Below are 47,098 nucleotides of genomic sequence, written 5' to 3'. Positions count from 1 at the left end.
ATACGAAAAGTCGAGCGCAGAAGCAAGCACCGCTTGGTTATGCCGAGACGAAGTATTTTCGGCTCCCCATGTACGAATAAGCCGAATATCCGGGAAAAACAAGCTACGGAAAACCCGGCAACGGAAGAAGTTCGGAACGACCGGAAACAAAAAGCCGCCTTTTTCAAAGGCGGCTTATCAACGGGAGGTATCGCCCCGGCTATTTGCGGTCGTAACGCTCGCCGACGGTTTTCCAGTCGATGCGGTCCCACAACGCTGTGACGGCATCGGCGCGGCGGTTGCGGTAGTCGACATAATAGGCATGCTCCCACACGTCGATGCACAACAGCGGCTTGAGCCCCTCGCGCATGGGATTCCCGGCATTGGGCGAGCTGACGACGACCAATTCGCCCGACGGCTTGGCGGCGAGCCACACCCAACCCGAACCGAAAAGCCCGGCGGCGGCCGTGTTCATCCGGGTCTTCATCCGGTCGAACGACCCGAAACTACGGTCGATAGCCTCCAGCAACGCACCCTGCGGCTGGCTCTGCGGCTTGGGCGAAAGCTGGTCGAAATAGAATTCGTGGTTCCAAGCCTGCGCGGCATTGTTGTAAACGGCGCCGTCGGCCGTCATGATGATGTCTTCGAGCGGCTGCCCGGCGTAGGGCGTGTCGATGACCAGCTCGTTGAGCTTGTTGACATAACCGACATAATGCTTGTCGTGGTGATAATGGAGCGTCTCCTCGGAGAGCTGCGGAGCCAGCGCATCGTAGGCGTAGGGAAGTTCCCGCGGCGTGAAACGGGCGGCCGTGGCGGTATCGTTCTGCATAAAAGAGAATATTAAAAAGGGTAAAATCAACGGAATCATCCTATGAAGCGAAAGATTTGCTAAAACGTTTCAACAACGCACAGAGAGCCTTTCGGACCGCATTCAGTCGATCGGCTCGAAGACCTCCTTGGGCTCTCCGCAGACAGGGCAAATCCACCCGTCGGGCAGCTCCTCGAACGGGGTGCCGGGAGCGATGCCGTTATCGGGGTCGCCGAGCGCAGGGTCGTAAATGTATTCGCAGACGGTGCAACGGTATTTTTTCATGTCGATAAAAGATTGGTTCGCCCCGACCTCAACAAATAGGGTGCCCGAATCGTTTTTCCGGAAAATTTTTCGCCGATTCCGAAAACCGGCCCGCAACCGCAAACAAAAAAGGACCGGAAATTCCGGTCCTTTCAATATCAGCGCAAGGCAACCGCTACAACAGTGTTTCCAGAATCTGCACGGCGTTGAGCGCGGCCCCCTTGCGAATCTGGTCGCTGACGCACCAGAACGCGAGCCCGTTGTCGCACGCGAGGTCCTTGCGGATACGCCCCACGTACACAGGGTCCTGCCCGGCGACGAACAACGGCATGGGATAGACCTTATCGGCGGGCTCGTCCATGAGCACCACCCCGGGCGCGGCGGCGAAAGCGGCCCGTGCCTCCTCGGGCGAGAGGGGCCGTTCGGTTTCGACCCACACGCTTTCGGAATGGGCGCGCATGACGGGCACGCGCACGCAGGTAGCCGAAACCCGGATGTCGGAGTGCATGATTTTGCGCGTCTCGTGGAACATCTTCATCTCCTCCTTGGTGTAGTCGTTGTCGGTGAAGACGTCGATATGGGGAATGACGTTGTAGGCGAGCTGAAAAGCGAATTTCTCGACCGTCGGCGCCTGCCCGGCCCCCAACTCGGCATGCTGGGCTTCGAGCTCGGCCATGGCCGCGGCACCCGCCCCGCTGGCCGACTGGTAGGTAGACACATGCACGCGCCGGATATGCGACAGCCGCTCGATGGCCTGCAAAGCTACGACCATCTGGATAGTGGTGCAGTTGGGGTTGGCGATGATGTGCCGCGGTGCCTGCCGGGCATCGCCGGGATTGACCTCGGGCACGACCAGCGGCACGTCGGCGTCCATGCGGAAAGCACTCGAATTGTCGATCATGACCGCACCGTGCTTGGTGATGGTATCCGCGAACTCGCGCGAAGTCGACGCCCCGGCCGAAACGAGGGCGAAGTCGATGCCGCGGAAATCGTCGTTATGCTGCAACAATTTGACCGTAAGCTCCTTGCCGCGGAACATGTATTTGCGGCCCGCGCTGCGCTCCGACCCGAACAGCACCAGTTCGTCGACGGGCAGCGGACGCTCTTCGAGAATCCTCAGAAACTCCTGACCAACGGCGCCGCTGGCCCCTACGATTGCGATTTTCATCTTCTATAACGTTATTTATGATTACACCGGAAAGCGGGCCCGGACAGATTCTTCGCCCGGCTCAGCATAGCGGAACCGTCGACGCGAAAAATCCGCGGCGGGAACAGGCTCAATCGAAGAACAGCTCGTCCTCGGTAGGCTCCTGCTCCTGCGGGAAAAGAACCTCGCCCTCCGCTTCGAGCGCCTCCCGCAGCTTCTGCTCTTCCTCGGCCTCCTTGACCCAGCCGCAGTCGTAGCGCGGCATCGAAGCCGGACGCACGAACTTGTCGATGCGCGACACGCCTAACGTACCGTTGTCGTAGACCGACTTGAGGAACTCGCCCACGATAGGAAGCGCCACGACACTACCCTCGCCGCGCGAAACCAGGTGCACGGCCTGGTCCTCGCCGCCGACCCATGCCCCGGCCACAAGGCGCGGAGCGACGCCGACGAACCACGCGTCGCGGTTCTTGTTGGAAGTACCCGTCTTGCCGCCGATTTCGACGTCGTCGAACCCGAACTGCCATTTCAGACGCCCGGCCGTACCGCCCTTGACAACGCCCTGCAACATGGAGAGCATCGTGTAGGCCGTGCGCTCGCTCACTGCGTCCTGCGACGGCGGGATGAACGAAGCGATGACATTGCCCTGCCTGTCCTCGATACGCGTGACGAAAATAGCATCGGTATGGACCCCCTGGTTGGCAAAGGTCGAGAAAGCGCTCACCACCTCGAAGACGTTGGACTCGGAAGTACCGAGACACAACGCCGGAACGGGGTCGATATAACTGCGGATACCCATGTTATGGATGAAGTCGGCCACGGCGGCAGGCTCCTTGGCCTGCTTCATGATCCACGCCGAATAATTGTTGCGGCTGAGGGCCAGGCCCCACGACAAGGGGTGCAGCTCGCCCTCCTGCGGCACCTTGCCCGCTTCCTTGGGCGACCACGCCGTACCGTTGGCCGTCTCGATGGTCACGGGCAGGTTGGGCACGGGAGTGCAGGGCGAGAGCCCCAGATGGTCGATGGCGAAGGTATAGATGAAAGGCTTGATGGTCGAACCTATCTGCCGCTTGCCCTGCTTGGCCATGTCGTACTTGAAATAACGGAAGTTGGGGCCGCCGACATAAGCCTTGACGAAGCCCGTGCGCGGGTCGAGCGCGAGGAACGCGGCGCGCATGATACGCTTGTGGTGACGAATCGAATCGCGCGGGGTCATGAGCGTGTCGCGCTCGCCCTTGTAGGTGAAGACCTTCATCGAACAGGGCTTGTCGAAGGCCGCTTCGATGTCGCGCTCGCTGAATCCGGCGTGGCGCATCTCGCGGTAACGGTCCGAATAACGCACGGCCCGGGCCATGATTTGCTCGCGCTCGGCACGCGTGGTCTCGAAGAAGAGCTGCTTGGTCCGCCGGTACTGGTCGTCCATCTGCGGCTGGATGACCTCGGCCAACTGCTTCTGCACGGCCTGCTCGGCGTAGCGCTGCATGGTGGAGTTGATGGTGGTGTAGATTTTCAGCCCGTCGCGGTAGATGTTGTAGGGCGTGCCGTCGGCCTTGCGGTTCTTGTGGCACCAGCCGTAGAGCGGATTTTCGTCGTACTCCTTGATGGCCTGCTCGTAATCCCAGGCGTTGTAGAACTGGTTGCGGCGGGGCCGCTGGGCGGTCATGACCAACCGCAGCATTTCGCGGAAATAAGTGGCCGTACCCTCGTTGTGCGAAATGGGCTTGAAATTGAGCACGATGGGCAGGGCGGCAATCGAATCGTACTGCCGGCGGCCGAGCGCACCGGCGGCCTTCATGCGCGAAAGCACGAGGTTGCGGCGGGCGAGCGACCGCTGGGGATTGCGCACGGGCGAATAGAACGTCGGAGCGTTGACCACGCCGACGAGCACAGCGGCCTCCTGCACATTGAGCTCGTGGGGCTCCTTGTTGAAAAAGGTGTGGGCCGCCGACTTGATGCCGAACGCGTTGGAACCGTACTCGACGGTATTGAGGTACATGGCGGCAATCTCCTCCTTGGTGTAGTTGTATTCGAGCTTGAGGGCCGTAATCCACTCCTTGAACTTGGACGAAACGAGCTTGGCCGTGCGGACGATCTTGCCGCGGTTGCGCACCGTGTCGCGCGGAAAGAGGTTCTTGGCCAACTGCTGGGTGATGGTCGAACCGCCGCCCTGCGAGGTGTTGAGCATACCCACGGTCTTCACCGCCACGCGGGCCAGCGACGGGATGTCGATGCCCGAATGGCTGCGGAAACGGACGTCCTCGGTGGCGATGAGCGCCGCGACGATGGGCGGCACCTCGTGGCCGTCGAGACGGATGTTCTGCGCGGGGTCGAGCGGAAAGAGGTCGGCATACTGCACGTAGGAACGGTTCTGAACGAAAAACGAACCGATGATTTTACCGTCCTCCGAATAGATTTCGGTGGCGAGGTTGCTGCGCGGGTTCTCCAGCTCCTCGAACGACGGCATCCGCCCGAAGATACCGCAGGCGGTGAGAATCAGCAAGGTGAAAACCAAGGCGAACGGAGCGAACGCCACGACCCATATCCATCTTATAATCTTGGGGTCGACCCCCTTTTTCCTGCGCTGTGCCATAACAACAGAATTTGGTGCGAAGATAATCAAGAATTCACAATTCAGAATTCACAATTCGGAATTTTTCGTCTTCCGACCCAAAAATCGGCCGGACGTTGCAGACGTTCCGATTCTGCCCGAAACACGCCCGAACGGCATATCGAATCTCTCCTATAACGGCAATTCTGAATTTTGAATTGTGAATTCCTCCAAATTAAAAAGGCAGTCCCATGGCGGCGGTGAACCAAAGGCCGCCGCTGGAGGGACGGTAGAACGAGAGCTTGACGGTCGAAGTGGCCGACGCGGGCTGCCGGAAGACGTTGACGTCGAAGACGATGTCGCCGCCCACGGACCAGATGCGGCGCGGGACCATGCGACCATCCGAGGCATGCGGCCCCGGCAGATAGTCGCGGAACCGGGCGTAGTCGCCGCCGATATTGAGCCGGATGCGCTTGAAATAGAGCACCGCCCCGATACCGCCCTCGGGATACCACACGGGCAGCTGGTAATCAAGCGATGCAGCCAAGTAATTATTCGACAGAATATCGCCCGACGAGAATCCGCGGGGGATAAGCCGCGTCGAAAGATAGCTCAGCGGCGCGTAGCCCGAGGGGAACTTGTAACCGCCTATCGAAGTCTGATAGTTGACCGCGACCTTAACCGAATGGTGGCGCGCGAAACCGGGCAGATAAACCTGGGCATAAGTGGAAACCAGATTGCTGAAATGACGGTCCGAGGGATTGAAACTATAATTCGCACTCACCGTATATCCCCAGCGGGGTGCAAAATCGCGGTGCGCTCGTTGTACTTGGTCCGAGAATGCCGCTCCGAACGATAATTTATGCAGTCCCTCATAAAATCCGATATACTCTAAATTAGTAATATTATGGTTCTTCCACTCGATACGGTCAAGTTTGGCAACCATACCGTTGGAATAGTTCCAATGAGCCGAAACTGTGAATTGCCGAGTATGATAGCCGCACTGGAAATAGAATGGCAGAGAAGCAGATAGCCCCACAGAATAGTACTTGTCGGGAGAAAAGCGTTCCGGAAGTTTGAGAAATCCGGTGTTCGTATCCACCTCCAACAAGGATTTCGGCTGTCCTGTCATCTTAAACGGCGAATAGAGGACCTGATTGCCGCCGTAGGCCGCATCGAGCGCGAAACGCACCCCCAGGCCTGAATAGCGCGCCCCGAGCCGGAAGACCGATCCCTCGCGGCGGTTCCAGCCGTAGGAAGCGAACGCCTCGGTGTTCGAGAGCAGGTTCTGCGACATGAGCGTGACGCCTATGTTCGCGTCGATGACATGCTCCTCGACCGCCGAGAAGGGGTCGAACGCCACGGGCATCCAGCTATGGACGTTGACCAGATTGGGCGCCTTGCGGTAACGTTTGGTGCGGAATTCGCCCGCCTGCCGGAGCGAATCGGCCGCCGTGAAACGCACCGTATCGAGGTTCACCACGGGCCAGCGCTCGCGCGGCGGATTGACCAGGTCGACGGGCAGCCGCGCCGGAACGACAGGAATCAAAGCGCTGTCAGCAAGAGCCTGCACGGCCGGCCGGTAACCGAGCCTGTCGTAAGTCGTGACCAAGACCTTGTTTTCCGCCGGGGCCGGGTCGAACGAACCGTATTGCGAAGCCGTCACGCGATACTCGCGCCGCGCCAGCAGGTCGTAGCAATGGACTTCGTCCTTGCCCGAAGCGATGGAACCGTAGTAGAGCTTTCCGCCGCCAGCCCGCAGGTTGGAGAGGGTGATGTAGGCCCCCTCGGTAATCGGGTGCACCCCCTCGCTGTCGATGCGCCCGAGCCACATGCCGCTGTCGTCCGTGACGATGACATACCACGCCACCGTCGTATCGTCCCAGGCAAGGCCGTGGATTTCGGCCCGGTCGGGAGCGGCGAAACGCTGCCGCGTGCCGTCGGCCTGCCGCACGACGACCGCATAGCTGCCGTCGTAGTTGTATTCCACCCAGCCCAGCCCGTCGCCTGCCGAAGCGGGATAGAGTGCCCGCCGCTCGCCCGCAACGCTCCGGGGCCGCCCCTCGGCGAGGTCCATGTAGCAGAGCTGCGAATTGACGCGCTGCTCGAAGAGCTTCGAGCGCCGGTACTCGGTCCACCACACGCGGCCGCCGTCGAGCGCCGGACGGGTCGAAACGCTGCCGACGCGGGCAATCGTCCGCTCCCGGCCCGTCGAGGGGTCGAGCTCGACCAAACGCGCCGGGCGGTCGAAATCCTCCTTGAGCGCCAGCACCCGCCCGCCGGGAAGCGCCTGCGGCCAACGATAGGTCGTGTAATTCTTTTCGGGCAGCTCGCACAGCGGCGCGGCGGTGTCCTCCACCTTGGGAAGCGCGGCCCAAAAGTCGTGCAGCTCGTTGAACGTGCCGCGGAAAAGGTCCGAAACGCTTGTGCGGTAATACTTTTTCAAGGCCACGCTGGTGGTGAAGAAGACATAGGGGTTGCGCGCGCTGTACCACGCGACCTTGTCCCAGATGTTCTCGCCGAAACGGGCGTAGGAATAGGAACAAATCTGATAGCCCAGCTCGTACTGGTCGGGCACATGGCTGCGGTAGGAACCGCAGAACCAGCGGTCGAGGTTGCGACGGTCGCGGCCGATGTTGTCCATCGCCCGGTAGGCGAGCGAAAACGAAGGCTGCAATCCGCGGCCGAACGACGACATGGCGGTCTCGGACATGACGGCGTCGCCCTCCATGGCCCAGATGGGCATGCACAGCAAACCGATGGTCGACCCCTGCTGCCCGAGCACATAACTCAGCGCGCGGATGAAGCCGCGATTGAGGTTGTTGTACTGCACGGCATGGCGGTACTCGTGGGCCACGAGCTGCTTGCACCACGGCATCGAATAACCCTCGATGGCGGGCGCCGTGAGGAACTCGACGCGCTTGGGCAGGAACATGACCAACCCGTTCGAGCGGAAATTCTCGGGGTGCATGACGAACGGGATGCGCATGGGCCCGTGGCGGAACCCGTAGCCGATGTCGGGCCGGACGGTGCGGATGTAGAAAAGCGTGCGGGCCGCGAGGTCGGAAACCGTGTCGGGGTAGATGATCCGCACGTCGGGCGTGCGGACGGTCGACCACCGGAGGTTGGCCGGGTCGGAACCCCACGTATAATATTGGGCCCGGACGCTCTGCAACCCAGCCAGCAGGGCGAGCGCGAAGAGAAAATGAAGCCGCCTTTTCAAAATCAGCTGCCGGCTTTCTTGCAGCGGTAACCGCTGCGGGTGAGCAGTTCGACCACGCGGTCGCGATGGTCGCCCTGGATGATGATTTCGCCCTCCTTGGCCGCGCCGCCTACGCCGCATTTGGTTTTGAGCATCCGCGCCAGCTCCTGCAAATCGGCGTCGCGGCCGACGAATCCCCGCACGAGCGTAACGACCTTGCCGCCCCGCTGCTTGCGGTCGAGCCACACGCGCAGATCCTGCGCCTGCGGGGCAAGCGTCGCGGGCTCCTCGTCGCGGACGGTCTGGTATTTGAAGCCGGGGTCGGTCGAATAGACCATCCCGAGCCGTGCTTTCCAATCGTTGTCGGCCATCTCGATTCAAGTGAAAGGTGAAAGGCGAAAGACGGACCTTGCGCTTTTTCCTCTTGTTTTGTCTCCGAAAAGTAACAATCAAACGCCGAAAAGGCGCCGATATTTTGCGCAAAAATACGAAAATATTTAACTTTACGGAAAATAGCTGCTCCCGCACTCTGCCGCCGATGACCAAACTGCGCAAAAAGAACTTCGCCCGCCGGGCGCCCGACCCTGCGACGCTGCCGCAGCCACTGCCTGCCGACCCCTCGCAGCGGCTGGTGCGCGTATTCGTCGAGGGCTACGAGGACGTGGCTTTCTGGCGCGGCATCTTCGACCACTTCCGCAACCCCTACCTGCGGTTCGAGATTTCGGTGCCCAACCGCGAGGACCTGCCCAAAGGCAAGAAAGTCCTGCTCAACATGATCCCCGAAGCGGGCGACGACGTGCTGCTGTGCGTCGACTCGGACTTCGACTACCTGTTCGCCGACCGCACCGACCAGTCGCGGGCGGTCAACGCGGCGCGCTGCATGTTCCACACCTACGCCTACGCCACCGAAAACTACCTGTGCTACGCCCCCTCGCTACACAACGTATGCGTCAAGGCGACCAAGAACGACACGCGGATTTTCGACTTCGTGGCCTTCATGCGCGACTACTCGGTGACGATTTACCCGCTGTTCGTGTGGTACGCCTACTCGGCGCAGTCGGCCACGGAACACATCTTCACGCTGGCCGACTTCAAGTCGTCGGTGAGGCTGGGCTATCTGGACATCGCCGACAACGGCGCGCGGACGCTCGAATGGCTGGCCCGCAACGTGGAGAAACGCGAAAAACTGCTGCGGCAGCGCAACCCGAAGATGCTGGAACCGATGCAGCTTTTCGAGCAGCAGCTCTGCGCCCGGGGGCTGACGCCCGAGACGACCTACCTGTTCATGCACGGCCACACGCTGATGGACAACGTAGTGATGGTGCTGCTGAACTCCGTGTGCGAGAAGCTGCGGCAACTCTCCATCGCCAAAATTAACTCCTCGAAGAAGCAGGGGGTGGCCCTGCGCAACGAACTCTCGAACTACACCAACTCGCTGCGCTCGATACGCGACGTGCTCTTGGACAACGAGAACTACACGCGCTGCCCGCTCTACAAACGGCTCCAGCGCGACATCCAACGCTACATAGCCCGCACCATCGTGGCCATGAAACGCAGCGGCGAAATCCACGACGACAGTTTCTGGGCCATCCTCTCGAAAATGAAAAACTTAGAATAGAAACGGCGGCCGCTCTTATTTCGCTTCGGCTTTCCGCACGACTCGCACCGTCGACTGGGTAGCCTGCCGGATGAAGACCTGCGGCCCGCAGGCGTAACGCTGCCACAGCCCGTCGGTATATCCGCGCACGGTCAGCAACTCCATCCGGCCGATTTTCAGCACGTCGAAACCCTCCTTGCGCAAGGCGTCGACCGCCTGGTCGATATGCCACGAATCGTCGACGCAAAGGCTCAGGTTGACGGCCGAATTGTGGACGAGATTGGCCTTGATGCGGTAACGCTCCAAGAGCGAGAAGATCGCCGCGAACTTCTCCTCCAGCACGAACGAGAAGTCGCGCGAACGGATGGTCAGCAGCACCTGGTCCTTTTTCAGTATCAGAATCGGCACCTCGACGGGCGCCGAGACGCCGCGGATGACCGTGCCGGGCTTGCGCTTGTCGCCGAACGGCCGGACGTAAAGCGGGATGTTCTTGTTTTGCAGGGGCTTGATGGTCCGCGGGTGGATAATCTGCGCCCCGCTGTAAGCCAGCTCGATGGTATCCAGGTAGTTGAGTTCGGCAATCTGCACGGCGTCGGGGAAAATCTTGGGGTCGGCGTTCAGCACGCCGTCCACGTCTTTCCACACGGCCATCGACTCGGCGTCGAGGATATGGGCCGCCACGGCCGCCGAGTAGTCGGAGCCCTCGCGCCCGAGGGTCGTCGTCGTGCCGTCGGGCGCACCGCCTATGAAGCCCTGCCCCACGAATATCCGTTCCGAACGCCCCTCGACCTCGGCCCGCAGGCGCGGTGCCGAAGCGGCCAGATCGACCTCGGCGTCCTTGTGGCGCTGCTCGGTGACCAGCGCCCGGCGCATGTCGACCCACCGGTTCGGAACCCCGGCATAGGCGAGGTATTCCGAAATGATGGTCGTCGAAATCAGCTCGCCGAACGCCACGATGCGGTCGTACCACAACTCGGCGTCCTCGGGGTTGTAGTCGCTGCGGGACGTCACCTCCTCCAGCTCGGCGAAGAACGCTTCGACGCGCTCCAGCCGCACGGGACCGTGCCACAGCTCCTCGATGATGGTCGCATGGCAGTCGCGCAGCGCAGCGATTTCGGCCGCCACGGCCTGCCGGTCGGCCTGCTGCACCCCGGCGAAAACCCGCTCCAACGCATTGGTCGTCTTGCCCATGGCCGAGACGATGACGAACAGGTCGCGCTCGTCGCCTATGATTTTCAGCAGGTTGCGCACCCCGTCGGCATTGCGGACCGACGCTCCTCCGAACTTGTAGACCTTCATCGGGCGCTTATTTTTTGACCGGGCGATAGGGCACGCCGATATTCTGGAACAAGAAAGCATACATGTCCGTAGCCTCGTCGATGCGCTTCGAGGTGGGTTTGCCCGCGCCGTGGCCCGCGTTGGATTCGATACGAATCAGCACAGGAGCTTCGCCCGCCTGGCAATGTTGGAGCTCGGCGGCGAACTTGAACGAGTGGGCCGGCACGACCCGGTCGTCGTGGTCGGCCGTCATGACCAGCGTAGCGGGATAGGCCACGCCCTCCTTTATATTATGGAGAGGGGAATATTTGTAAATGTACGAAAACTGCTCCTCGTTGTCCGACGTGCCGTATTCGACGGCCCAGCCCCAGCCGATGGTGAACTTGTGGTAGCGGAGCATGTCCATCACCCCCACGGCAGGCAGGCAGACGGCGAAAAGGTCGGGGCGCTGCACCTCGCAGGCGCCGACCAGCAGACCGCCGTTCGAGCCGCCGTTGATGGCCAGCCGGTCGGACGAAGTGTACTTGGCGGCAATCAGATACTCGGCCGCGGCGATGAAGTCGTCGAAAACGTTCTGCTTGTTTTCGAGCATGCCCGCCTTGTGCCAGGCCTCGCCGTACTCCGAACCGCCGCGCAGGTTGGCGACGCAGTAGATGCCGCCCTGCTCGACGAACATCAGCGCCGAGGGGTTGAAGCCGGGCGTGAGGTTGATCTGGAAACCGCCGTAGGCATAGAGTAGACACGGGTTCGTGCCGTCGAGCTCCATGTCGCGGCGATGGGTGATGAACATCGGCACGCGCGTCCCGTCCTTGGAGGGGTAGAAAACCTGCTCGGTGACGAACAATTCGGGGTCGAAACGCACCTCGGGCGCCTTGAAAAGCGCCGATTCGCCCGAAGCGATGTCGTAGCGGTAAATCGTGGCGGGCGAGGTGTAGTTCGACAGCGAGTAGTAGAACTGCGCATCCTCCTTTTCGCCGCCGAAACCGCCGAGGGTGCCGATGGCGGGCAGGGCGACTTCGCGGACGGGCTTGCCGTCGAACCCGTACTGAACGACCTTATGCTGTGCATCCTGCAAGTAGATGGCGAACAGGCAGTCGCCGCCCGTCGAAACGCTCTCCAGCAACTGCTCCTTTTCGGGGATGACCACCTCCGGCTTGCCGGGACGGTTCAGATCGAGCTTCAGCAGACGCCGATTCGACGCTCCGTCGTTGGAAGTATAGAAAAACTCGTCGTTGCGGCACTCCACGAACTCATAGTCGGCATCGAAGCCGGGCAGCAGCGTGCGGAACTTCTTCTCGCCGATTTTCCTGTAGAGGATTTCGGTGCCCGAGGTACCCTCCGACGCGACCACGAAGAGCCACTTGCCGTCGTCGCTGGGCCAAGCCGAGAAGTAGCGGAGCGGATGGGCCGCGTCGCGGTACACCAGCACGTCGGCCGACTGCGGGGTGCCGAGGAGGTGATAGTAGACCTTCTGAAACTGGTTCTGCGACGAATAGACCCCCTTTTCGGGAGCGTCGTAGGCGCTGTAATAGAAACCTTTGGAATCGGGCGACCACGTGGCGCCCGAGAACTTCACCCACTCGATGCAGTCGTCGGTCAGCTTGCCCGAAGCCACGTCGAGCACCCGGATCTGGACCCAGTCGGAACCCGAAGCGGCCACGGCGTAGGCGCAATATTTGCCGTCCTCGGAGAACGAGACGTCCGAAAGCGCCACCGTACCGTCGTCGGACAAGGCATTGGGGTCGAGGAAGACCTGGGCCTCGCCGTCGGGCGCGGCGGCCCGATAGAGCACCGACTGATTCTGCAACCCGTTGTTATGGAACCAGTACCACGCATCGCCATGCTTGGCGGGGATGCCCTGCTTGGGATAGTTCCACAGCTCGGTGAGCCGCTCGCGGATGGCCCCGCGAAACGGAATCTGCGCCAGATAATCGTCCGTCACGGCGTTCTCGGCAGCGACCCAGGCGGCCGTGGCCTCGGAATTGTCGTCTTCGAGCCAACGGTAGGGGTCGGCCACGACGGTGCCGAAATAATCGTCGACCACCTCGCCGCGCGCGGTGTCGGGATAGGGCTGATGCTTGATCTGTTTCATCTGCGAACAACTTGCTGCAATCATCGCCGCGCCGCCCGCAAGGAGCACGGCCATACGTACCGATTTGAACATGGTGGGGGATATTAACGTAGTTTTATCAAGGCAAAGTTAGAAAAATTTGCCTAACTTTGTCTCTCTGCGAACGAAAACAACGAAACCGTTATGTACGAAGAACTCAAAACGATAATCGAACGCACGTGGGAAGACCGCACGCTGCTCGGCAGCACGGAATCGCAGGAAGCGATACGCCGTGCTGTGGAACTGGTGGACAAAGGCCTGCTGCGCTGCGCCGAACCCGTCGATGCGGAAAAAAGCGAGTGGCGGGTGAACGAATGGGTCAAGAAAGCCGTCATCCTCTACTTCCCGATTCAGCCCATGCGCAAGATGGGAGCGGGCGAACTGGAGTGGTTCGACAAGATGGAACTCAAACACGGCTACGAAGAATTAGGCGTGCGGGTCGTGCCCCACGCCGTGGCGCGCTACGGCGCCTACATCGCCCCGGGGGCGATTCTGATGCCGTCGTATGTGAACATCGGAGCCTACGTCGACACGGGGACGATGGTCGACACGTGGGCGACGGTAGGTTCGTGCGCCCAAATCGGCAAGCACGTGCATCTGTCGGGCGGCGTGGGCATCGGCGGCGTGCTGGAACCTGTGCAGGCGGCGCCTGTCATCATCGAGGACAACTGCTTCATCGGTTCGCGCTCGATTGTGGTGGAAGGCGCCCGCATCGGCCGCGAAGCGGTCTTGGGCTCCAACACGGTCATCACGGGCTCGACGCACATCATCGACGTGACGGGCCCCGAACCCGTGACCTACAAGGGCTATGTACCGCCCCGCTCGGTGGTGGTTCCCGGCAGCTACCGCAAGCAGTTCCCGGCAGGCGAATACAGCGTCAGCTGCGCCCTTATCATCGGACAGCGCAAGGAATCGACCGACAAGAAAACCTCGCTCAACGACGCACTGCGCGACTTCGGAGTATCGGTATAAAAATAAATAATGAATAGTGAATAATTGCCCGGCAGCAAAAACCGATTATTCATTATTCATTGATTCCAACGCCAGCAGCTTTTCCTTAACCTCCAACCCGGCGGCATAACCGACCAAGGCGCCGGAAGCCCCGACGACGCGGTGGCACGGCACGACGATGGCAATCGGATTGCGGTTGTTGGCCATGCCGACGGCACGGCACGCCTTGGGACGCCCGATGCGCCCGGCAATCCACCCATAGGAACAAGTCGCGCCATAAGGGATTTCCCGCAGGGCGGCCCACACCTGCTGCTGAAAAGGCGTTCCGGCGGGCGCCAGCGGCAAGGTGAATTCGCGCCGCTCGCCTGCGAAGTATTCGCGCAGCTCCTCCACCGCCTGCCGAAGCACGGGCGGCAAATCTCCGGCCTGCCCGACAGCGGGCCCCGCCGCCCCGAAACGCACGGCCGTCACCGCCCGCTCCGTCGCCGTGACGGTCACGGGCCCCACGGGCGTATCCAACCAGACCGAACGCTCCATCCTACAAGTGTTCGAGCGTGTAGTCGATCATCTTCTGCCGCACGTTGGCCGTATCGTCGGGCATCATCGAGTGGTTCTGGTCAGGATAGACCATCATGTCGTAGCGCTTGCCCGCGCGGTTGAGCGCCCGTGCCATTTCGGCCGTATGCTGGAAATGCACATTGTCGTCGGCCGTGCCATGGATAAGCAGCAGCCGCGTGCGCTTGTCGTCGAGCAGCCGCGCCAGCCGCAGGGGCGAATGGTCGTCGTAGCCCGCCGCGTTGTATTGCGGCAGGTTGTTGTAGATTTCGGTGTAAATCGTATCGTAGTAGCGCCACGAAGTCACGGGCGCCACGGCAATGGCCATCTTGAACAGCCCGTGGCCCTTGAGCGCGCAGTTCAGCGCCATGAACCCGCCGTAGGACCAGCCGTAAATGCCTATCCGCCCGGCATCGACCCACGGCTGAGCCGCCATGTGGCGGGCCAGCGAAAGCTGGTCTTCGGTCTCCATCGCGCCCAAGCGTCCGTAGGTCTGTTTCTTGAACCGCTCGCCGCGGAACCCCGTGCCGCGCCCGTCGGCCGAAACGACGATATAGCCCTTGTCGGCCAGCGCATCCTCCCAGTCGAGCGACCAGCGGTCGGCGACGGTCTGCGACCCGGGACCCGAATACTGCGTCAGCAGCACCGGATAACGCCGCGAGGGGTCGAAACCGCGCGGCCGGACGATGTAGGCGTTGAGCGTGTCGCCGCGCTCGGTGACGAAGGTGAAGAATTCCTTCGCCGGGCGCTGCGTGGCGGCCAGTTCGGCCCGCAAGGCGTCGTTGGTCTCCAGCGTGCGCACGACCGTTCCGTCGCCCTTGCAGATTTCGACCCGGTTGGGGGTCGCGGCCGACGAATAGGTCGAAATATAATATTTCATCCCCGAGCTCGGAGCGATGGTATAATACCCGTCGTCCGGGGTCAGGCGGCGCTTGTCCTTGCCGTTGAGCGCCACGCTGTAAAGGTTGCGGCGCAGGGGCGAAGTCTCGGTCGAGAGGAACCACACCCGTTTGGGCGTTGCGGCGACCACCTCGGTCACCTCCCACGGCCCTTTGGTCACCTGGGCGAGGAACCCGCCGCGGATGCCGTAGAGGTAGAGGTGCATGAATCCCGTGTGGCTCTCCTGGCGCACCAGAAAACGCTCCTTGTCGATGAACGTGACCGTCCGGTCGTCGACCCGCTCGACATACTGCTGGGCCCGCTCCTCGTAGATGGTCCGCTGGGCGCCGTTGGGTTCGCACAGCTGCACCTCGAACGTATTCTGCCGCCGGTTGATGCGGTGGTACCACAGCCGCCCGTCGGGCGTGAAGCCGATGCGGGGAAGGTACTGGTCGCTGTCGGGCCCGGTGTCGATGCGCTCGCGCTCCCCGGTGGCCAGGTCGACGACGAAAAGCTGCACCTTGGAATTGGGGTCCCCGGCCTTGGGATACTTGAACGAAAAGGCCTCGTTGTGCAGCTTGCCGTCGAAACGCATCATCTGCATCGTGGGCACCTCGCGCTCGTCGAAACGCAGGTAGGCCACCCGGCGCCCGTCGGGCGAAAAGGCGTAGGCCCGTGTCAGCCCGAACTCCTCCTCGTAGACCCAGTCCGTGGTGCCGTTGATGACGGCGTTCCACTCGCCGTCGGAGGTCAGCCGCCGCGTCTTGCGGGAAGCCATGTCGTAGAGATAGAGGTCGTTGCGGTCGGAGTAGAGAATCGCCGAGCCGTCGGGCGAGAACGACGCATCGCGCGGCGCCTGGGCGTCGGGCAGGACAGGCTCCAGCGTCTGCCCGTCGGAAAGATAGTATTTCGTGGTGTACGAATGGCGGTAGATGGGCGTGCGGCCCGAAGCGACGAGCAGGCAGCGCTCGTCGGGCGAAAAGGCATAATCGGCAATCCCCGTCGAGAGAGACCGGGGCAGCAGTTTCTCGCCGTCGCCCGCCTCGGCATAGCCGTAGCGGACCACGTTGTTCTCCTCGATGACCGTATAGTGTTCGCCGTCGTTCATCGACCGGATGCCGCCGACGCGACGGTTCATGGCCCGCAGGCGGGCGATTTCGTCGTACTCGCCGCCGGCCTGCGCCGCACCCAGCGCAAAGAGCCCCAGCAGCAGGAAGATAGCTTTCAACTCACACGTCTTTAGTATCGAATTCGTAGCCCAGGCGTTTGCCCGTCACGAATTTCGAGTTGTCCATCTTGGTGTTGAACTGGTCGACGGTCACCCGCGCCAGCGTCTCGTAGGGGGTGGTCAGCAGGTCGAAGCCGAGCGCGAAGTCAATAGCCTCCTCGAGCACCGTCACCAGGGCGTCGCGGTCGATTTCCGCCCGCCCGAAGTCGGCGGCCCGCAGCGAAGTCTGCCCCTTGCCCTCCACGAAATAACGGCGTTCGCGGTTGATGAAGAGCCGCCCGATCAGATAGCCCTCGTCGGCGTTGCGGTTGAACTTGAACGAATCCGACAGAAAGTTGTAGATGTTGACCACGCCGCAATAGGCGTTCTCGGCGTCGGCCTGCACATAGGGCGTCTGCCGCACGGGGTGCTGCGCGTCGAAGTCGAAAACGTCGGTGTGCATCTGGAAAATCAGCACGTCGTTGGCCACCTGCAGCTGCACCTCGAACTTGCCGCGGTCGCGGTATTCGATGCGCACACGGCGGTCCAGACGGCCGTCGAGCTGGTCGTCGAGCTCCGAAGCCATCTCCAGCAAAGTCTCCTTCAAGAGGTTGAAGACCGCGAACGTGTGGTCGAAGACCTTTTGCTTGAGGGTCGACTTGCGGACCAGCGTGTCGAGAATCCGCACTCTGAGCGGGGTTGTATCCATAAAATCGTCGGTTTGCCGTTCCGGGCCCCTGCGGCAGAACCGCAGCCGCAGCGGAACTATTTGATTCGTATTTCCTGTCCCTCACCCAGGCGGAAGCCTTTCTTCAGCCCGTTGAGTTTTTCGAGCGAACGCGTGCGGATGCCGTAGGACTGCGCCACGGCCCACGTGGTTTCGCCCTCGTGGCAGATGTGGTGCCGGGCATTGCCCCGCCATGCCGTCTGCTTGCGCTCGATGAAGACCACTTCGCCCCATGCGGGCTGCGAGCGGCGGCCCTTCACGTCGTTGAACTTGCGCAGGTTGCCCGCCGACAGGCGGAATTTGCGGCCGATGTTCTCGAACGTGTCGTTCTCCTTGGCAAGAACGTAATGCACGCCGTTGGTAGTATATACGTTATAGCCTTCGTGGGCGTTGATGGTCACACGGTAGTTGTCCGGGTCGATCAGGTAACCGCCCACCGCCAGCCGTTCGGCATCGCTGTACGACGTCTTGGCGATCTCCTCCAGCGACTTGCCGCTCTTGTGGGCCGCATAGACCCGCTCGCCCTGCGGCTGGTCGAGCAGGTAGAGCTTCATGCTCTCGATGAGCCGCACGAGCCGCTGCGCATAGTCGGGAGCCGTGGCGTAACCCGCAGCCTTGAGCCCGCGCGCCCAGCTCTTGTAGTCGGTCGACGGATAGGCGAAAAGCGAATCGTAGCGGGGCTGCGTGTCGAGGAACACCGCGTGGTCGTGGTACGAAGCTTCGACCGATTCGTAGGCCCGGAAACATTCGTCCGGGGCGTCGTCGTCGTGGAAGACGCGCGGACCCGTCCAGCCGCGCTTGCACTTGATGCCGAAATGGTTGTTCGATTCGACCGACAGCCGGCTGTTGCCGCTGTCCGATTCGAGGATGCCCTGCGCCATGGTGATGCTGGCCGGGATGCCGTAGCGCTCCATGTGGGCCACGGCGATAGACTTGTAGCGCTCGACGTACTCTTCGCGCGTGAGGCGGCTCTGGGCCGCGGCCGGAGCCGATGCGAAAAGCACGATTCCGCCCAAGAGTATTGCGGTTCTGGAAAAAATCATTATCTTTGTTTTGGGTTTGCCTGACAAAGGTATGACTTTTCGCCGAAACTGCAATAACGGAACCGCAACAATAAACCTTGCTGAAGCTATGTTCACCCCAAACGCCCTCGCGATTTTCAGCCGCGCCATCGACGACTACCACCGCTTCGACGACGTGGACCGTCCCGTCGAGAATCCCTACGAAGCAGGCTCGCTCGACCACCTGCTCTACCTCAAGAACTGGATCGACACGGTTCAGTGGCACCTCGAAGACATCATCCGCAACCCCGAAATCGACCCGGCCGAAGCGCTTCTGATCAAGCGCCGCATCGACCGCTCGAACCAGGAGCGCACCGACATGGTGGAGTATATCGACTCCTACCTGCTGGACAAGTACAAGGACATCGTTCCGGCACCCGACGCACGGCTCAACACCGAGACCCCGGCCTGGGCCGTCGACCGGCTGTCGATTCTGGCGCTCAAAATCTACCACATGGAGCAGGAGACGCGCCGCACCGACGTGGCCGACGCCCACCGCGACGCCTGCCGCCGCAAGCTCGACGTGCTGCTGGCCCAGCGTACCGACCTCTCGCAGGCCATCGAGGAGCTGCTGGCCGACATCGAGGCGGGCCGCAAGTACATGAAGACCTACAAACAGATGAAGATGTACAACGACCCGGCGCTCAACCCGGTACTCTATGGCAAAAAATAACCCGCATCCGCCGCGGCATCTGCTGGTGATCCGCACTTCGGCGATGGGCGACGTGGCCATGCTGCCGCACGCCCTGCGCGCCCTGCGTGCGGCCTACCCCGAGCTGCGGATCACGGTTGCCACGCCGCGCCTGTTCCGTCCTTTCTTCGACGGGCTGGGCGTCGATTTCCTGGAAGTCGACACCAAGGGGCGGCATCATTCGCTGGTCGGCATGTGGAAAGCCGCCCACGAGGCGTGCAAGCTGGGCATCGACGGGCTCGCCGACGTCCACGGCGTCATGCGTTCCGAAGCGTTCCGCCATATCATGTGGCTCCACGGCGTTCCGGTGGCCCATATCGACAAGGAGCATTCCCAGAAGCGGCAGTTCATTCGGCAGGGAGGAGCCAAGGCTGCGCCCCTGCGCCACACCGTGTTGCGTTATTGCGACGTCTTCCGACAGCTGGGGTTCGAGTTCGACGACCCGGCGCCCGCCGTGCCGCACGAGCGGCCCAACCCCATGGGCGACAAGCACGGCCGCTGGCTCGGCTTCGCCCCGTTCTCGGCCCAGCAGGGCAAGACCTACCCCGACGACTTGGCCCGCGAAACGGTCCGGCTGCTCGCCGCCCGGTGCGAACGGCTCTTCATTCATAGCGGCGGAGGGTCGGAAGCGGAGTTCGCCCACGAAATGGAGCGCGCCTACCCCAACGTGACGGCGCTCTACGGCAAAATCGGGCTGAGCGACGAAATGAACCTCATCGCCCACTTGGACTGCGTGGTGTCGATGGATTCGCTGGTCATGCACCTTGCATCGCTGGTCGCCACGCCCGTCGTGTCGGTGTGGGGCGCCACCCATCCCGGCCTGGGATTCCTCGGCTGGGGCTGCGACCCGCGCCACGTACTCCAAGCCGACATGCCCTGCCGCCCCTGCTCGGTCTACGGCGCCAAACCCTGCCGGTTCGGCGACTACCGATGCCTGCGCTCCGTCACGCCGCAGATGATTGCCGACAAGGTCGACGAAACGATTCAAAATTCAGAATTGAGAATTCAGAATTCATAATTATCCGTTTTCTCAGAAAAGACCCGGCATTTTCGCAAAAACCGGACATTGCACTCGAAAGCAATGCCCGGTCTTCTTTTTTTGCAAGAGAACTTTCAACCGCGAATTTTCCCTCGGATATATTCGTCTATCGCCTTGGCGGCCGTGCGGCCTGCACCCATGGCAAGGATGACCGTGGCAGCTCCCGTCACGGCATCGCCGCCCGCAAAGACCCCTGCGCGCGTCGTCGCACCCCCGGCATCGGCCGTGATGCAGCCGCGGCGGTCGGTCTCCAGCCCCGCCGTCGTCGCGGCCAGCAGCGGATTGGGCGAGGTGCCCAGCGCCATAATCGCCACGTCGCACTCGATGTCGAATTCCGAACCCGGTTTCACCACGGGCGAACGGCGGCCGCTCGCATCGGGTTCGCCGAGCTCCATCTCCACGCAGCGCATGCCGCGCACCCAGCCGTCGTCGGTGCCCAGCACCTCCACCGGATTGGTCAGCATCCGGAAACGGATGCCCTCCTCCTTGGCGTGGTGGACCTCCTCGGCACGCGCCGGAAGTTCGTTTTCGCTCCGACGGTAGACAATCGTCGCTTCGGCGCCCAGACGGCGGGCCGTCCGCACGGCATCCATCGCCACGTTGCCGCCGCCGACCACCACGACCCGCTTGCCTACATAAATCGGCGTGTCGTACTCCTCGTCGTAAGCACGCATCAGGTTGGCGCGCGTCAGAAATTCGTTGGCCGAGACCACGCCGTTCAGGTTCTCGCCCGGAATGCCCATGAAGCGCGGCAGTCCGGCACCCGAACCGATGAACACGGCATCGTAGCCCTCCTCGTCGAGCAGGGAATCGACCGTGACGGTCCGGCCCACGATGACGTCGGTTTCGATTTCCACGCCCAGCCGGCGCACCTCGTCGATTTCGCGGGCCACAATCTTCTCCTTGGGCAGGCGGAACTCCGGAATGCCGTAAACCAGCACCCCGCCCACCTTGTGCAGCGCCTCGAAAATCTTCACCCCGTAGCCCATCTTGGCCAGGTCGCTCGCGCACGCCAGCCCGGCCGGACCGCTGCCTACCACGGCCACCCGACGGCCGTTGCGGGGCGGCAGCTCCGCGGCGGCAGGTTCCTGCGCCAGCTTCCAGTCGCCGACGAACCGTTCCAGCTTGCCGATGGCCACCGGCTCGCCCTTGATGCCCAAGATGCAGGCACCCTCGCATTGGGTCTCCTGCGGGCAGACCCGGCCGCAGATCGAGGGCAGCGAGCTGTCGCGGGCTATGACGGCCGACACCCGGGCCATATCGCCCTGCCGCAGGGCGTCGATGAATTCGGGAATCCGCACCCCCACGGGGCAGGCCGCCACACAGCGGGGGTTCTTGCAGTTCAGGCAGCGCGACGCTTCGAGGGTCGCTTCTTCCGGATTGTAGCCGTAGCAGACCTCCTCGAAGTTGGTCGCACGGCGTGCCGGGTCTTGTTCGCGCACAGCTACGCGCGGTATCTTCGTTGACATGGCGTTGTAAGGGTTAATAGCGGACTATTTATCCAATCCGATTTTACATTGGTGTCCCGCTTCGCGTTCGGCCGCAATCGCTGCCGCGCGCTGTTCCTGCGTGCGGTACATTCCCTGGCGGCGCATCGCTTCGTCGAAATCGACTTCGTGGGCGTCGAACTCGGGTCCGTCGACACAGGTGAAACGGGTCCGCCCGCCCACGCTCACGCGGCAGGCTCCGCACATCCCCGTGCCGTCGACCATCAGGGCGTTGAGCGACACGGTGGTTTTCAATGCGTATTTCTTGGTCGTCAGCGCCACGAACTTCATCATGATCATCGGACCGATGGCCACGCATTCGTCGTAACGGCCGCCGTCGGCAATCAGTTTCTCAAGCAGCTGCGTCACAAGCCCCTTGAACCCTTCGGAACCGTCGTCCGTAGCGATGTGCAGGTTCTTGGCCACGGCGCGCATTTCGTCGGCATAAATCAGCATCTCCTTGTTCTTGGCCCCGATGATGACGTCGGCGTCGACACCGTGTTCGTGCAGCCACTTCACCTGCGGATAGACCGGCGCCGTGCCGACCCCGCCGCCGATGAAGACATAGCGCCGCGAACGCAGCTCCTCGGGCGACAGCCGCACGAATTCCGACGGATGGCCGAGCGGCCCCGCGAAATCGGCCAGCGCGTCGCCGGTCTCCAGCGCGCAGATTTTGCGCGTCGAAACGCCGATGGTCTGGGTGACGATGGTCACCGTGCCGGCTTCCTTGTCGAAATCGGCGATGGTGAGCGGAATCCGCTCGCCGCGTTCGTCGGCGCGGACGATGACGAACTGCCCCGGCAGCGCCGAAGACGCCACACGCGGCGCGAGGATTTTCATGAGCCAGATGCCTTGGGCAAGGCACCGCTTTTCGAGAATGGGATACATCTGTCTGTGTTTGGGTTTCAGTCTTCGATGATGGCCGTCAGACGCACCCGCCGCATGGGGCGCACCGGGTCGTTGGTCACCAGCAGCAAATGGTCGGTCAGCAGTCCGTATTCCTGCGCCGAGGGGTCGAGCACAAGTTCCACGCGGCAGCTGCTGCCGGGGGCGATTTTGCGGCCCGCCGTCAGCCCCACGCCGAATCGACCACTATGTTCCACCGCGCGGACAATCAGCACGCCGCGCCCCTCGTTCGAGAGGACGAAACTTTTGCGCACCGCGGGCGCCGAATGTTTCACCGGGCCGAACTTGACAATCATGTCGCTCAGTTTCACCTGCGGCGCGTTCTTGGAGGTCACCGCCGCCGGGTCGTCGGCCCCTATCGCATGCGCCGTCAGCGAAACGTCGCTCCTGCGCCCGTCGACCCACACTTCCAGCGCATCGCGTATCGTCCCATAATGGGGTTTCCCGGCAGGAAGCGTATAGCGCAGGTTGATTTCGCCCCGCTCGCCGGGAGCCACCGAACGCGGATAATCGGCTGTGAGCAGCCCGCTCGAAATCCGGGGCCGAAGCTCCAGCCGCACCGGACGGCCGGAGGTATTCGCATAGCCGACAGCCATCTGCTTCTGCCCGCCCTGATATATATAGGTAAAGGCACAGAGCGTTCCGTCCAGCCGGAGCCCGGAGCCCGCCTCGAAAGGATATTGTTCCCCGATCGTCTTCTCCCGCGGCACGACCGTGCCGGAGACCGTCAGCGTCGCGATTTTCTTCCGCTCCGACGAATAGACGCCCAGCGATTTGGAAAAGACGCCCGGCCGGTTCATCGGATCGTAAGTGACCGTCACACGGGTCGAATCGCCGGGCAGCACGGGCCTGCGCGAAAACTCCGGGACGGTACACCCGCACGAAGTCACCACATCGAGCACCACCACGGGCTCCGCGCCCCGGTTGACGCCCGTAAAGGTATGGCTCACCCGCCCGCCGCTCTCCTCGATAGTGCCGAAGTCCCACGCGGCAGGCGCGAACACCAGCTGGGCACAGGTCTCACCCGCGCAGCCCAGCGCCATGAAAATGAGCAATATCCGCGTTATCGAATTCATCGTCATCGGTCGGTTCTGCCATGCAAAGGTACATTTTTTGCGAAAATTTCGCACAATAATTTTGCGGGAATGAAATTTTGCTATATATTTGCACTCCGAAACGATGACACCGAGCGTCGTTCCGAAGCCTGAATAGCTCAGTTGGTTAGAGCACATGACTGTTAATCATGGGGTCCTAGGTTCAAGTCCTTGTTCAGGCGCAGATGTGCGAGGGTTGCACGAGGTTCTTTCAATAGCAAGGTGGTTCTGAAGAGCCGCGGCCGGGATACCGGCAGCGACGAATCCGAAACCTGCGGATAAAATTTTCGCCCGAAAATTTGGAGTTCGCAAAAATTGAATTACCTTTGCAGTCCCAAGCCATTTTTAGGGGAGCTTAGCTCAGCTGGTTCAGAGCGTCTGCCTTACAAGCAGAGGGTCGGGGGTTCGAATCCCTCAGCTCCCACAGAGAAACGAAACATCAAGACAAAGCCACTCTTTCGAGTGGCTTTTGTTGTTATCGGCATGGACGCAATTAGTTGCAGAAGATGCCGATCCGACAAAAGAGCCCGTACGCAATCCGGCTTTGTCTTCGGGGGGGGGTACTTCTTTTAGGCGCCAAGGGGAAAACGAGCGCAGCGAGTTAGTTCCTCAGCGGGTTCCTACAACCTCAGCAGCATGTTCGGCGCAATGGCGTCGATTACTTTCCGCGACACCCCGCAATCCGCGGCAATCGCAGGCCAGCGGGAAGCGGCATCGCAAATTCCGTCTATGATTTGCGGCGCATTCTTGATGTTGTTCCGCGCCGCACATTCCAGCAAATCCCGGCGCGTAATATCGTCGAATTTCCCGTTGACCGACATCTGGTGCGTGCTCGTCCAAACACCGTCGGGATTGTAGGCATAGCCCATATCATACGCGGGCGACAGGCGCCACACACCGTCCTCGCCCATGAGAAACGATATGTTCTTCGTGTGGTCGTCCTGGTTGCGGACCACCACGTTGAAAACCATCCGGCGGAACATTTCCTGCGCATCCGAATAAGGCAGCCGCAGGGCCCGCATGACGTTGAACGCCTGCTCGTAGGAATAGGCACGGTGAATCCCGTAGTCGTAGTGCGCGATGCCGCACAAGGTCTGCATGTGCACCTTTTTCCCGCCGACCCGGTCGAAACGCTTAGTCAGAAAATGGGCCCGGCCGCTCTCCTCGATGAGCGAGCATTCCGACATTTCGATGCCGCACTCGCGCACCAGCCGGGAAAACGAATATTCGAGCCGGCCGTAGTTGCCTGTTTCCCGGAATCCGGCTTCCGCCGACACACCGTCCAGCTTGATCAAGTAGTAGTCGAATCCTTCCGGAGCCTCGATCTGCCCCGAACGCACTTCGCCCGTCGTCTTGTTGTAGGCAATGATCGCCTTGGCCCGCTGCCCGCCGGCCGAGGTGCCGAGCCGCAGGATTTCCGCAATCGCCGCCCGCTTGTCGGCTTTCAGATTGGCCCCGAATTCCGTCTTTTCGGTCAGCGCGTCCCGCGCCACGTCGACCAGCGTGTCGATTTCGATTTTCAGATTCGGGTCGTGAACCATATCCGCCGTCGGCTCGAATTCCAGCGCGCCCATGCACCGCTTGCCCAGGAAGCAGAGCGTCTCGACAGCGTTCCCGCTCGTCCGCCCCGTCAGCGCAAGCCATCGGTCGAACAGCGCACGGCCGTAGGTATCGGGCAGCGAATCCGCCAGCAGCCCGGGCAGCCCCTTGAAAGTCGGCCGGCTGAGCTCGCCGAACGAATAGACGCGCCCCGGCCGCACGGGCATCATCAGCGGCGAGGGCTCCATCCCCCTGCCCGCGAAATCCCGGTCGTACTCGAACTGCGCCACCTCATGCCGGGTGTCCCACCGGAACGTCCCCACATGGGTGCCGTACAGATTCACTCTCGCAACGTCTACCATTCCGATTCCTCTTTGTTCGTCTTCTCAAGGCGGCTCGTCGCGCGCTGCCGCGTCTTCTTGCGCGCCGAATTCACGAGTTCGTAATATTCGCCGGGGCTCAGTTCTTCCTCCTCGACCAGCGGCTGGAAAACATCCAGTTTCCCCAGCGTCCGCAGCAGCCGCAGCAGCGAATCGAACGACCCGATTTCGCCGCCCTCTATCTTTTTTACGGTCGAGAGCGACACTCCGGCCGATTCCGCCAGACTGCTCTGCGTAATGTTCTGCCGCAGTCGAAGATTTTTGATTTTGCTGCCGATGCGCTGTAAAATCATCGTATCGGAAAGCGCATAGAGGTCGCCCATAACAGCCGCGAATTAAACCATTACACCGCAAATATAGCAATAAAATCTGAATTTACAACCATTAACACCGGAATCGCGAACCGCTTTCCCGCATGAACTATTCGGCTGCCTTGCCCCGCTCCCGCATGATGGCCTCGAAATTTTCGACTGCCCAATCGCACAAGGCCGACAGACAGGGATACAGCGATTCGGCCCTTTCGGTCAGCCGATACTCCACCCTCGGCGGCACCTCCGCATAAACCGTGCGCTTTACGTATCCGTCTTCTTCCAGCGTCCGCAGGGTGACCGTGAGCATCTTCTGCGAAATGTCCGGAATCCGGCGCTGAAGTTCCTTGAAACGCAGGGGAGCTTCCCCGTTGGAATGCAGCGTATGCAACACCAGCAACGACCATTTGTCGCAAAACCGCGACAGAATATTGCGGATAGGGCAGCCGGAATATAGGACGGCATCGGTGTCGGTTCTTTTCATGGCTTTTTATTGTACGGTATACAAAAGTAAGCAAATAAATTTTCCACAGCAAACATTTTTTTTCGCATTGCCAACATCCTCGCACCCAGCTTTAGTTACCTGACAGTAACCGACTTACTGCGAAGTGCCTACTTGACAAAGCCAAAAACAGACCCTAATTTTGCGGCGTACAACAAACTCAAAAAGCCATGAAAAATCTCGCGCAACTCTTCGCCGGGCGCAACTGCACGGCAATCGACGCTGGCCGTTTCGACCGCTTGGGCGAATACGTCCTCGAACTCGGACCCGAAATCCGAATCCCCGGCAAGGTCTTCTGCGGGCAGGCCCTGCACGCAACCGGAGCCGAACTTTCGTTCCAGTCGTTCGCTCCCGGGACGGAGACAGGATTCCTACACTCCCACGAGACCCACGAGGAGCTCTATGTATTCCTCTCGGGCCGCGGCGAATTCCAGGTCGACGGCTCCGTCTTCGCGGTCGGGCAGGGGTCTGTCGTGCGCGTGGCTCCCGAGGGCAGGCGTTCCGTGCGCAACGGCGGCGGCGAACCGCTCGTCATGCTCTGCGTGCAGTATCGCGCCGGCACGTTCACCGCCGACGATGCCGCCGACGGCCATATCCTGCCCGGCCCGGTCGAGTGGTAACCACCCCTCCGTCAGCACGAATGCCCGCTTTCACAGCGGGCATTTCTTATAAGGTATGTGCCGAAACGTTTTACAGCCGCTTGACGGAAGCGCTGATGACGAACTGCGCCGGCAGCTCGATGGACGCATTGGCATCGGACTGGCCGTTGATTTTCCCCATCAGAATCTTGATGGCCAGCGTGCCCATGTTGTTGATGGGCTGGCTGACATGGGTAATCGCCGGGTCGAGCAGGTCGAAGTACGACGAATTGTCGAACGACACCAGCGAAATGTCCTCGGGCACGTGCAGCCCCGATTCGCGCACCGCCTTGATGGTTCCGAGCAGAATCGTGTTGCTCATGGCGAAAATCGCCGTCGGGCGCACGCCCGAACTGAGGGCGAGTTTGGTTTCGAGATAGCCGTTGTCCACCGAGAAGCTCGCGCCCCGCACCATCGCCCGGTCGGCAAGTCCCGCGTCCTGCAACACATCCAGATAGCCTTTCACCCGGGCCTTCACGGGCGAGGATTGCAGGTTGCCGCGGATGCAAAGAATATCGCGGTGGCCGCATGCGACCAGATAGCGCACCGCCTCGACGCTCCCCTGGTAGTTGTCGGTGCAAACATACGACAACTCCGAATTATCGTAGTGACGGTCTATCAGCACCACGGGCGTCGCAGCGTTCACGCTCTCAAGCAGCGAGGGGTCGTTGCCACACGGCACCACAATGATTCCGTCGACCTTGTGCGACAGCAGCGACCGGATGCCCGCCTGTTCGTCGGCTTCGCTTTCGACCGAATCGACGATGATGATGGTGTAGCCCAGGCGTTTGGCTTCGGCCGTCACGACCGACGCAATCATGGCGAAGTAGGGGTTGCCGATACACGGCACCACCAGTCCGATGGTGTGCGTGCGGTTGGTCCGCAGCCCCTTGGCCAGCAGGCTCGGCGTATAGCCGCAGCGCTTGGCTTCCGATTCGATCAGCGCAATGGTTTTGGCACTGATGCGGTAGTCGGCGGCCTGTCCGCTCAGCACCCGCGACACGGTCGACACCGAAAAGCCCGTCCGCTGCGAAAGACTGATGATCGTCTCCTTCTTCATACGCCCCTGATTTTTAGTATTCCACCACAAAATTAGCAATTTTTCCATCAAAAACCGCGGCTTTTCGTTGCACTTCTGAAAATTATGAATATATTTGCACAAACGTTTGTGCTAAACAGCAACCCAACCCAAACCCCAATACCAACCCAAAAACCTGCGCAAATGAACAAAATAGTCGTTTTAGGCAGTTCCAACACCGATCTCGTGGTCCGCACCGGCCGCATGCCGCTGCCCGGCGAAACCCTGCTCGGCGAGCAGTTCATGATGACGGCCGGAGGCAAGGGCGCCAATCAGGCCGTGGCGGTCGCCCGCCTGGGCGACGGCGTGACCTTCATCGCCAAAGTCGGCCGCGACATGTTCGGCGACAGCTCCGTGGCGGGCTACGAAAAGGAGGGCATCGACACCCGCACCGTCCTGCGCGACGACACCGCCCCCTCGGGCATCGCCGTGATTACGGTCGACGCCCAGGCCGAGAACAGCATCGTCGTCGTTCCGGGCGCCAACAACAACCTCTCGAAAGCCGACGTCGACGCACTCCGCCGCGACATCGAATCGGCGCAGTTCCTCCTCATGCAGCTCGAAACGCCCGTCGAAGTGGTGGCGCACGCCGCCGCCATGGCCCGCAAGGCCGGGGTCAAGGTGATTCTCAACCCCGCACCCGCTGCCGAGCTGCCCGCCGAGCTGCTCGACGGACTATATATCATAACGCCTAACCGCACCGAGGGGCAGATGCTCACCGGCATCGAGATCAGCGATTGGGAGAGCGCCGAGCAGGCCGCGCAATCGTTGGTCGGCAAGGGGGTGCAGAACGTCGTCATCACCCTCGGTTCGCAGGGTGCGCTGGTCTGCGACGGCAAAAACTTCGAGCGCATCCCGGCCCGGAAAGTCAAGGCCGTCGACACCACCGCCGCAGGCGACACCTTCAACGGCGCCATGTGCGTGGCCCTCTCCGAGGGGGCGACCCTTTCCGACGCCGTGCGGTTCGCTTCGCGCGCTTCGGCCATCGCCGTCACCCGCCTGGGCGCTCAGGCGTCGATTCCCTACCGCAAAGAGCTGGACGGCAAGGAGTAACTTTTCGGCAGACCGGGTAAGCCGCATCCAATGCACCTTTCCGCCAAGCCGGATGCAGAGCCGAACTCGTCCAAGCCCTCCCGAAACCGAAAAAGCAACATACCAACAAACTACATAAACCTACCAACCTCATGACGCACTTTTTACACCGAGTTCTCGCCGCAGGCATCGCGCTGCTGACCGCGCTGCCGCTGGCGGCACAAAACCGCACGGTGACGGGTACGGTCACCGACGCCCGCAGCGGCGAACCCCTCGTGGGTGTTACGGTCACCATCCAAGGTACCACGCTCGGCGCCACAACCGGGCTCGACGGCGTTTATACGCTGCAACTCCCCGCCGATTTAGCGGGGGGGGGAATCCTGCACTTCAATTATTTAGGGTATAACCCCGTCCAGGAAACCATCGGCTCGCGCACGGCCGTCGACGTACAGTTGGCCGAGGAAGCGCGTTCGCTCGACGCCGTGGTGGTCATCGGCTACGGCACGGCCACCAAAAAGGAGCTGACCGGTTCGGTCGCCAGTCTCGGCAGCGACGACATGAACACCGGTTCGTTCACCTCCGCCGCAGGGCTCCTGCAAGGCAAGGTCGCCGGTCTCACGGTCACCAATCCCAGCGGCGGCGACCCGGCCGCTTCGTTCGAGATCATGCTGCGCGGCACCAACACCCTCGCCGCCGGGCAGGGTCCGCTGGTCATCATCGACGGCGTCGTGGGCGCCGACATCCGCAACATCAACTTCCAGGAGGTCGAGAACATCGACGTGCTCAAGGACGGTTCGGCCGCCGCCATCTACGGCACGCGGGGTACCAACGGCGTGGTCATCATCACGACCAAGCGCGCCAGCAAGGGTTCCACTTCGCTGGAATACGACGGACAAGTGAGCGTCCAGACCGTGCTGAACCGCGCCAAGCCCATGTCGGCCCGGGAGTTCGAGCACACCATCAACAACTACGCCCCCTCCAACGCCGGGTCGCTCTACGGCTACGACACCGACTGGTTCGACGAAATCACCCGCACCCCCATCAGCCACAAGCACAGCGTCGCTCTCTCGGGCGGTTCCGAGAAGTTCTCCCACCGCACCATTCTCAATGTCGAGCAGAACCAGGGCTTGCAGCGCCGCAACACGGCCAACAAGTACATGTTCAAGACCAACATCCGCCAGTCGGTGCTCGACGGATGGCTCGACCTCGACTACAACGCCTTCTACACCCGGCGCGACGCCCAGCCCGCCAATTACGACGCGTTCCGGCAGGCGTTCTTCCACAACCCCACCGAACCTGTCTACGACCCCGCCAACAAGGAGGCGGGCGGTTACAGCCGCATCGTCGGCATGGACTACTTCAACCCCGTGGCCATGGTCAGCGAGCGGACCGAGAACAACACCTCCGATGACTTCGGCGCAAACGTTCGCGCTTCGCTCAACATCCTCCCCGTCAAGGGGCTCAAGTGGGACAATTTCTTCGCCTACAACATGCAGCGCTACGAGTCGCGGAGCTATTCGACCCGTTACTACCCCTCGCTCATCGGCACCGACGGGCGCGCTTCGATCTACAATTCCTACAGCAACGACATCCAGTGGGAGAGCACCCTCAACTACATCCGCACGTTCGGCAAGCATAATTTGCAGGCGCTCCTCGGCTACACCTACCAGTGGGGCATGAACCAGTATGCCGAAATGGCCAACGAGGGCTTCGACAACGACCTCTTCGGCACCAACAACATCGGCGCGGGTTCGGCCCTCCAGCAGGGCACCGCCAGCATGGGGTCGCACAAGGAGGCCAACAAGTACATCGCTTTCTTCGGACGCGTCATGTATAATTACGACGACCGCTACTTAGTGTCGGCTTCGCTCCGTCGCGACGGTTCCTCGCGCTTCGGCACCGACCACAAGTGGGGCTGGTTCCCCGCCGTGTCGGTCGGGTGGCGCCTGTCGAACGAATCGTTCCTGCGCGACGCCGAGTGGCTCGACGAGCTCAAAATCCGCGCAGGCTACGGCGTCACGGGCAACCAGGACTTCGACAACTACCGTTCGCTGCTTCTCATGCGCGCCAAGGGCTACTTCTACAACAACGGCAAGTGGCAGAGCACCTATTCGCCCAAGAGCAACGCCAACCCCGGACTGGGCTGGGAGAAAAAGGCCGAATGGAACGTCGGTATCGACTTCTCGTTCTTCAGGGGGCGTCTGTCGGGCGCCGTCGACTACTATTCGCGCCGCACGACCGACCTGCTCTACGAGTACGACGTGCCCGTCCCGCCCTACGACTACAACGTCTACTTCACCAACGTCGGCGAGGTCCGGAACCAGGGCGTCGAAGTCACCCTGTCGGGCATTCCCGTCGTCACCCGCAATTTCCGCTGGACCACCACGCTGACCCTGGCCCACAACACCAACAAGCTGGTGAAGTTCACCAACGAGGAGTTCAAGAACCAGGAGTACAAAATCGGCTGGCTCAACACCCCCGTAGGCGTCTACTGCCAGCGGCTCATCGAGGGGCAGAGCCTCGGCGCCTTCTACGGTCCGGTGTGGGAGGGCGTCGACCCCGAAACGGGCAAAGATATTCTCAAGAATTCCATCGCCGGGTCGGTGGCCGAAAGCAAGTGGGAATATCTCGGTTCGGCCTATCCCGACGTCACGCTGGGCTGGAGCAACAATTTCACCTACCGCAACTGGGAGCTGGGCTTCACCCTGCGCGCTTCGGTCGGCGGCAAGGTCTTCAACAACATGCGGGCCGAGTTCGAGAACATCAACGGCATCGGTCTGCGCAACATCATGGCTTCGTGGCTCGACGACCCGACTTTCACCGGGCAGGTCACCTACTCGTCGAAATACCTCGAAGACGCTTCCTACCTCAAGCTCGACAACATTTCGCTCGGCTATTCCATCCCGTTCAAGCCCACGAGTAAAATCAAGCGGCTCAAGCTCTACTTCGCGGCGCAGAACCTCTTCTGCCTGACGGGCTATTCGGGCGTCGACCCCGAAGTCTCGCTCATGGGGCTCACCCCCGGCATCGAAAGCCCGCGCTATTACCCGCGCACCCGCGAATTCACTTTCGGCATGAACCTCAAATTCTGACGCAACGCCATGAAAACATCCATAAAAGCCCTATTCCTGTCGGCGGGTCTCCTCTTCGCGGCCTGCACCGACCTGAGCGAGGAGGTCTACTCCGACATCCAGAAAAAGGATTTCTTCACCTCCGAGGAGAGCCTGCGCATCTACGCCGCCCGGGCCTACAACATGTTGCAGGCCTACGGTTCGGAGCAGAGTCTCTGGACGCTCAACATCCAGGCGGGCGACGAGCTGGCCGCCCCCAAGAACTGCGTCAACGACTGGGTCGACCCGCGTTACGCCGAGTTGCAGCGGCACACCTACACCCCCTCCAACAAGCTCGTGCGCATGGGTTGGGACTATTGTTTCGACGGCATCGCCGCCTGCAACGACGTGCTCCACGAAATAGAGAACAATTCGCTCGAATTCGACGGCAAGGCCAAGATTCTGGCCGAGGTGCGTATCCTGCGCGACTATTTCTACATGTTGGCCATCGACGGCTGGGGCAACGTCCCCTTCTCGGTCGACGCGGCCGACAAGAACTATCCCGAGCAGAAAGACCGCAAGTTCGTCTTCAGCTTCATCGAGCGCGAAATCCTCGACAACATCGGCTTCCTCGAAGAGGTTCCCTCGCCAGCCAACTACGGCCACGTCACGCAGGGCATGGCCTACACGCTGCTGGCCAAAATGTACCTCAACGCCGAAAAGTGGGTCGGGGAGCCCATGTGGGACAAGGCCGAAAAGGCGTGCCTGGCCGTCATGAACCCGGGACACTACCAGATCGAGGCCAATTACTCGGCCAACTTCGCAGTCAAGAACGAGGCGTCGCGCGAAAACATCTTCGTCATCCCTTACAGCACTGTCTACACCCAGTCGGACCACAACGATTTCGTCATCTTCATCCTCACGCTCAACCAGCAGCTGTGCAAGCTCTACAACATCCCCGCCGCCGGGTGGGACGGCTTCATCGCGCAGCCCGATTTCTTCGCGTCCTACGATGAAGCCGACACGCGCCGCGCCAAAACATGGCTCTACGGCGAGTTCAGCGGCGCCGACGGCACCTTCACCATCAGCCCCGAGGTTCCCGAGGAGGCCTACGCCAACGGCCGCTCGCTCCACATGGGCGCTCCCGTGGGCAAGTGGGAGTACCAGACCGACGGGCTGCTCAAGAGCGACCAGACCAGCATGGACAACGATTTCGCCGTCTTCCGCTATGCCGACGTCGTGCTGATGTACGCCGAGGCGTGCCTGCGGCAGGGCAAGGCCGCCGAAGCGGTCGCCCACGCCGATTTGCAGGCTGTCCGCACCCGCGCCGGGCTCGCACCCTTCACCGCCGCCACCCTCACCGAGGAGAGCCTGCTGGCCGAGCGCGGCCACGAGCTCGCCGTCGAGGGCTGGCGCCGCCAGGACCTCATCCGCTTCGGCAAGTACAACGGCACCTGGTGGTGCAAGCCCTCCGCGTCGCCCGCCTACACCGAGCTCTACCCCATCCCGCGCGAGCGGCTCGGCGCCAACCCCAACCTCAGACAGAATCCCGGTTACACCAAATAAACCCCTCCCATGACCCAACTCAAATACATCGTCACCGCCCTGCTGCTCCTGCTCGCAGGCAGCACCGCAGCCCGCAGCCGTTCCATCTCCATGGAGGAGCTGCGCGACAAAATCGCAGGCGCCTGGATCGGCCAGATGGTCGGCAACATCTACGGCCTGCCTTTCGAGAACAAGTTCGTCGGCGAGCCCGGCAGCGAAGCCGACTTCCCCTACGGCTACTCGAAGAACCTCGCCAAGCTGGCGCAGTACGACGGCGCTTTCTCCGACGACGACACCGACATCGAGTATCTCTACCTCACCCTGATGGAGAAATACGGTTCGGAGCCCACCTACGCCCAGATGCGCGAGGGGTGGATGTACCACATCCGCGACCGCGTGTGGCTCGCCAACCGGGCCGCGCTGGGGCTCATGCACTACGGGTTCACGCCCCCGTTCACGGGCAGCGCGCAGTACAACCCCCACTGGTACCAGATCGACCCGCAGCTCATCAACGAAATATGGGCCTACACCGCCCCCGGCATGACGGCCTACGCCGCCGCCAAATCCGAATGGGCCGCCCGCATCACCAGCGACGGCTGGGCCACGTCGCCCACGGTCCACTATGGGGCCATGTACGCCGAAGCGTTCTTCTGCCGCGACGTCCGCAAGCTGGTCGAAACCGCGTTGAAGTACCTGCCCGCAGGCGACCGCTACGCCGCCACCGTGCGCGAGGTGCTCGCCCTCTACGACGCCCACCCCTCGTCGTGGCAGACGGCCCGCGCCGAGCTCGCCCGCAAATACTACCACGAGGAGGAGGCCATGACCAAAACCATCTGGAACGCCAATCTCAACGGTGCGATGGGCATCCTCGCCCTGCTCTACGGCGGCGGCGACCTCCAGCGCACCATGGACATCGGGTGCGCCGCAGGTTTCGACTGCGACAACCAGACGGCCACCATCGGCGGGCTCCTGGGCGTCATGTACGGCGCCAAGGCCATCCCCGACGCCCTTTCCAAGCCGCTCGCGGGGTGGACCAAGCCGTTCAACGACCGCTATATCAACATCACGCGCTACGACATGCCCGACGCCTCCATCGACGACATGATCGACCGCACCGTGGCTCAGGCCGTTGCGCTGGCCTGCTCCAAGGGCGGACGCGTTGTCAAGACCGCCAAGGGCGAACGGCTCTCGGTCGACACCCGGGCCCGTTTCGTCGCGCCGCTCGAATTCTGCGTCGGTCCCCAGCCCCGCATCGAGGCCGGCACGCCGGTCGACCATTCGTTCGCATGCGTCACCAACGCCGGCTGCGACTGGCAGCTGGCCAAAGGCACCCTGCCCGAGGGGCTCGCTTTCAGCAACGGCCGGCTCTCCGGCACCGCCGCCCGTCCGGGCAAGTACCCCGTCACCCTCTCGCTCTCCAAGGGCACGCAGCGCATCGAAAAGGAATTCACCCTCGTCGTGCGCGGCCGCAACATCGCCCCGCAGGCCGATTCGGTGCTGGCCAACGTGCGCAACGTCAACAAGGAGCATCTCTACAACTGCTGGATCACTTTCGGCCATCCCATGTACGCCGACCACGTCGGGGTCATCAACGACGGCGTGCGCTACGGCGCCGGGTCGGTCTTCTACACGCTGGCGGCCGAGGCCTGCATCCCCAAGGTCGACTACTTGGGCTACGAGTTCGCCGCGCCGCGCAAAATCGGCATGGTCGCCCTCGACATGGGCTGCATGGAGGAGTTCGGCGGCTGGTTCTCGTCCATCGCCGTCCAATACCGCGACGGGCAGGGCCATTGGCACGAGGTGAGCGGCTGTTCCGTCTCCCCCGGCCTGCCCGCATCGGACGAGGTCTTCATCCAGCCCCATTTCGTCGAATACCTCTTCGAGTTCGAGCCCGTCGAGACCACCGCCGTCCGCATCATCGCCGACACCAAGGTGCAGCCCCATTGGAACAAGGCCACCAAAAACACCTCGGCGTTCCTTTCCGTCACCGAACTGAGCGTCTATGAAGCCGAATAAAATGAAAATCTTCCGCCATACCCTGCTGCTCGCCCTCGCATGGGCCGCAGCCTGCACCCAGCGGCCCGCCGCCGAAGCCGAGCTCTCCACCGCCGCCCTGCGCGACAAAATCATGGGCGGCTGGGCCGGACAGACCATCGGCGTGGTCTACGGCGCCCCCACCGAGTTCAAGTTCACCGGAACGACCATCCAGGACTACCACCCCATCGCGTGGAACGACCACTTCGTGAAATACTGGTGGGACAAGAAGCCCGGTCTGTTCGACGACATCTACAACGACCTTACGTTCGTCGAATCGTTCCAGCAGCTGGGGCTCGACGCCACCCCCGAGCAGCTCGCCCGCCGCTTCGCCGACGCCGAGTACCACCTCGCCCACGCCAACCAGGCCGGGCGCTACAACATCCGCAACGGCCTGATGCCGCCCGCTTCGGGCCATTGGCTCAACAACCCCCACGCCGACGACCTCGATTTCCAGATCGAAGCCGACTTCATCGGGCTCATGGCTCCGGGCCTGCTGCCCGAGGCACTCGACATCGCTTCGCGCGTGGGCCACATCATGAACAGCGGCGACGGGTTCTACGGCGGCGCTTTCGTGGCCGGGCTCTACTCCGCGGCTTTCGTCTGCGACGACCCCGTGCGGATTCTCGACATGGCGCTGGAGCCCATCCCGGCCGAAAGCCAGTTCTACCGATGCGTCGACGAGGTGCGCCGCTGCTACCGCCGCAACCCCGACGACTGGGAGGCCTGCTGGTTCGAGCTCCACAAGAAGTGGAACCGCGACGTGGGCTGCCCCAAAGGGGTCTTCCTCAGCTTCAACATCGACGCCAAAATCAATGCGGCCTACGTGGCCGTCGGGCTGCTCTACGGCAAGGGCGACTTCGCCCGCTCCATCGAAATCGCCACCCGCTGCGGGCAGGATTCCGACTGCAATCCCGCTACGGTGGGCGGCGTCCTGGGCGTCATGCTCGGCTACTCCGGCATCCCGGCCAAGTGGCTCGACCCGCTGAAAGAAATCGAGCAGCTCGACTTCGAGGGCACCGACGTTTCGCTCGCCAAGGCCTACGACATGAGCTGCGCCCACGCGCTGGAGATGATAGGCCGCGCAGGCGGCAGCGTCACGGCCGACAAGGTGACCATCCCGCAGCGGCGGCCCGAGGTGCTGCCCCTCGAACAGAACTTCACCGACACCTACCCCACCTCGCGCAGCCGCATGGACTGCTTCCTGCGCGACCGGCTGACGTTCGATTTCGACGGCAACGGCTTCATCGTCTGGGGCAACCTGGTCTGCCTGCGCAGCGTCACCGAAGACTACGTGCACCGCGTGTCGATGCGCCACATCGGTTCGGAGGTCTTCGGCCTCGCCGAGTTGGACGACCCCTACGTGGCCGAGCTCGAAATATGGATCGACGGCCGGCTCGACCAGCGCGTGCGCATGCCCATGAAGAACACCGACCGGCGGCTCGAACCCGCCTGGCGCTACCTGCTGCCCGAGGGACACCACACCGTCGAACTGCGCTGGCTCAATCCGCAGCGGGACTATCTGATTCGCTTAAACGATTTAGCAACCTATTCGTCCATCGACCCGATGAAGAACTGACAACATGAAAAAGCTACTATTCACCGTACTTTGCGCCGCGGCGCTGGCAGGCTGCAACAGCCGCACGGCCATCCCCTACGGCGGGACCGTCACCTTGAGCGAAGAGGTGTTGCGCGACAAAATCAAGGGCGGCTGGGCCGGGCAGACCATCGGCTGCACCTTCGGCGGCCCCACCGAATTCAAGTACAAGGGCGGCATCATCCACGACGAGGTGCAGTTCGTGTGGTACGACGACTACGCCTGGGACACCTTCATGGAGGACCCGGGGCTTTACGACGACGTCTACATGGACCTCACGTTCGTCGAGGTGATGGCCCGCGACGGCATCGACGCTCCGGCCGAGAACTACGCGCTGGCTTTCGCCAATGCCGACTACAAGCTCTGGCACGCCAACCAGGCGGCGCGCTACAACATCCTCCACGGCATCATGCCCCCCGCCTCGGGCCACTGGAAGAACAATCCCCACGCCGACGACATCGACTTCCAGATCGAGGCCGACTTCATCGGAATGCTCACGCCGGGCATGCCCTCCAGCGGCACGGCCCTGTGCGACCGCATCGGCCACATCATGAACTGCGGCGACGGCTACTACGGCGGGGTCTACATCGGGGCCCTCTACTCGCTGGCGTTCGTCTGCGACGACATCGAAACACTGGTCACCGAAGCGCTCCGCACCATCCCGGCCGAGAGCCGCTACCACCGCTGCATCGCCGACGTCATCGGCCTGTGGCGCACCTACCCCGACGACTGGCACCGCTGCTGGTTAGAGACCGAAAAACGCTACGGATTTGAAAAAGGGTGCCCCGAAGGCATTTTCAACGGATTCAACATCGACGCCGTCATCAACTCGGCCTATGTGGTCATCGGCCTGCTCTACGGCGAGGGCGATTTCTTCCGCACGATGGACATCGCCACACGCTGCGGGCAGGATTCGGACTGCAACCCCGCTTCGGCGGCGGGCATTCTGGGCGTCATGCAGGGCTACGAGGCGATTCCCGACAAGTGGAAACCCGCCATCGAGAAGTGCGAGGAGATCGACTTCCCCTACACCTCCATTTCGCTCAGGCGCATCTACGACCTCAATCTTCAGCTGCTGACCGAGTTCATCCTGCGCGACGGCGGTTCGGTCGCCGACGGGCAGTACACCATCCGGCTGCAGGAGCCGCAGACCGTGCCCTACGAAGAATCGTTCGAGGGCATCCGGCCCGTCGAGCGCCGCGTGCTCAAGCGTCAGTTCAACGATTCGCTGACGCTCCGTTTCACGGGCAACAGCGTGGTGGTCATGGGACAGATTACGCGCGTCAACCTCACCGACCAGCCCTATACGGCCCGCATCGAATGTTCCGTCGACGGCCGGGTGGTCGAGACGACCGAAATGCCCTACGACTACATCAAGCGCAAGTACGACATCTTCTACACCTACTGCCTGCCCGAGAACGGGGAGCACGAGCTGACGCTGCGGGTGCTCAACCCCAGCCCGGACTACGTGGTGGAGGCCAAGGAAATGGTCGTCTATGAACAAGAACAAGCATAAACCCATGCGTATGAATCTGCTGGCCATCCTCGCCCTCGGCCTGGCCCTCGCGGGCGGCTGCGGCGAGAAGGAGCGCGCACTGCCCCCGGCGCCCGACAAGTTCGTCCGCTACGCCTGCGAAATCGGCGTGCGGAGCGAAATCCTCGGGCAGAACGTCCAGACAGCCGTGCTGCTGCCCCGGGACTACCTGTCCAACCCCGAGCGCCGCTACGGCGTGGTCTACCTGCTCCACGGGCTGGGCGACACGCACAAGTCGTGGAACGACCAATGGCTGCGCATCGAGAACACCGTGGCCCAATGCGAAGCCGCCGGGCTCGGCGACATGATCTACGTCATGCCCTCCGGCTTCCGCTCCTACTACGTGAACCGTCTCGACGGCAATTTCGACTACATGCAAATGTTCGCCGAGGAGCTGGTGCCCTATGTCGACAGGACCTACCGGACCCTCGCCGACCGCGGCCACCGCGCCGTGGTGGGCTATTCGATGGGCGGCTTCGGAGCGATGATTCTGCCCTCGTGCCACCCCGAGCTCTTCTCGGTGTCGGTGCCGCTGAGCATGTCGTTCCGCACCGACGAGCAGTACATGTCCGAACCCGCTTCGGGGTGGGATTCGCAGTGGGGCGCCATCTTCGGCGGCAAGGGGCTGGCCGGAGAGGCGCGCCTGACCGACTACTACAAGGCCCACTGCCCGTTCTACATGTTCACCCGCGAAAACGCCGCACAATATGCCGACGTGGCCTATTACTTGGACTGCGGCGACGACGAGGAACAGCTTCTGGTCGCCAACGACCGGCTGCACGGCCAGCTGCGCGACATCGGCTTCGCCCACGAATACCGCGTCCGCAACGGCGCCCACACGGGCGACTACTGGCGCGGAGCGATGCCCGAGGTGCTGCGCTTCATCGACTGCCGTTTCAACGGCCGTGCGTTCGACGCCCCGGCGCGGAACACCTACACGCCCCACAAAGCGACCCGCCGCACGGCCGAACTGGCCGGAGTGCAGGCCGAGGTCTTCACTCCGTCGGACTACGACCCGCAGCGCAGCTACACGGCGCTCTATCTGCTGCACGACGGCACGCTGCCGCTCACGCCCGACGAGTGCTTAAACGTTTTAGCAACCACTCAGAACGCCAAGCCGTTCGTGCTGGTCGCAGCCGACGCATCGGCCGCCGGCTTCCCGCTGGAGAAGTTCATCGCCGCGGCCGAAGAAGCGTTCGCCCTCGGTGCGGACAGCGAACACCGCCTGTGCATCGCCGCGGGAGAAGCGGGACGGACGGCCTATGCCGCCACGGCTGCGAAGTCGCCGTTCAACGCGCTGTTCCTGCTCGATGCGGCCACGGACCCCGAGACGGCCCCGTCGCCCGAAGTCTTCTACTTCATCGCGCTGACCGACGAGGGACGCAACTATGGCCCGGCGAACCGGCTCTATGAAACCTGCCACGCGCAGGGAATCGGCTTCGAGTACCGCGTCGCGGAGGGCACCCCGGCCGATGCGGGAGCGGCGGAACGCTGCCTGGAAGCCATGCGCCCGACCCTCGGCGAGAAAATCCGAATCCAATAAAAAACCACCTAAAAAAATCTATCGGCTATGTTTATCGTTGAAAGCTATTCCCTGGCCATCGTGTTCTGCTTCGTCACGATGCTGTGCTGGGGCTCGTGGGGCAACACCCAGAAGCTGGCCCAGAAAAGCTGGCGCTACGAACTCTTCTATTGGGACTATGTCATCGGCATGGTGCTGGCGGCCCTGCTGCTGGGTCTGACGATGGGCAGCACGGGCGACGCAGGACGCAGTTTCCTGGCCGACCTCGGGCAGGCGTCGGGCCGAAGCATCGGCTGGGTCGTGCTGGGCGGCGTGATATTCAACGCCTCGAACATCCTGCTCTCGGCATCGACCGCGCTGGCGGGCATGTCGGTAGCCTTCCCGCTGGGCGTAGGGCTGGCGCTGGTGCTGGGCGTCGTCATCAACTACGCAGGCCAGCCCTCGGGCAACCCGGTGCTGCTTTTTGCGGGCGTGGCGCTGGTCGTGGCGGCCATCGTCTGCAACGGCATCGCCTCGGGCATGCACCAGCGCAACAGCGGCACGGCGGCCAAGACCAACACCCGCGGACTGCTGCTGGCGGCCGCGGCGGGCATCCTGATGTCGTTCTTCTTCCGCTGCGTGGTCAAGGGCATGGCCGTCGACAACTTCGCAGCCCCGACCCCGGGCATGATGACCCCCTATTCGGCCATCTTCGTCTTCTCGCTGGGCGTGCTGGCGAGCAACCTGCTCTTCAACACGCTGGTCATGCGCTATCCGTTTGCGGGCGAACGCGTCCGCTACGCGGAATATTTCGGCGGCACGGCCAAGACCCACGGCGTAGGCATGCTGGGCGGCGCCATCTGGTGCCTGGGTTCGCTGGCAAGCTACATCGCCTCGGGCCCGGCCGGAACGGCCGTCTCCTACGGACTGGGGCAGGGCGCCACGATGGTGGCAGCGTTCTGGGGCGTCTTCATCTGGCGCGAATTCCGGGGCGGCACGCGCCGTGTGAACCTGCTCATCGCGCTGATGTTCGTGCTGTTCCTGACGGGGCTGGGGCTGATTATCCTGGCCGGCAACTAACGACCGCGACACTTCATTCACTAACCTAATAAAACAAAAAGCTATGAAAAAACTCTTTTCGGCATTCGCCGCCCTGCTGATGGGTGCGGCCGCCATGGTCTCGTGCAACGACAGCAACGATAACGGAGGGGGGGGGAACGGGCCCCAAGGACCTCAATACCGGGTTAAAACCTACTCGCTGGTAGGCGACGGCTGGGCCGACGTTTACCAATACACCTACGACAGCGAGGGCCGTGTGACCCACATCTACCGCGAAGAAGGCAAGGACTACACACTTGTCTACGACGGCAGCAAAATCACGATGACCAACTCGGGCAACCGCTACGCCGAAATGGAACTCGGCGCGAACGGCTATGTGGCCAAGATGACCGACGAATGGGACGACGTCCGCGAATACGCCTACGACGCCAAGGGCCACATGACCCAAATCAAGAAGAACGGCGAGGTCGTGTCGGAAATCGCCTGGGAGCAGGAATGCCTCGTAACGTGGACCCGCACCCGCGACGGCGAGCTCCAGACCAAGAACCACACCTACACGGGCACGCCCAACACCAACCGCATCTTCAACATACACAGCGAAGCCTCCGACCCGAGCCGCTGGCTCTACGAGACAGGACTGTTCGGCAAACCGTCGGTCTACCTGTGCGAATCGAGCAAGTGGGCCCACTCGGAGACGGCCGCAGTCTACACCTACGACACGGACGACAACGGCTGCGTAGTGAAAGAAAACAAGAACTACGGCGGCGAAATGGAGTACTTCGAGTACACGTGGGAGAAGATCGAGTAAAACGTTTTAGCAACCCCCATGAAGCACCGGCCGCCCCTTGCAGGGCGGCCGGAATTTTTGCGGAGGGGCCTTTAGCAGGGTGGGTGGGTCCGGCTGCGGATTTTTTCGGCGGCGGCCTTTGGGGCGGAGCGGGATTTGCACTACCTTTGGGCCATGGAGACGCTGACGCAGATATTGGTCGACTGGGGCTACGGAGGACTTTTCGTGGCGGCGGCGATTGCAGGCAGCGTCGTGCCGTTCAGCTCGGAAGCGGTGCTGGCAGTGCTGCTGGGCATGGGCGCCGACCCGCTGGGGTGCCTGGCTGCGGCATCGGCGGGCAACACGCTGGGCGGCATGACGTGCTACTGGATCGGCACGCTGGGCCGCACGGAATGGATTGCGAAGTTAGGAGTGAGCACCCGCCAACTGGCCCGGGCCCGGAAATTCATGGCGGGCCGCGGCGCCATGATGGGCTTCTTCGGCTTTCTGCCCGTCATAGGCGAAGCGATCGCCGTGATGCTGGGGCTCATGCGCGCGAACCCGTGGACAACGGGCGGCGCGATGCTGGCGGGCAAGGCCCTGCGCTATCTGGCCGTCGTACTCTCGTACAAAGGAATCGTCTCGCTTTTCTGACCCTATGGAAACCCGGATACTGAAAACCGACACCCCGCCGTGGGAACTGCTTCTGCTGGGCGACGAATCGCCCGAATCGGTGGCCGACTACATCGACCGCGGCGACTGCTACGTAGCTACGGCCGAGGGGCGGACCGTAGGAGTGTGCATGCTGATACGCACCCACCCGTTCACGGCCGAAATCGTCAACCTGGCGGTCGACCCGGCCTACCAACGCCGCGGCATCGGCACCGACCTGATATTCCATGCGCTGCGGGTGACGCGGGAAGCGGGCTGCCGCCGCATCGAAATCGCGACGGGCAGCGTCGAAAACGGCCCGCTGCGCCTCTACCGCTCGTTCGGATTCGAGCCCGTGGAAACCGAACGCGACTACTTCCCGAAATACTACCCGTCCCCCATCGTCGAAGCGGGCGAAGAATGCCGCGACCTGGTGCGCCTGCGGATGGAACTCTGAACCTATGGCCGCAGCGTGGAACCCGTGGCACGGATGCCGCAAGGCGAGCGAAGGCTGCCGCAACTGCTATGTCTACCGGCAGGATGCGCAACACGCCCTCGACAGCAGCGAAGCCCGCAAGACGGCGGCATTCAACCTGCCGGTACGCCGCAGCCGCGACGGCCGCTTCAAAATCGCGGCGGGCGAACGGGTCTACACATGCTTCACGTCGGACTTCCTGCTGGAAGAAGCCGACGCCTGGCGCCCCGAAGCGTGGACAATGATGCGCCTGCGCCATGACCTGCGGTTCATGTTCTTCACGAAACGAATCGAACGGCTGCGCGAAACGCTGCCGCCGGACTGGGGCGAGGGCTACGAAAACGTGACGGTCGGCTGCACGGTGGAGAACCAGGAGATGGCCGAACGACGGCTTCCCTGCTTTCTTGAAACACCGATCCGCCACCGGGTAATCGTTTGTGCACCCCTGCTGGGGCCGCTGGACCTCAAGCCGTGGCTGACGCCCGCCATCGAAGAAGTGTCGGTCGGCGGCGAATCGGGGCCCGAAGCACGAATCTGCGACTACGACTGGGTGCTTGCCGTCCGCCAGCAATGCGTCGAAGCGGAAATACCGTTCTGGTACCATCAGACGGGCGCACGGCTTCTGAAAGAGGGCCGTCTGTACCGCATCCGCCGCGAATACCAACACGCACAGGCCCGCAAAGCAGGGATAGACTACAAGATAACGGACAGAGAATAACGACCGTCGCCCCGGAACACTCTGCCTTTCCGGATTCCCGTCCCGGCCCTGGAAGTCCCGAACCCTCGGCATCCCCCCCCCAAAAAACAAAAAGGCGAAAAGTGCCTGCGCACCTTTCGCCTATGACCTTTCAACGGGCCGGGGCTTAATCTTCGGCCGAAGCGAGCGGCGAGGGCACCGAATAAACCCGTGCGGCCAACTCCTTGTCGAGCATATACAAGCCGAACTTGTTGCCCTCGACAGCCTCGAACGACTGAATCATGCCGCGGGCGTTCTCCTCCTCCTCGATCTGCTCGTCGATGAACCAAACGAGCTTATTGGACGAAGCGAAATCGCGGTCCTCGGCGGCGATGGCCGCCAGGTTGTGAATCATGGCGGTGACCTTTTTCTCGTGCTCCAACGTGTCCTTGAACATGTCGAGGGGCGACGCCCACGAAGTACGCACCTCGGCGATAGGCGACAACTTAACCTCAGCATCGCGCGAGAGGAGGTAGTTCATGAAGATACGGGCATGGTCCTGCTCCTCGCGGAACTGGATGTAGAACCAATTGGCGACCCCCTTGAAACCCTTGTTCTCGGCGTCGAGCGACATGGAGAGATAGAGGTAGGCCGACCACAGCTCGGCATTGATCTGCGCATTGAGCGCGTCGTGCAACTTCTTGCTTAACATAATGGTATGGTTTGGAATTGTCCGGAATATTATGTTCGGCAAAGATACGACAGAATACGCGATGTTGGCACGAAAAACCAATCATATTAACCGATGCGGCCATAAGAAACGCCTATAACGCCCTGCGCCCGCCATTCCGGGAGGGAAAGCGGGCGCGAGAAAAAACGGCGGACGGCTAATCGTCGATGTCGACCAGATTGAACTGCCGGTCGAACTTCAGATCGAGCCCGTTGCTGAGGCCGACCTCGAAACCGCGCCGGTCGCGGTCGATGCTCTCGATAAGGACGCCGGGAAACTGCTTCCCGACCTGCTCGCGGATGACCGGGGGCACGATGGCGGCGGGCACGACACCGCGCCGGGTCCCGACCTCCTTCCACTCGCCGTTGCTGGCGAACTCGACCGAAACGCCGTCGGCGAAGACGACCTTATAGTCGTTGTTGAACAAATCGTCGTCGACCTTGGCATACAACACTTCGGACCCGGCAAAATGGGTCCGGATAAACTTCCGGGCGGCGTCGGGCAGCTCCTCGACGGAAACGGGCCTGTCGGCGAAAGCCGCAGCGGAAACGAAACCGACGGAACACAAAGCGACCGCCGCAAGAACGAAATACTTTTTCATAGACTGCATTTTAAAAACAAAGGTCTGCGGGCAAATACCCGACCAAAGGCAAAAATAAAAACAATCCGGCTATTTCCAACCCTGCCGGACGACAAAAAAACGAACACCGCCCAAAAACCGACCGAAACGGATATTTTGCAGCGGATTCCCCGCGGCCTGCCGCGCACCGGGCGCAACGGGGCTGCTAAAACGTTTTAACACATCTGATCAAGTGCGGGAAATTTCCCGACGGGGAACGCGGACACAAAAAAAACGGACGGCCATGAGGCCGCCCGCGGAACCGGAAAAAACCGGGAAGACTACTGCTTGTCGGTCTTGACCTGGCAAGCCTTCGAGCCGTCGTAAGCCCACTTGACGTAGATAGCGCCCCACGTATACCCGCCGCCGAACGCGGAGAGGATGAGGTTGTCGCCGGGCCGGAGCTCCTTCTCGTAATCGTAGAGACAAGTAGGAATCGTAGCGGCGGTAGTATTGCCGTTGCGGTCGATATTGATCATGCACTTGTCGGCCGTGATGCCCATACGCCGTGCGGTGGCGTCGATGATGCGCAAATTGGCCTGGTGGGGCACGAGGTAACGGATGTCGTCGCCCGTGAGGTTATGCCGCTCCATCATCTCGACCGACACGTCGGCCATCTTGGAAACAGCGGCCTTGAAGACGGCCTGCCCGTCCCAGGTGATGGTATGCCAATTGTTGGCCACGGTCTCGGCCGAAGCGGGGAAACGCGAACCGCCCGCCTTCATGTAGAGCTGCAACTCGCCGGAACCGTCGGACCGCAGCATGGAATCGATGACGCCCAACCCCTCGGTATTGGGCTCGAGCAACACGGCCGCGGCGCCGTCGCCGAACAACGGACAAGTGGAACGGTCGGTATAGTCGATGATGGACGACATCTTGTCGGCGCCGACGACGATGACCTTCTTACCGCGCCCCGACTCGATGAACGAAGCACCCGTAGTGAGGGCGAAGAGGAACCCGGAACAAGCGGCCGAAACGTCGTAGGCGAAAGCATTCTTGCACCCGGCCTGGTCGGCGATGAGGTTGCCCGTCGAGGGGAAGAACATGTCGGGGGTGATGGTGGCGCAGATGACGGCGTCGATCTCCATGGGGTCGATGCCGGTCTTGTCGAGGAGGTTCATGACGGCGCGGGCACCCATGTAAGAAGTACCGATACCCTCGCCCTTGAGGATATGACGCGTCTTGATACCCGTATGCGAAGTGATCCACTCGTCGTTGGTGTCGACCATCGTACTCAACTCGTCGTTGGTCAGAAGGTAATCCGGCAGATACTGCCCGACACCCGTAATCGCTGCTGTTATCTTTCCCATTTGTTGTTAGCTTGAATGATTAGTTGTTGAATGCACGCTGCAACTTGGCCGTCACCTCGGTGCGGATGCAGCGCTCGGTGGTCAGAATCATGTTCTTGATGGCCAAGGGCGACGAACACCCGTGCCCGATGACGACGGGAGCGTTGACGCCCAAAACAGGCGTACCGCCCACGTTCTCGTAATTCATGGCGTCCCAGAACGCGTTGCCGCCGCCGAGCGCCTTGTTGATACGGTAGAGCCCCTCGGCCATCTTGAGGACCGTATTGCCGACGAAACCGTCGCAGACGATGACGTCGGCGACCTTGCCGGAGAAGATGTGCGACCCCTCGACGTTACCGACGAAATTGATGCGCTTCTCGTCGCGCAACAACTCGTGGGCGGCCTTGACCTGCGCGTTGCCCTTGGTCTCCTCCTCGCCGATATTGAGGACGGCGACGCGCGGCGACGCGATACCGAGGACCGACTCGGCGAAAATCGACCCGATGAGGCCGTACTGCGCGAGCACCTCGGGCTTGCAATCGACGTTCAGACCCACGTCCAACAA

General features: G+C 61.9%; 40 protein-coding genes and 2 tRNA genes (1 of these 42 cut by a window edge). 19 read left to right on the top strand and 23 right to left on the bottom strand.

The features are described 5' to 3' along the window. Window positions 1-199: 199 nt before the first annotated feature. The 6 genes from QVG21_RS04520 to QVG21_RS04495 all read right to left on the bottom strand — a co-directional run bounded on the left by QVG21_RS04520 (window position 200) and on the right by QVG21_RS04495 (window position 8,319). On the bottom strand, window positions 200-808 hold the full coding sequence (locus QVG21_RS04520) for a superoxide dismutase (RefSeq protein ID WP_251213835.1): 609 nt from the start codon (window positions 806-808) through the stop codon (window positions 200-202). A 102-nt stretch (window positions 809-910) separates the two neighbouring features. Next, window positions 911-1,072, bottom strand: a complete 162-nt coding sequence (rd, locus tag QVG21_RS04515) for a rubredoxin (RefSeq protein WP_251213836.1) — start codon at window positions 1,070-1,072, stop codon at window positions 911-913. A gap of 154 nt (window positions 1,073-1,226) precedes the next feature. Further along, window positions 1,227-2,219 (bottom strand): aspartate-semialdehyde dehydrogenase, encoded by a 993-nt coding sequence (locus QVG21_RS04510; protein WP_287922621.1) that lies wholly within the window; start codon window positions 2,217-2,219, stop codon window positions 1,227-1,229. 109 nt (window positions 2,220-2,328) lie between these two features. Beyond that, window positions 2,329-4,788: a transglycosylase domain-containing protein gene (locus tag QVG21_RS04505; protein WP_287922619.1), complete on the bottom strand. Its 2,460-nt coding sequence runs from the start codon at window positions 4,786-4,788 to the stop codon at window positions 2,329-2,331. A gap of 193 nt (window positions 4,789-4,981) precedes the next feature. After that, a complete protein-coding gene (locus tag QVG21_RS04500; RefSeq protein ID WP_287922617.1) occupies window positions 4,982-7,969 on the bottom strand; it encodes a hypothetical protein in 2,988 nt (995 codons plus the stop codon). Window positions 7,970-7,971: 2 nt separating this feature from the next. Further along, window positions 7,972-8,319, bottom strand: coding sequence for a translation initiation factor (locus QVG21_RS04495; RefSeq protein WP_251213840.1), 348 nt, complete (start codon window positions 8,317-8,319; stop codon window positions 7,972-7,974). 167 nt (window positions 8,320-8,486) lie between these two features. Here QVG21_RS04495 and QVG21_RS04490 point away from each other — a divergent pair, with 167 nt between their 5' ends. Further along, window positions 8,487-9,566 (top strand): DUF4435 domain-containing protein, encoded by a 1,080-nt coding sequence (locus QVG21_RS04490; RefSeq protein WP_287922615.1) that lies wholly within the window; start codon window positions 8,487-8,489, stop codon window positions 9,564-9,566. A 15-nt stretch (window positions 9,567-9,581) separates the two neighbouring features. Here the strand turns inward: QVG21_RS04490 and QVG21_RS04485 are convergent, their stop codons facing one another. Together QVG21_RS04485 and QVG21_RS04480 are read right to left on the bottom strand one after the other, a co-directional pair. Then, window positions 9,582-10,844, bottom strand: coding sequence for an aspartate kinase (locus QVG21_RS04485; RefSeq protein ID WP_287922613.1), 1,263 nt, complete (start codon window positions 10,842-10,844; stop codon window positions 9,582-9,584). A gap of 7 nt (window positions 10,845-10,851) precedes the next feature. Continuing rightward, window positions 10,852-12,987, bottom strand: coding sequence for a prolyl oligopeptidase family serine peptidase (locus QVG21_RS04480; RefSeq protein ID WP_287922612.1), 2,136 nt, complete (start codon window positions 12,985-12,987; stop codon window positions 10,852-10,854). 90 nt (window positions 12,988-13,077) lie between these two features. Here QVG21_RS04480 and QVG21_RS04475 point away from each other — a divergent pair, with 90 nt between their 5' ends. Continuing rightward, window positions 13,078-13,905 carry a 2,3,4,5-tetrahydropyridine-2,6-dicarboxylate N-succinyltransferase gene (locus tag QVG21_RS04475; RefSeq protein WP_287922610.1) on the top strand — a complete coding sequence of 276 codons (828 nt, stop codon included), beginning with the start codon at window positions 13,078-13,080 and terminating at the stop codon, window positions 13,903-13,905. Window positions 13,906-13,950: 45 nt separating this feature from the next. Here QVG21_RS04475 and QVG21_RS04470 read toward each other — a convergent pair whose 3' ends face one another. The 4 genes from QVG21_RS04470 to QVG21_RS04455 form a co-directional block, all read right to left on the bottom strand. Next, complete coding sequence (locus tag QVG21_RS04470; protein ID WP_287922608.1) at window positions 13,951-14,421, bottom strand: methylated-DNA--[protein]-cysteine S-methyltransferase; 471 nt, start codon at window positions 14,419-14,421, stop codon at window positions 13,951-13,953. Window position 14,422: 1 nt separating this feature from the next. Then, window positions 14,423-16,456, bottom strand: a complete 2,034-nt coding sequence (locus QVG21_RS04465; protein ID WP_502871758.1) for a S9 family peptidase — start codon at window positions 16,454-16,456, stop codon at window positions 14,423-14,425. A 91-nt stretch (window positions 16,457-16,547) separates the two neighbouring features. Next, the gene (locus QVG21_RS04460; protein WP_287922604.1) at window positions 16,548-17,234 is read right to left on the bottom strand and encodes a hypothetical protein; all 687 of its coding nucleotides are present in this window, start codon (window positions 17,232-17,234) and stop codon (window positions 16,548-16,550) included. A 56-nt stretch (window positions 17,235-17,290) separates the two neighbouring features. After that, entirely contained in the window at window positions 17,291-18,295 is a 1,005-nt protein-coding gene (locus tag QVG21_RS04455; RefSeq protein WP_287922602.1) for a glucosaminidase domain-containing protein, read from the bottom strand. Window positions 18,296-18,383: 88 nt separating this feature from the next. Here QVG21_RS04455 and QVG21_RS04450 point away from each other — a divergent pair, with 88 nt between their 5' ends. Continuing rightward, window positions 18,384-18,986, top strand: coding sequence for a DUF4254 domain-containing protein (locus QVG21_RS04450; protein WP_251213849.1), 603 nt, complete (start codon window positions 18,384-18,386; stop codon window positions 18,984-18,986). Next, window positions 18,973-20,022, top strand: a complete 1,050-nt coding sequence (locus QVG21_RS04445; protein WP_287922599.1) for a glycosyltransferase family 9 protein — start codon at window positions 18,973-18,975, stop codon at window positions 20,020-20,022. The genes QVG21_RS04450 and QVG21_RS04445 overlap by 14 nt, the downstream gene beginning before the upstream one ends. Window positions 20,023-20,117: 95 nt before the next feature. On the opposite strand, the gene gltA is transcribed toward QVG21_RS04445, so the two are convergent. Genes gltA through QVG21_RS04430 form a run of 3 tightly spaced genes read right to left on the bottom strand, consistent with a single transcriptional unit; the run spans window position 20,118 to window position 23,512 of the window. Further along, window positions 20,118-21,512, bottom strand: coding sequence for an NADPH-dependent glutamate synthase (gene gltA / locus QVG21_RS04440; RefSeq protein WP_287922597.1), 1,395 nt, complete (start codon window positions 21,510-21,512; stop codon window positions 20,118-20,120). A gap of 24 nt (window positions 21,513-21,536) precedes the next feature. Beyond that, window positions 21,537-22,418, bottom strand: coding sequence for a sulfide/dihydroorotate dehydrogenase-like FAD/NAD-binding protein (locus QVG21_RS04435; protein WP_287922596.1), 882 nt, complete (start codon window positions 22,416-22,418; stop codon window positions 21,537-21,539). 17 nt (window positions 22,419-22,435) lie between these two features. Further along, window positions 22,436-23,512 (bottom strand): DUF1573 domain-containing protein, encoded by a 1,077-nt coding sequence (locus tag QVG21_RS04430; RefSeq protein ID WP_287922594.1) that lies wholly within the window; start codon window positions 23,510-23,512, stop codon window positions 22,436-22,438. Between the two features lie 126 nt (window positions 23,513-23,638). Between QVG21_RS04430 and QVG21_RS04425 the strand changes: the two genes are divergently transcribed. Then, window positions 23,639-23,712: transfer RNA gene (locus QVG21_RS04425), tRNA-Asn, on the top strand. A 167-nt stretch (window positions 23,713-23,879) separates the two neighbouring features. Beyond that, a tRNA-Val gene (locus QVG21_RS04420) sits at window positions 23,880-23,954 on the top strand. Between the two features lie 196 nt (window positions 23,955-24,150). On the opposite strand, the gene QVG21_RS04415 is transcribed toward QVG21_RS04420, so the two are convergent. From QVG21_RS04415 to QVG21_RS04405, 3 genes are all read right to left on the bottom strand, one after another. Continuing rightward, window positions 24,151-25,431 carry a type II toxin-antitoxin system HipA family toxin gene (locus tag QVG21_RS04415; protein WP_287922592.1) on the bottom strand — a complete coding sequence of 427 codons (1,281 nt, stop codon included), beginning with the start codon at window positions 25,429-25,431 and terminating at the stop codon, window positions 24,151-24,153. Continuing rightward, the gene (locus QVG21_RS04410) at window positions 25,425-25,772 is read right to left on the bottom strand and encodes a helix-turn-helix domain-containing protein (RefSeq protein WP_287922590.1); all 348 of its coding nucleotides are present in this window, start codon (window positions 25,770-25,772) and stop codon (window positions 25,425-25,427) included. Before QVG21_RS04410 ends, QVG21_RS04415 begins: the two co-directional genes overlap by 7 nt. 97 nt (window positions 25,773-25,869) lie before the next feature. Then, a complete protein-coding gene (locus QVG21_RS04405; protein ID WP_287922588.1) occupies window positions 25,870-26,241 on the bottom strand; it encodes a winged helix-turn-helix transcriptional regulator in 372 nt (123 codons plus the stop codon). A gap of 188 nt (window positions 26,242-26,429) precedes the next feature. Between QVG21_RS04405 and QVG21_RS04400 the strand changes: the two genes are divergently transcribed. Then, the gene (locus QVG21_RS04400; RefSeq protein ID WP_287922586.1) at window positions 26,430-26,879 is read left to right on the top strand and encodes a cupin domain-containing protein; all 450 of its coding nucleotides are present in this window, start codon (window positions 26,430-26,432) and stop codon (window positions 26,877-26,879) included. A gap of 70 nt (window positions 26,880-26,949) precedes the next feature. Here QVG21_RS04400 and QVG21_RS04395 read toward each other — a convergent pair whose 3' ends face one another. Further along, a complete protein-coding gene (locus tag QVG21_RS04395; protein WP_251213858.1) occupies window positions 26,950-27,957 on the bottom strand; it encodes a LacI family DNA-binding transcriptional regulator in 1,008 nt (335 codons plus the stop codon). A gap of 162 nt (window positions 27,958-28,119) precedes the next feature. On the opposite strand from QVG21_RS04395, the gene rbsK reads away from it, so the two are divergent. The 12 genes from rbsK (at window position 28,120) to QVG21_RS04335 (ending at window position 43,937) form a co-directional block, all read left to right on the top strand. Beyond that, window positions 28,120-29,028, top strand: a complete 909-nt coding sequence (rbsK, locus tag QVG21_RS04390; protein WP_287922583.1) for a ribokinase — start codon at window positions 28,120-28,122, stop codon at window positions 29,026-29,028. 131 nt (window positions 29,029-29,159) lie between these two features. Continuing rightward, the gene (locus tag QVG21_RS04385) at window positions 29,160-32,099 is read left to right on the top strand and encodes a SusC/RagA family TonB-linked outer membrane protein (protein ID WP_287922581.1); all 2,940 of its coding nucleotides are present in this window, start codon (window positions 29,160-29,162) and stop codon (window positions 32,097-32,099) included. Window positions 32,100-32,108: 9 nt separating this feature from the next. Next, window positions 32,109-33,623, top strand: a complete 1,515-nt coding sequence (locus QVG21_RS04380) for a RagB/SusD family nutrient uptake outer membrane protein (RefSeq protein WP_287922579.1) — start codon at window positions 32,109-32,111, stop codon at window positions 33,621-33,623. A 9-nt stretch (window positions 33,624-33,632) separates the two neighbouring features. Further along, window positions 33,633-35,618: an ADP-ribosylglycohydrolase family protein gene (locus QVG21_RS04375; RefSeq protein WP_287922577.1), complete on the top strand. Its 1,986-nt coding sequence runs from the start codon at window positions 33,633-33,635 to the stop codon at window positions 35,616-35,618. Beyond that, the gene (locus tag QVG21_RS04370; RefSeq protein ID WP_287922575.1) at window positions 35,605-37,215 is read left to right on the top strand and encodes an ADP-ribosylglycohydrolase family protein; all 1,611 of its coding nucleotides are present in this window, start codon (window positions 35,605-35,607) and stop codon (window positions 37,213-37,215) included. The genes QVG21_RS04375 and QVG21_RS04370 overlap by 14 nt, the downstream gene beginning before the upstream one ends. 4 nt (window positions 37,216-37,219) lie before the next feature. Next, entirely contained in the window at window positions 37,220-38,749 is a 1,530-nt protein-coding gene (locus tag QVG21_RS04365) for an ADP-ribosylglycohydrolase family protein (protein WP_287922573.1), read from the top strand. After that, window positions 38,730-40,310: an alpha/beta hydrolase gene (locus QVG21_RS04360; protein ID WP_287922571.1), complete on the top strand. Its 1,581-nt coding sequence runs from the start codon at window positions 38,730-38,732 to the stop codon at window positions 40,308-40,310. The genes QVG21_RS04365 and QVG21_RS04360 overlap by 20 nt, the downstream gene beginning before the upstream one ends. 27 nt (window positions 40,311-40,337) lie before the next feature. After that, the gene (locus tag QVG21_RS04355; RefSeq protein WP_287922569.1) at window positions 40,338-41,348 is read left to right on the top strand and encodes a multidrug DMT transporter permease; all 1,011 of its coding nucleotides are present in this window, start codon (window positions 40,338-40,340) and stop codon (window positions 41,346-41,348) included. 43 nt (window positions 41,349-41,391) lie between these two features. After that, window positions 41,392-42,135 (top strand): DUF4595 domain-containing protein, encoded by a 744-nt coding sequence (locus tag QVG21_RS04350; protein WP_287922567.1) that lies wholly within the window; start codon window positions 41,392-41,394, stop codon window positions 42,133-42,135. 153 nt (window positions 42,136-42,288) lie between these two features. Continuing rightward, window positions 42,289-42,747, top strand: coding sequence for a YqaA family protein (locus QVG21_RS04345; protein WP_287922566.1), 459 nt, complete (start codon window positions 42,289-42,291; stop codon window positions 42,745-42,747). 4 nt (window positions 42,748-42,751) lie between these two features. Beyond that, window positions 42,752-43,201 (top strand): GNAT family N-acetyltransferase, encoded by a 450-nt coding sequence (locus tag QVG21_RS04340; protein ID WP_251213869.1) that lies wholly within the window; start codon window positions 42,752-42,754, stop codon window positions 43,199-43,201. Window positions 43,202-43,205: 4 nt separating this feature from the next. Continuing rightward, on the top strand, window positions 43,206-43,937 hold the full coding sequence (locus QVG21_RS04335) for a DUF5131 family protein (protein ID WP_251213870.1): 732 nt from the start codon (window positions 43,206-43,208) through the stop codon (window positions 43,935-43,937). A 145-nt stretch (window positions 43,938-44,082) separates the two neighbouring features. On the opposite strand, the gene QVG21_RS04330 is transcribed toward QVG21_RS04335, so the two are convergent. The 4 genes from QVG21_RS04330 to plsX all read right to left on the bottom strand — a co-directional run. Beyond that, a complete protein-coding gene (locus QVG21_RS04330) occupies window positions 44,083-44,607 on the bottom strand; it encodes a ferritin (protein WP_251213871.1) in 525 nt (174 codons plus the stop codon). A gap of 175 nt (window positions 44,608-44,782) precedes the next feature. Next, window positions 44,783-45,226: a PepSY-like domain-containing protein gene (locus QVG21_RS04325; protein ID WP_287922562.1), complete on the bottom strand. Its 444-nt coding sequence runs from the start codon at window positions 45,224-45,226 to the stop codon at window positions 44,783-44,785. A 299-nt stretch (window positions 45,227-45,525) separates the two neighbouring features. Then, window positions 45,526-46,554, bottom strand: coding sequence for a beta-ketoacyl-ACP synthase III (locus QVG21_RS04320; protein WP_251213873.1), 1,029 nt, complete (start codon window positions 46,552-46,554; stop codon window positions 45,526-45,528). Window positions 46,555-46,573: 19 nt separating this feature from the next. Next, a protein-coding gene (gene plsX, locus QVG21_RS04315; RefSeq protein ID WP_275556993.1) for a phosphate acyltransferase PlsX crosses the window boundary here: on the bottom strand, window positions 46,574-47,098 show its 3' portion. It continues 423 nt past the right edge of the window; only the last 525 of its 948 coding nucleotides appear in the window; its start codon lies beyond the right edge, outside the window — the gene reads right to left on this strand; its stop codon occupies window positions 46,574-46,576.

This window comes from Alistipes sp. UBA6068, from assembly GCF_949428155.1.
Taxonomy (GTDB): Bacteria; Bacteroidota; Bacteroidia; order Bacteroidales; family Rikenellaceae; genus Alistipes; species Alistipes muris.
The sequence above is the reverse complement of the archived record's forward strand: the minus strand, read 5'-3'. Positions and strand labels throughout refer to the sequence as shown.

Coding starts and splice junctions, on each gene's coding strand:
- QVG21_RS04520 (WP_251213835.1), bottom strand. CDS start 808: ATGCAGAACGATACCGCCACGGCCGCCCGTTTCACGCCGCGGGAACTT.
- rd (WP_251213836.1), bottom strand. CDS start 1,072: ATGAAAAAATACCGTTGCACCGTCTGCGAATACATTTACGACCCTGCG.
- QVG21_RS04510 (WP_287922621.1), bottom strand. CDS start 2,219: ATGAAAATCGCAATCGTAGGGGCCAGCGGCGCCGTTGGTCAGGAGTTT.
- QVG21_RS04505 (WP_287922619.1), bottom strand. CDS start 4,788: ATGGCACAGCGCAGGAAAAAGGGGGTCGACCCCAAGATTATAAGATGG.
- QVG21_RS04495 (WP_251213840.1), bottom strand. CDS start 8,319: ATGGCCGACAACGATTGGAAAGCACGGCTCGGGATGGTCTATTCGACC.
- QVG21_RS04490 (WP_287922615.1), top strand. CDS start 8,487: ATGACCAAACTGCGCAAAAAGAACTTCGCCCGCCGGGCGCCCGACCCT.
- QVG21_RS04485 (WP_287922613.1), bottom strand. CDS start 10,844: ATGAAGGTCTACAAGTTCGGAGGAGCGTCGGTCCGCAATGCCGACGGG.
- QVG21_RS04480 (WP_287922612.1), bottom strand. CDS start 12,987: ATGTTCAAATCGGTACGTATGGCCGTGCTCCTTGCGGGCGGCGCGGCG.
- QVG21_RS04475 (WP_287922610.1), top strand. CDS start 13,078: ATGTACGAAGAACTCAAAACGATAATCGAACGCACGTGGGAAGACCGC.
- QVG21_RS04470 (WP_287922608.1), bottom strand. CDS start 14,421: ATGGAGCGTTCGGTCTGGTTGGATACGCCCGTGGGGCCCGTGACCGTC.
- QVG21_RS04465 (WP_502871758.1), bottom strand. CDS start 16,456: ATGAACCGTCGCGTCGGCGGCATCCGGTCGATGAACGACGGCGAACAC.
- QVG21_RS04460 (WP_287922604.1), bottom strand. CDS start 17,234: ATGGATACAACCCCGCTCAGAGTGCGGATTCTCGACACGCTGGTCCGC.
- QVG21_RS04455 (WP_287922602.1), bottom strand. CDS start 18,295: ATGATTTTTTCCAGAACCGCAATACTCTTGGGCGGAATCGTGCTTTTC.
- QVG21_RS04450 (WP_251213849.1), top strand. CDS start 18,384: ATGTTCACCCCAAACGCCCTCGCGATTTTCAGCCGCGCCATCGACGAC.
- QVG21_RS04445 (WP_287922599.1), top strand. CDS start 18,973: ATGGCAAAAAATAACCCGCATCCGCCGCGGCATCTGCTGGTGATCCGC.
- gltA (WP_287922597.1), bottom strand. CDS start 21,512: ATGTCAACGAAGATACCGCGCGTAGCTGTGCGCGAACAAGACCCGGCA.
- QVG21_RS04435 (WP_287922596.1), bottom strand. CDS start 22,418: ATGTATCCCATTCTCGAAAAGCGGTGCCTTGCCCAAGGCATCTGGCTC.
- QVG21_RS04430 (WP_287922594.1), bottom strand. CDS start 23,512: ATGAATTCGATAACGCGGATATTGCTCATTTTCATGGCGCTGGGCTGC.
- QVG21_RS04415 (WP_287922592.1), bottom strand. CDS start 25,431: ATGGTAGACGTTGCGAGAGTGAATCTGTACGGCACCCATGTGGGGACG.
- QVG21_RS04410 (WP_287922590.1), bottom strand. CDS start 25,772: ATGGGCGACCTCTATGCGCTTTCCGATACGATGATTTTACAGCGCATC.
- QVG21_RS04405 (WP_287922588.1), bottom strand. CDS start 26,241: ATGAAAAGAACCGACACCGATGCCGTCCTATATTCCGGCTGCCCTATC.
- QVG21_RS04400 (WP_287922586.1), top strand. CDS start 26,430: ATGAAAAATCTCGCGCAACTCTTCGCCGGGCGCAACTGCACGGCAATC.
- QVG21_RS04395 (WP_251213858.1), bottom strand. CDS start 27,957: ATGAAGAAGGAGACGATCATCAGTCTTTCGCAGCGGACGGGCTTTTCG.
- rbsK (WP_287922583.1), top strand. CDS start 28,120: ATGAACAAAATAGTCGTTTTAGGCAGTTCCAACACCGATCTCGTGGTC.
- QVG21_RS04385 (WP_287922581.1), top strand. CDS start 29,160: ATGACGCACTTTTTACACCGAGTTCTCGCCGCAGGCATCGCGCTGCTG.
- QVG21_RS04380 (WP_287922579.1), top strand. CDS start 32,109: ATGAAAACATCCATAAAAGCCCTATTCCTGTCGGCGGGTCTCCTCTTC.
- QVG21_RS04375 (WP_287922577.1), top strand. CDS start 33,633: ATGACCCAACTCAAATACATCGTCACCGCCCTGCTGCTCCTGCTCGCA.
- QVG21_RS04370 (WP_287922575.1), top strand. CDS start 35,605: ATGAAGCCGAATAAAATGAAAATCTTCCGCCATACCCTGCTGCTCGCC.
- QVG21_RS04365 (WP_287922573.1), top strand. CDS start 37,220: ATGAAAAAGCTACTATTCACCGTACTTTGCGCCGCGGCGCTGGCAGGC.
- QVG21_RS04360 (WP_287922571.1), top strand. CDS start 38,730: ATGAACAAGAACAAGCATAAACCCATGCGTATGAATCTGCTGGCCATC.
- QVG21_RS04355 (WP_287922569.1), top strand. CDS start 40,338: ATGTTTATCGTTGAAAGCTATTCCCTGGCCATCGTGTTCTGCTTCGTC.
- QVG21_RS04350 (WP_287922567.1), top strand. CDS start 41,392: ATGAAAAAACTCTTTTCGGCATTCGCCGCCCTGCTGATGGGTGCGGCC.
- QVG21_RS04345 (WP_287922566.1), top strand. CDS start 42,289: ATGGAGACGCTGACGCAGATATTGGTCGACTGGGGCTACGGAGGACTT.
- QVG21_RS04340 (WP_251213869.1), top strand. CDS start 42,752: ATGGAAACCCGGATACTGAAAACCGACACCCCGCCGTGGGAACTGCTT.
- QVG21_RS04335 (WP_251213870.1), top strand. CDS start 43,206: ATGGCCGCAGCGTGGAACCCGTGGCACGGATGCCGCAAGGCGAGCGAA.
- QVG21_RS04330 (WP_251213871.1), bottom strand. CDS start 44,607: ATGTTAAGCAAGAAGTTGCACGACGCGCTCAATGCGCAGATCAATGCC.
- QVG21_RS04325 (WP_287922562.1), bottom strand. CDS start 45,226: ATGAAAAAGTATTTCGTTCTTGCGGCGGTCGCTTTGTGTTCCGTCGGT.
- QVG21_RS04320 (WP_251213873.1), bottom strand. CDS start 46,554: ATGGGAAAGATAACAGCAGCGATTACGGGTGTCGGGCAGTATCTGCCG.